The 53,200-nt window shown below is 64.0% G+C and carries 46 protein-coding genes and 1 pseudogene; 32 read left to right on the top strand and 15 right to left on the bottom strand.

The features are described 5' to 3' along the window. Positions 1-306 precede the first annotated feature (306 nt). A pseudogene (locus tag PMI42_RS38095) lies at positions 307-504 on the top strand (alginate export family protein); the annotation flags it as partial. 231 nt (positions 505-735) lie between these two features. On the opposite strand, the gene leuD reads toward PMI42_RS38095, so the two are convergent. Together leuD and leuC are read right to left on the bottom strand one after the other, a co-directional pair. Then, on the bottom strand, positions 736-1,389 hold the full coding sequence (gene leuD, locus PMI42_RS24860; protein WP_008139192.1) for a 3-isopropylmalate dehydratase small subunit: 654 nt from the start codon (positions 1,387-1,389) through the stop codon (positions 736-738). Positions 1,390-1,396: 7 nt separating this feature from the next. Then, positions 1,397-2,803 (bottom strand): 3-isopropylmalate dehydratase large subunit, encoded by a 1,407-nt coding sequence (leuC, locus tag PMI42_RS24855; RefSeq protein ID WP_008139191.1) that lies wholly within the window; start codon positions 2,801-2,803, stop codon positions 1,397-1,399. A gap of 154 nt (positions 2,804-2,957) precedes the next feature. Between leuC and PMI42_RS24850 the strand changes: the two genes are divergently transcribed. The 17 genes from PMI42_RS24850 (at position 2,958) to PMI42_RS24770 (ending at position 22,090) form a co-directional block, all read left to right on the top strand. After that, complete coding sequence (locus PMI42_RS24850) at positions 2,958-3,755, top strand: GntR family transcriptional regulator (protein ID WP_008139188.1); 798 nt, start codon at positions 2,958-2,960, stop codon at positions 3,753-3,755. A 41-nt stretch (positions 3,756-3,796) separates the two neighbouring features. Continuing rightward, positions 3,797-5,023, top strand: a complete 1,227-nt coding sequence (locus PMI42_RS24845) for an ABC transporter substrate-binding protein (RefSeq protein WP_008139186.1) — start codon at positions 3,797-3,799, stop codon at positions 5,021-5,023. A 100-nt stretch (positions 5,024-5,123) separates the two neighbouring features. Further along, positions 5,124-5,993, top strand: a complete 870-nt coding sequence (locus PMI42_RS24840) for a branched-chain amino acid ABC transporter permease (RefSeq protein WP_008139183.1) — start codon at positions 5,124-5,126, stop codon at positions 5,991-5,993. Next, positions 5,990-6,961: a branched-chain amino acid ABC transporter permease gene (locus PMI42_RS24835; RefSeq protein ID WP_008139180.1), complete on the top strand. Its 972-nt coding sequence runs from the start codon at positions 5,990-5,992 to the stop codon at positions 6,959-6,961. Before PMI42_RS24840 ends, PMI42_RS24835 begins: the two co-directional genes overlap by 4 nt. After that, positions 6,958-7,716: an ABC transporter ATP-binding protein gene (locus PMI42_RS24830; protein WP_008139178.1), complete on the top strand. Its 759-nt coding sequence runs from the start codon at positions 6,958-6,960 to the stop codon at positions 7,714-7,716. Before PMI42_RS24835 ends, PMI42_RS24830 begins: the two co-directional genes overlap by 4 nt. A gap of 4 nt (positions 7,717-7,720) precedes the next feature. Continuing rightward, entirely contained in the window at positions 7,721-8,422 is a 702-nt protein-coding gene (locus PMI42_RS24825; protein WP_035966541.1) for an ABC transporter ATP-binding protein, read from the top strand. Beyond that, on the top strand, positions 8,422-9,804 hold the full coding sequence (locus PMI42_RS24820; RefSeq protein WP_008139174.1) for an MmgE/PrpD family protein: 1,383 nt from the start codon (positions 8,422-8,424) through the stop codon (positions 9,802-9,804). Before PMI42_RS24825 ends, PMI42_RS24820 begins: the two co-directional genes overlap by 1 nt. Before the next feature lie 14 nt (positions 9,805-9,818). Next, complete coding sequence (locus PMI42_RS24815; RefSeq protein WP_008139172.1) at positions 9,819-10,718, top strand: isocitrate lyase/PEP mutase family protein; 900 nt, start codon at positions 9,819-9,821, stop codon at positions 10,716-10,718. 11 nt (positions 10,719-10,729) lie between these two features. Then, positions 10,730-12,421: a hydantoinase B/oxoprolinase family protein gene (locus PMI42_RS24810; protein ID WP_008139171.1), complete on the top strand. Its 1,692-nt coding sequence runs from the start codon at positions 10,730-10,732 to the stop codon at positions 12,419-12,421. Continuing rightward, on the top strand, positions 12,418-14,478 hold the full coding sequence (locus PMI42_RS24805; RefSeq protein ID WP_008139170.1) for a hydantoinase/oxoprolinase family protein: 2,061 nt from the start codon (positions 12,418-12,420) through the stop codon (positions 14,476-14,478). The genes PMI42_RS24810 and PMI42_RS24805 overlap by 4 nt, the downstream gene beginning before the upstream one ends. After that, positions 14,475-15,086 carry a cysteine hydrolase family protein gene (locus PMI42_RS24800; protein WP_008139169.1) on the top strand — a complete coding sequence of 204 codons (612 nt, stop codon included), beginning with the start codon at positions 14,475-14,477 and terminating at the stop codon, positions 15,084-15,086. Before PMI42_RS24805 ends, PMI42_RS24800 begins: the two co-directional genes overlap by 4 nt. Further along, a complete protein-coding gene (locus tag PMI42_RS24795) occupies positions 15,083-16,486 on the top strand; it encodes an FAD-dependent oxidoreductase (RefSeq protein WP_008139168.1) in 1,404 nt (467 codons plus the stop codon). The genes PMI42_RS24800 and PMI42_RS24795 overlap by 4 nt, the downstream gene beginning before the upstream one ends. 370 nt (positions 16,487-16,856) lie before the next feature. Then, positions 16,857-18,173 carry an NtaA/DmoA family FMN-dependent monooxygenase gene (locus tag PMI42_RS24790; protein ID WP_008139167.1) on the top strand — a complete coding sequence of 439 codons (1,317 nt, stop codon included), beginning with the start codon at positions 16,857-16,859 and terminating at the stop codon, positions 18,171-18,173. 30 nt (positions 18,174-18,203) lie between these two features. Then, positions 18,204-19,316 (top strand): ABC transporter substrate-binding protein, encoded by a 1,113-nt coding sequence (locus PMI42_RS24785; RefSeq protein ID WP_008139166.1) that lies wholly within the window; start codon positions 18,204-18,206, stop codon positions 19,314-19,316. Then, the gene (locus PMI42_RS24780; RefSeq protein WP_240535284.1) at positions 19,301-20,413 is read left to right on the top strand and encodes an ABC transporter ATP-binding protein; all 1,113 of its coding nucleotides are present in this window, start codon (positions 19,301-19,303) and stop codon (positions 20,411-20,413) included. Before PMI42_RS24785 ends, PMI42_RS24780 begins: the two co-directional genes overlap by 16 nt. Positions 20,414-20,498: 85 nt before the next feature. Then, a complete protein-coding gene (locus PMI42_RS24775; protein WP_157195820.1) occupies positions 20,499-21,314 on the top strand; it encodes an ABC transporter permease in 816 nt (271 codons plus the stop codon). Continuing rightward, on the top strand, positions 21,311-22,090 hold the full coding sequence (locus tag PMI42_RS24770; protein ID WP_008139157.1) for an ABC transporter permease: 780 nt from the start codon (positions 21,311-21,313) through the stop codon (positions 22,088-22,090). Before PMI42_RS24775 ends, PMI42_RS24770 begins: the two co-directional genes overlap by 4 nt. Positions 22,091-22,210: 120 nt before the next feature. On the opposite strand, the gene PMI42_RS24765 is transcribed toward PMI42_RS24770, so the two are convergent. From PMI42_RS24765 to PMI42_RS24750, 4 genes are read right to left on the bottom strand one after another with little or no spacing between them, the layout of a single operon-like run. Next, the gene (locus PMI42_RS24765; protein WP_008139156.1) at positions 22,211-24,016 is read right to left on the bottom strand and encodes an ABC transporter permease subunit; all 1,806 of its coding nucleotides are present in this window, start codon (positions 24,014-24,016) and stop codon (positions 22,211-22,213) included. Positions 24,017-24,061: 45 nt separating this feature from the next. After that, positions 24,062-25,423 (bottom strand): LLM class flavin-dependent oxidoreductase, encoded by a 1,362-nt coding sequence (locus PMI42_RS24760; RefSeq protein ID WP_008139153.1) that lies wholly within the window; start codon positions 25,421-25,423, stop codon positions 24,062-24,064. 35 nt (positions 25,424-25,458) lie between these two features. After that, positions 25,459-26,538 (bottom strand): ABC transporter substrate-binding protein, encoded by a 1,080-nt coding sequence (locus PMI42_RS24755; protein WP_008139149.1) that lies wholly within the window; start codon positions 26,536-26,538, stop codon positions 25,459-25,461. Between the two features lie 55 nt (positions 26,539-26,593). Continuing rightward, positions 26,594-27,817, bottom strand: a complete 1,224-nt coding sequence (locus tag PMI42_RS24750; protein ID WP_008139147.1) for an ABC transporter ATP-binding protein — start codon at positions 27,815-27,817, stop codon at positions 26,594-26,596. Between the two features lie 276 nt (positions 27,818-28,093). Between PMI42_RS24750 and PMI42_RS24745 the strand changes: the two genes are divergently transcribed. From PMI42_RS24745 to PMI42_RS24710, 8 genes are all read left to right on the top strand, one after another. Next, a complete protein-coding gene (locus tag PMI42_RS24745; protein ID WP_008139145.1) occupies positions 28,094-28,840 on the top strand; it encodes a class II aldolase and adducin N-terminal domain-containing protein in 747 nt (248 codons plus the stop codon). Between the two features lie 57 nt (positions 28,841-28,897). Continuing rightward, the gene (locus tag PMI42_RS24740; protein ID WP_008139143.1) at positions 28,898-30,412 is read left to right on the top strand and encodes a 4-hydroxyphenylacetate 3-hydroxylase family protein; all 1,515 of its coding nucleotides are present in this window, start codon (positions 28,898-28,900) and stop codon (positions 30,410-30,412) included. A 16-nt stretch (positions 30,413-30,428) separates the two neighbouring features. Then, complete coding sequence (locus PMI42_RS24735) at positions 30,429-30,968, top strand: flavin reductase family protein (protein ID WP_202802810.1); 540 nt, start codon at positions 30,429-30,431, stop codon at positions 30,966-30,968. A 30-nt stretch (positions 30,969-30,998) separates the two neighbouring features. Then, complete coding sequence (locus PMI42_RS24730) at positions 30,999-31,418, top strand: RidA family protein (RefSeq protein ID WP_008139134.1); 420 nt, start codon at positions 30,999-31,001, stop codon at positions 31,416-31,418. A gap of 7 nt (positions 31,419-31,425) precedes the next feature. Further along, on the top strand, positions 31,426-32,106 hold the full coding sequence (locus PMI42_RS24725) for a DUF1028 domain-containing protein (protein WP_008139133.1): 681 nt from the start codon (positions 31,426-31,428) through the stop codon (positions 32,104-32,106). A 64-nt stretch (positions 32,107-32,170) separates the two neighbouring features. Next, positions 32,171-33,166 (top strand): LysR family transcriptional regulator, encoded by a 996-nt coding sequence (locus PMI42_RS24720; RefSeq protein ID WP_008139131.1) that lies wholly within the window; start codon positions 32,171-32,173, stop codon positions 33,164-33,166. A gap of 200 nt (positions 33,167-33,366) precedes the next feature. Beyond that, complete coding sequence (locus PMI42_RS24715; protein ID WP_008139129.1) at positions 33,367-33,822, top strand: type II 3-dehydroquinate dehydratase; 456 nt, start codon at positions 33,367-33,369, stop codon at positions 33,820-33,822. Beyond that, entirely contained in the window at positions 33,819-34,748 is a 930-nt protein-coding gene (locus PMI42_RS24710; protein ID WP_008139128.1) for a 2-hydroxyacid dehydrogenase, read from the top strand. The genes PMI42_RS24715 and PMI42_RS24710 overlap by 4 nt, the downstream gene beginning before the upstream one ends. Here PMI42_RS24710 and PMI42_RS24705 read toward each other — a convergent pair. Then, entirely contained in the window at positions 34,716-35,663 is a 948-nt protein-coding gene (locus PMI42_RS24705; RefSeq protein ID WP_008139127.1) for a LysR family transcriptional regulator, read from the bottom strand. The genes PMI42_RS24710 and PMI42_RS24705 overlap by 33 nt on opposite strands. Positions 35,664-35,754: 91 nt before the next feature. Between PMI42_RS24705 and PMI42_RS24700 the strand changes: the two genes are divergently transcribed. The 5 genes from PMI42_RS24700 (at position 35,755) to PMI42_RS24680 (ending at position 41,456) form a co-directional block, all read left to right on the top strand. Next, positions 35,755-37,209, top strand: a complete 1,455-nt coding sequence (locus PMI42_RS24700; protein WP_008139126.1) for a 4-hydroxyphenylacetate 3-hydroxylase family protein — start codon at positions 35,755-35,757, stop codon at positions 37,207-37,209. Positions 37,210-37,544: 335 nt separating this feature from the next. Next, a complete protein-coding gene (locus tag PMI42_RS24695) occupies positions 37,545-38,591 on the top strand; it encodes an ABC transporter substrate-binding protein (protein ID WP_008139125.1) in 1,047 nt (348 codons plus the stop codon). A gap of 66 nt (positions 38,592-38,657) precedes the next feature. Next, positions 38,658-39,512 carry an ABC transporter permease gene (locus tag PMI42_RS24690; RefSeq protein WP_008139124.1) on the top strand — a complete coding sequence of 285 codons (855 nt, stop codon included), beginning with the start codon at positions 38,658-38,660 and terminating at the stop codon, positions 39,510-39,512. Beyond that, positions 39,509-40,324 (top strand): ABC transporter permease, encoded by an 816-nt coding sequence (locus tag PMI42_RS24685; protein ID WP_008139123.1) that lies wholly within the window; start codon positions 39,509-39,511, stop codon positions 40,322-40,324. The genes PMI42_RS24690 and PMI42_RS24685 overlap by 4 nt, the downstream gene beginning before the upstream one ends. Further along, on the top strand, positions 40,308-41,456 hold the full coding sequence (locus PMI42_RS24680) for an ABC transporter ATP-binding protein (protein ID WP_008139120.1): 1,149 nt from the start codon (positions 40,308-40,310) through the stop codon (positions 41,454-41,456). The genes PMI42_RS24685 and PMI42_RS24680 overlap by 17 nt, the downstream gene beginning before the upstream one ends. 28 nt (positions 41,457-41,484) lie before the next feature. Here PMI42_RS24680 and PMI42_RS24675 read toward each other — a convergent pair whose 3' ends face one another. The 8 genes from PMI42_RS24675 to PMI42_RS24640 form a co-directional block, all read right to left on the bottom strand. After that, on the bottom strand, positions 41,485-43,791 hold the full coding sequence (locus PMI42_RS24675) for a penicillin acylase family protein (protein WP_008139119.1): 2,307 nt from the start codon (positions 43,789-43,791) through the stop codon (positions 41,485-41,487). Between the two features lie 56 nt (positions 43,792-43,847). Further along, on the bottom strand, positions 43,848-45,245 hold the full coding sequence (locus PMI42_RS24670; protein WP_008139118.1) for an amidase: 1,398 nt from the start codon (positions 45,243-45,245) through the stop codon (positions 43,848-43,850). A gap of 40 nt (positions 45,246-45,285) precedes the next feature. Continuing rightward, positions 45,286-46,245, bottom strand: coding sequence for an ABC transporter ATP-binding protein (locus PMI42_RS24665; protein ID WP_008139117.1), 960 nt, complete (start codon positions 46,243-46,245; stop codon positions 45,286-45,288). Then, entirely contained in the window at positions 46,242-47,231 is a 990-nt protein-coding gene (locus PMI42_RS24660; protein WP_008139116.1) for an ABC transporter ATP-binding protein, read from the bottom strand. Before PMI42_RS24660 ends, PMI42_RS24665 begins: the two co-directional genes overlap by 4 nt. After that, the gene (locus PMI42_RS24655; RefSeq protein ID WP_008139115.1) at positions 47,232-48,119 is read right to left on the bottom strand and encodes an ABC transporter permease; all 888 of its coding nucleotides are present in this window, start codon (positions 48,117-48,119) and stop codon (positions 47,232-47,234) included. Beyond that, positions 48,112-49,059 carry an ABC transporter permease gene (locus PMI42_RS24650; protein ID WP_008139113.1) on the bottom strand — a complete coding sequence of 316 codons (948 nt, stop codon included), beginning with the start codon at positions 49,057-49,059 and terminating at the stop codon, positions 48,112-48,114. Before PMI42_RS24650 ends, PMI42_RS24655 begins: the two co-directional genes overlap by 8 nt. Positions 49,060-49,116: 57 nt before the next feature. Then, on the bottom strand, positions 49,117-50,652 hold the full coding sequence (locus PMI42_RS24645; protein ID WP_050994411.1) for an ABC transporter substrate-binding protein: 1,536 nt from the start codon (positions 50,650-50,652) through the stop codon (positions 49,117-49,119). A gap of 93 nt (positions 50,653-50,745) precedes the next feature. After that, positions 50,746-52,017, bottom strand: coding sequence for an aminotransferase class III-fold pyridoxal phosphate-dependent enzyme (locus PMI42_RS24640; protein WP_008139110.1), 1,272 nt, complete (start codon positions 52,015-52,017; stop codon positions 50,746-50,748). 168 nt (positions 52,018-52,185) lie between these two features. On the opposite strand from PMI42_RS24640, the gene PMI42_RS24635 reads away from it, so the two are divergent. Further along, positions 52,186-52,896 (top strand): GntR family transcriptional regulator, encoded by a 711-nt coding sequence (locus tag PMI42_RS24635; protein WP_008139107.1) that lies wholly within the window; start codon positions 52,186-52,188, stop codon positions 52,894-52,896. Positions 52,897-53,200 lie beyond the last annotated feature (304 nt).

Raw genomic sequence — 53,200 nt, 5'->3', positions numbered from 1 at the left:
GCGGACGGCATCGTCAATTCGCGGGGCGAGGGAGGCCAGAAGGAAAGTTCGGCTCCCGGGAGAGCACGGCATAAGCCGTCCGACCATCGCGCAGGGAAGGCCGAGTGATCGGCTCCACCTGTATGCTGCTGTGCGGTTCTTCCTGCGTGTGCTTTCGCGCAGCGGACCGCGGGTGCGAGCTGGCACCCGGCCTTCCCTGCGCCCTCTTGGCTAACGAGGGTGGAGTGACCAGGCAAAACTCGGGCGATATGCGCCGCGAGACCGCGAAGGTGTGTCTGCTGCTTTCTACTGCGTGAGGACGTTCGATTGCGGGTTTTCACGGCGGCGGACCGGCGGAAGGTGATGGGAGCGATCGGCTTGCAGTGGCGTGAAACGACGTCCGACGCGATCGACGTCCAGCCCGGCGGGCCGCTAGCGGGCGCCGCCGCCACGGGCCACCATTGGACCGGAGCCTACGCTCAGCTTCGCGTCGATGACGCGTTCAATGACCATTTGACCGGCGCGATCGGTCGCGTCCCAGCCGCATCGACGCAGGTTTATGGCCGGGCGACCGCTCGTGGCACAAATCGGCCGCTGCGGTCATCGATGCATGATCTGCTTGAGGAATGCGCGGGTTCGATCCTGCTTCGGATCCGAGACAAAATCGGCCGGCACGCCGTCCTCGATGATCCGGCCGGCATCACCTCGCGTCCGGGCCCGCAGCGGTTTGAGCGCCACATCGCGGATGGGAGGCTGCTACCGGTTCTCACCGCGCCGCGGGTGGATTGGAGGGGGCGCACCGGCAGGCTTCATCCAGGGGCGCCGAATTGCATCCTGTTCGGCGAACCGTGCGATGGTATCGGCTTCGTTGCGGGTCATGTCGATGTCGTCCCAACCGTTGAGCAACTGCTTCTTCCAAACTGCATCGATGGAGAAGGTCACGACGAGATTGCCGACGGTGATGGTTTGCGCGGCAAGATCTATTGTCAAAGGCCGGCGCTCGACCAGTTCGTCGGCGCGCAGCAGCCGTTCGGAATCTTCCTCGCTGATCTGAGCCGGGAGGACGCCGTTCTTGACCGCGTTGGAGGCAAAGATATCGCCGAAGCTCGAGGCAATCACGACGCGGATGCCGTAATCGGCGAGTGCGTAGACCGCGGCCTCGCGCGACGATCCGCATCCGAAGTTACGTCCGGCGATGATGATCTCACATCCGGAAATTTTCGGGTCGTTCAACGGAAACTGCGGCTTCGGTGCGCCGTCGGTATCGAAGCGCAGGTCGTGCAGCAGAAAGTTGCCGTAGCCCTCGGAACGGGGGCGTCGCATGAAGCGCGCGGGGATCAGTTGATCCGTATCGATGTTGTCGATCGCCAGCTTGCAGGCGAGGGCGGTGATGGTCGTAAACGGACGCATCTGAATTCTATTCCCGGGCGAGAAGACGGCTGTCGATGAGGTGACCGGCGACAGCCGCGGCGGCAACCATGGCTGGTGACATCAGGTGCGTCCGGCTTCCCAGCCCTTGGCGTCCCCTGAAATTTCGATTGGTCGTGGAGGCGCAACGTTCGCCGGATGGCACCGTATCGCCATTCATCCCGACACACATCGAACAGCCCGAGGCGACCCATTCCAGTCCGGCGTCGCGAAATATCCGATCGAGACCCTCTTGCTCCGCCTGTTGCTTGACCGCCACCGATCCCGGCGATACCAGGCCTGGCACGCGCGAGCGCCGGCCTGCGAGGATCGCGGCGGCGGCGCGCAGGTCTTCAATCCGGCTGTTGGTGCAGGAGCCGATGAAAACCCGATCGATCCGGATCTCGCTCAGCGCCTGCCCTGGACGAAGATCCATGTAGCCGATCGCTTCGCGCGCAGCCTCTGCCTTGTGCTCATCGTCCATCCGTGCCGGATCCGGCACCGACCCGTCGATCGCAGCCGCCTGTTCCGGACTGGTCCCCCAGGTCACGACCGGCGCGATGTCGTGCCCATCGAGGACGACTTCCCGATCGAATGCCGCGTCAGCATCGCTTGCCAGCAAGCGCCAGTCGTCGATGGCGCGGTCGAGATCATCACCGCGCGGTGCAAACGGAAGGCCTCGCACATAGTCGAACGTCGCCTGGTCCGGCGCGATCAGGCCGAGCCGTCCGCCCGCCTCGATGGAGAGGTTGCACAGCGTCATCCGCCCCTCCATCGACAGCGCTTTGATGGCGCTGCCGGCGTATTCGATGGCGTGGCCTTGGGCGCCGTCGGCGCCGATCCTGGCGATGATCGTCAGGGCGATGTCCTTGGCACCGGTTCCTGCGGGCAGGTGACCCTCCACGACGATGCGCATCCGCTTGGGCCGCTTTTGCCACAGCGTTTGTGTCATCAGCACATGCGCGACTTCCGACGCGCCGATGCCGAACGCGTAAGCGCCGAACGCGCCATGGGTTGAGGTATGGCTGTCGCCGCAGACGATCGACAGCCCGGGCAGTGTCAGGCCCTGCTCGGGTATTGCGACGTGAACGATGCCCTGGCGCTGGTCGGATTGACCAAACGATAGAATGCCGTGCTCACGGGCGTTGCGGGCCAGTTGTTCGATCATGCCCGCGGCCTCTGTGTTGGCCGCGCTGGAGGCCGGCCGGGTCGGCACATAATGGTCGGCGATTCCGAAGGTCAGGTCGGGCCGCGCAACCGTCGCGCCGCGAGTCCTGAGTTGATCGAAGGCGTGAAACGAGCCCTCATGCACGAGGTGCCGGTCGATGAACAGCAGGGTCTGGCCATCCTCACGCGTTGTGATGGCGTGGGCATCCCAGAGCTTGTCGATGATACTTGCCGGTTGCGTGTCCGTCATGGAGCGTCCGAGTTCGCCGCTAACTCCCCCACCGATATTCTGTTTCCCGACCAGATCTGCCGCTTATTTCCGACTTTCCTGCTCGATCAATGGGCTTGCGGCTCAAGTTGTATCATATACTGTACATTTAAATGTATTAAGCACAAGGTGCCGCATGGCCGGTGTCGAACCGTCAAAGACCAGGCAAGTCTATCTGGTGCTGCGCGACCGGATCGCCGGTGGCCGGCTCGACGATCAGGGAACGTTGCCGCCCGAGCAGGCGCTGGCGGCCGAATATGGCGTGTCGCGCGTCACCGTCAGGCGCGCGCTTGCCGAGCTGGAGCAGGAGGGATTGATCGCTCGCCGCCGCGGCGCGGGGACCTTCGTGCTCGGCGCCGGCGGGGCCAAGCCGATCGTGGCGGATTTTTCCGATGTGCTGGCCAATTTGGTGGCGATGGGCCGTGAAACCGCGGTTCGGTTGCTCGCCTTCGACTATCGCGAGCCGTCGGCGGCGATTGCGTCCACGCTGAAACTCAACGCCGGTGAGAAGACCCAGTTCTCGGTGCGGGTCCGCCTGATCGACGGCCAGCCCTTCTCGCATCTGACGACCCACGTTCCCCAGCGCATCGGCGTCACCTACACCGAGGCCGATCTTGCCGCGCGACCGCTGCTGTCCCTGCTCGAGCGCTCCGGCGTGCAGATCGAGCGGGCGACGCAGGAAGTGACCGCGGTGCTGGCGACGCCCGACGTGGCGGCCGCGCTCGATGTCGAAGTCGGGTCCGCGTTACTCGGCACGACGCGGACAGTTTTTGCCGCCGACGGCAGCGGCGTCGAGCATCTCAGCGCGCTGTATCGGCCGGATCGCTATGCGCTGCACATGGAAATGGTTCGCACCGAAGCCGCCGGTGTGCGCCGCTGGGCCACCGTGCTGGCGCCCGCGGCTGGCGATCGGATCACCAAGAAAGCGTCATGACCTCGGCCCGTACACCGGCCGCAATCGGATGGAGAGACAGTATGTCCAAGACAGGCAAGACCGGTTTGTCGCGCCGCCGCGTTCTCGAGGGCGGTGCGGCTTTGGTCGCCGGAGCCGTGGCGATGCCGGCCTATCTGCGGGCGCAGGGCGCTGCGATCAAGATCGGCATTTTGCAGCCGGTCACCGGGGCGCTGGCCTTTGATGGTGCGCAAGGCCAGATCGGTGCCGTGGCTGCCATCAAGGCGATCAACGACAAGGGCGGCATCAAGTCGCTGGGGGGCGCCAAGCTGGAAATGGTGTTCGGCGACGCGCGCTCGACACCCGAAGGCGGCACCGCGGAAGTCGAGCGCATGGCGGCAGAAGGCGTCGTGGCGATCGTCGGCGGCTTCGCCAGTCCGATCTGCCTTGCCGCAACGCAGGCGGCCTCGCGCTATGATCTCGGCTACATCGTCGATGTCGGCGTTTCGGACCAGATCGTCTCCCGCGGCCTGACCAACACCTTTCGCTTCGCGCCCGGCTTCGGCATCGTCACCAAGAGTGCGCTCGACAATTTGGTGACCATCAACGATGCCGCCGGCAAGCCGGCCAGGACCGTGGTGCTGGTGCATGAGGACGGCCTGTTCGGTTCGGGCCTTGCCAAGCTGATGCAGGCCGAATTGCCCAAGCGCGGCTTCGAGATCCTCGATACCATCGCGCATCCGACGCCGGCACGCGACATGTCGAACGTGGCGCTGCAGATCCGCTCCAAGAATCCGGATCTCATCATCCCGTCGAGCTATTACGGCGAGTTTGTGCTGCTGGCGCGCACCATGCAGCAGCAGAAGATCAAGCCGAAGGGAATATTCTGCGTGCTTAACGGCGCCGCGTCCAACTACCGCTTTGTCAAGGAATTTCCGGAAGCGGCACAGAACGTCATGGACTGCAATCATTGGTACGACCCGCGCAACGCGGTGGCGCAGGCCCTGAAGAAAGAGGTGGAGGCGTCAGGCAAATTCTTCACCTACAACGTCGCCCTGAATTATTCGGGCGTCCTGCTGCTTGCCGATGCGATCGAACGCGCCGCGTCCGCGGACCGCAAGGCGATCGTTGCGGCTCTCGCATCCTCGACCTTTGCCGGTCACATCATGCCCTATGGTCCGACGCAATTCGTCGGCGGCCAGAACACAGGTGCTGCGCCCGTCAACACCCAGGTTCAGGACAACGACATCAAGGTCATCTTCCCGGCGAGCTTCGCCGACGCCAAGCCGGTGTTCCCGGTCCCGGCCTGATCATTTCCATCGCGTCGATCGGCAAGCCCGGCCTGCCGGGTCTGGTCGCCAATTCCGTCGCTTTTCGCAAACGGCCCGCCGGGCCCAAGGCTCAAGGTCTATGACGTCGCTCGATATACTGGCTGCAGCCGTGCTGAACGGCCTGATGTCCGGGGCGGTCTATGCGCTGATCGCGGTCGGGCTGACGCTGGTCTACGGTGTACTGCACATCATCAACTTCGCTCATGGCGCCATCCTGAGCGCGGCGATGTTTGCGGCCTATCTGGCGTTCCAGGCCGGAGTCGACCCCTATGTCGCAATGGTTCCACTCGCGTTGATCTTCTTCGGGCTCGGCTATGGTTTGCAGCGCCTGGTGATCGGGCCTGCCAGCCACGGCGATGATCGAAACATCCTGCTCATCACGCTGGGATTGTCGATCGTGATCGAGAACCTGCTGCTCGCGGTCTTCAATTCCGATACCAGGACCGTCGATGTCGCCTATGGGTTTTCCACGCTCGATCTCGGCTTCACGTTCCTCGCCTTGCCGCGTGCGGCGGCTTTCGGCGTCTCCTGCCTCGTCGCCGTGCTGCTATGGATTCTCCTGGCGCAGACCGATACCGGCAAGGCGATCCGCGCGGTCGCCAAGGAGAAGCTCGGCGCGTCGCTGGCCGGCATCGATGTCGCCCATATCTACGCAGTGACCTTCGGGCTCGGCGCGGCATGTCTTGCCATCGCGGCGTGTCTGCTGCTGCCAACCTATTATGTGCATCCGCGCGTCGGCAATGCCTATGTGCTCGTCGCCTTCACCATCGTTGTGCTCGGCGGCATGGGTTCTATCCCCGGCGCGATCGCAGGCGGGTTGTTCGTCGGTGTCGTCGAGAGCCTTTCCGGCCTGATGTTTGGCGAAAGCCTCGGCCAGCTCGGCATTTTCGTCATCTTCATCCTGGTGCTGCTGATCCGCCCGACCGGACTGTTCGGAGCCAAGGCATGAGCGTGGCCCGGGCTTACGGCGCGATCGCGATCGCGGCCCTGCTGCTGGCGTTGCTGCCGGTGATGGTCCAGTCCAATACGGTCATCAATGCGCTGGTCACGGCGATGATCATTGCGCTCGCGGCGCAGGGCTGGAATCTGCTGGCCGGTTACGGCGGGCAATTTTCCTTCGGCCATGCCGCGTTCTTCGGTGCCGGCGCCTATGGCAATGCGATCCTGCAAACCCGTTACGGCATCAATGCCTACGCGGCGATGCTGACGGCGACCGCAATTGGAGCCGCCGTTGGCGCCGTCATCGGCTATTTGAGTTTCCGGTCGGGACTGCGCGGCTCTTATTTTGCCCTGATCACGCTGGCCTTCGCCGAAGTGTTCCGGATCATCGCCAATGCCACGCCTTTCACGGGCGGGGCCGCGGGCACCCTGATCAAGTTGCAGGTCTCCGCCGCGAATTTTCAGTTTGCGAGCCGGGCGATCTATTTCTGGATCATCCTCGCAATAGTGACCGCTGTCATGTTCCTGATGCGCGGCATCGAGCGGAGCCGCTTCGGCGCCTATCTCGTCGCCGTGCGCGAAAACGAAGATGCCGCCGCGGCGCTTGGCGTTGATACGCTCGATGTCAAACTCAAGGCGATTATGTTGTCCGCAGCGATGACCGCATTGGCGGGCGCATTTTACGTCCAGTATTTCCTGTTCGTCGATTCGTCGATCGCCTTCGGCACCTGGATTTCGGTCGAAGCGCTTTTGGGGCCGATCATCGGTGGATTGGGCACCGTGTTCGGCCCGTTGCTCGGTGCCCTCGCGCTGCATTTCCTTGGCGAATTGGCCAAAGCCGTGGCGGGCCGGGTTCTCGGCATCGATCTGGCGCTGTTCGGTATCCTGCTGGTGCTGATCATCGCCTTTGCGCGCGATGGATTGCAGGGTCTTCTGACCAGGCTGGCTCGGCTCTGGCGCGCGCGGAGGCCGGCATGACGGCTCCGCTTCTGCGCGTCAGCAATGCCAGCAAACGGTTCGGCGGTCTCCTGGCCGTCGACAACGCCAGCCTGATCGTGAAGGCTGGAGGGATTACCGGTCTGATCGGGCCGAACGGCGCCGGCAAGACGACGCTCTTCAGCCTGATTTCCGGATTTGAGCCGCCAACATCCGGCTCGATCGTTTTTGACGAGGCGGAGATCTCCGGCCTGTCTCCGCATCGCAGGGCGTCGCTCGGTATCGCCAGGACGTTCCAGATCGTCCAGCCTTTCGCCGGCCTGAGTGTGCGCGAGAATATCGCTGTCGGCGCCTATCTGCATTGCCGTCGTCGCGATGAGGCGCTGGACCGTGCCGCCGTGATTGCCGAACGCGTCGGCCTGGCAAGCCGGCTGGATGCGCCGGCGGCCGGGCTTACGGTTTCCGCGCGCAAGCGCCTGGAATTGGCCCGCGCGCTCGCGACCAGGCCGCGCTTGTTGCTGCTCGACGAGGTTCTGGCCGGACTGAACCCGTCTGAAGTGCGCGACATCATTCCCGTCATCAAGGCGTTCGTCGCGGACGGCATCACCATCCTCATGGTCGAGCATGTCATGCAGGCGGTGATGAGTCTGTGCGATCACGTCTATGTTCTGGCCGAAGGACGGATGATTGCCGAAGGCACCCCGGCCGAAGTGACGCGCGAGCCGAAGGTCATCGAGGCCTATCTCGGGCCGGGCGCTGCGGCGCGGATCGCGTCGGGGGCGGCCAGCCATGGCTGAAGCGCTGCTCGAAGTGAAAGACCTGGTCGCCGGCTACGACGGCACCTCCGTGCTGTGCGGCGTCAGTCTCGAGGTCGAGGCCGGATCGATCGTCGCGGTGCTGGGCGCCAACGGCGTCGGCAAGACGACCTTGAACAAGGTCCTGTCGGGCATCGTCCGTCCGCAACGCGGCGAGGTGATCTTCGATGGGCAACGCATCGATCGAAAGAGCCCGGCGGATATCGTTGCGGCAGGCCTCGTGCACGTGCCTGAGGGCCGCAAGCTGTTTCCCGATCTCAGCGTGCGCGAGAACCTGGAGCTTGGCTCCTACCGGCGCGGGAAAGCCGAGCGTGCCCGGACCATGGAGCAGGTGCTGACCGTGTTTCCTCGCCTGAAGGAACGCTTCGCGCAGCGCGCCGGCACGCTCTCCGGCGGCGAACAGCAGATGGTTGCGATCGGCCGGGGCATGATGGGGCAACCAAGGCTTCTCATTCTGGACGAGCCCTCGCTCGGGCTGGCGCCGCGTCTGGTCGAGGAGATGTTCACGCTGATCGGTCGCTTGAACGAGGTCGGACTGACGATCCTTCTCGTCGAGCAAAACGTCATGCAGTCGCTGGAGCTCGCCGATGCCGCCCACGTGATGGAGCACGGCTGCCTGGTGCTTTCCGGGACCGGAGCCGAACTGGCCGGAAACAGTGAATTGGCCAAGACCTATTTGGGAATGTGATGATGTTGCAAAATGCTTCCCTCCAGACCACGCGGCCGCAATGGCTGCATCGCTGGGCCGACTTCGCTGCAACGGTGGCGGCGGAGCAGCTTCCCGGGGATGTCGTGGCGCGCACCAAGCAGGTGCTGTTTGACTGCATCGGGGCGATCGCAGCGGGTGCGCAGGAGCCGGAGATGCAACGCCTGACGGCACGCCTCTGCCGTACGTCCGCTGACGATGCTGCTCCGGTCATCGGCGCCGGCCGTCGTGCTCCGGCCGGTCTCGCGGCATTCCTGAACGGCACCGCCGGCACCATGCTGGAGATCGACGAAGGCAATCAGTTCGCGCGCGGTCATCCCGGGATCCATGTCGTGCCGGCCGTTCTGGCGGCTGCCGAAGAGCTTGGCAGAAGCGGTGCGGATGTGTTGCTGGCCATTGCGCTCGGCTACGAAATCGGTTCGCGCATCGGCATTGCATCAAAGCTGCGCGTCACGATGCACCCGCATGGCACCTGGGGCACGGTGGGTGCTGCGGTGGCCGTTGCCAAACTGCGCAACGCGACCCGCGAGCAGATGGCGGAAGTCATCAATGTCTCATCGACACTCGGGCTGGCGACAAGCCGCCGGACCATGCTGGAAGGCGGTACCGTGCGCAACAGCTTCGCCGGCTTCTCGAACGAAATCGGCCTGCGCGCCTGGGAGATGGTGGATGCCGGATTTATCGGCGAGGCGGATGGGATCGGCACGATCTACGGCACCGTCATCGCCGATCAGTTTCAGCCCGGGGAGATGATCGCCGATCTCGGCACGCGGTGGGAGATCGCGCGCAACTATTTCAAGCGCCACGCCGCCTGCCGCTATAATCACGGCGCGCTCGACGCGCTGCAAAGTCTGATCGCGGAGGCCGGCGGCCATCTGAAGCCGGACGATATCGCCAAAATCGATGTCGATACCTACATCTGGGCAGCGCAGCTCGATGGTCAGCAGCCCCGCAACATGCTGGCGGCCAAGTTCTCGCTGCCATTTTCGCTGGCGACGACGATTGTCAATGGTGCGGCCTCGATCGCTGCCTTTCGCGATGATGCGCGGCGCGATGCGGTGACGCTCGCTTTGGCGGGGCGTGTTGCGGTGCGCGAGGACAAGGCGCTCACCACGATGCTGCCGGGCCTTCGTCCGGCGCGCGTGAAAATCACGCTGGTCGATGGCCGAATTCTCAGCGCCGAAGCTTACACCAACAAGGGCGATACCGAAGACCCCTACAGCGCGGAGGAAGTCCAGGACAAGTTCCGCGAGGTCGCAGGATCGGTCTGGAGCAGCGCGCATTGTTCATCGATTCTCAGAGCGGTCGAGGATCTGGACCGTGCGCCTGACCTTGCCGCTTTATCGCGTCTGCTTGCCGCGTGATCGGGGAGGGCATGATGTCTGATCAAACGTCTCTCAAGACCATGTTGCACGGGCCGGACATCGTGCTGGCTTCCGGTGTTTATGACGCCTTGACCGCTTCGCTGGCAACCGATGCGGGATTTCGTGCGCTCTATCTGTCCGGCGCAAGCATCGCCTACACCCGGCTCGGGCGCCCCGACATCGGGCTCGTGACCATGTCGGAGGTGGCCGAGACGCTGAGTCTGATCCGCGATCGCGTCGCCACGCCTTTGATCGTCGATGCCGATACCGGCTACGGCAATGCCCTCAACGTCCAGCGCACCATGCGTTTGTTCGAGCGCGCCGGCGCCACCGCGATCCAGCTCGAGGACCAGACCTTCCCAAAGCGCTGCGGTCACCTGCAGGACAAGAGTCTCATCCCGACGACGGAGATGGTCGGCAAGATCAGGGCGGCGACCGACGCGCGCCTCAGCTGCGAAACCCTGGTGATCGCGCGAACCGACGCGGTGGCGGTCGAAGGCTTTGAGCAGGCCGTCGAACGCGCCGGGCGGTATGCCGAGGCCGGCGCGGACGTGCTGTTCGTCGAGGCGCCGCGCAACGAGGCACAGCTTCGGGCCATCGCGCAGAGACTTGGCGACCGGCTGCCCTTGATGGCGAACATGGTCGAAGGCGGCCAGACACCCATCCTCGGCAAGGACAAGCTGCAGGCGCTGGGCTTTTCGCTGGTGATCTTTCCAGGCGGCATCGTTCGTGCGGTCGCCAAGGCGGCCAAAGCCTTTTACGAGACCCTCGCGCGCGATGGCACCACCGAAGCCTTTCGCAGTGACATGTTCGATTTCGACACGCTGAATGAGATCATCGGCACGCCGCAGATGCTGGAACTCGGGCAGAGCTACGAATTCCCGGCGAACGGACCCGGCGACAAAACCAGATGACGGCGGCACAGATGACCAAGACGATCGACCCCGTAACCCTGGCTGTGCTCAAGGGGCGCCTCGAGCAGATTGCCGACGAGATGGACGCCACGCTCTATCGTTCGGCCTTCAATCCCATCATCGCCGAGGCCCGCGATGCCTGTCATGGTCTCTATCACGCCGAGACCGGCGCGACCCTGGTTCAAGGGACCACCGGCCTGCCGATCTTTGTCGGCGCGATGGCTTTTGCCGTCAAAGCGGTGATCGACAAGGTCGCGCGCGATGCCGCCTCCGGCCGTGATCATCTGCAGCCCGGCGATACATTCCTGTTCAACGACCCCTATGAGGGTGGCACGCATCTCAACGACTTCCGGCTGGTCCGGCCGATCTACCGCAACGATCGGGTGTTCTGCTGGATCGCCTCGGTTGGCCATTGGCTGGACATCGGAGGCAATGTACCTGGCGGCTTCAATTCTCGCGCCACCGAAAGCTTTCAGGAGGGTGTGCGGTTTCCGCCGATAAAACTGTTCCGCGCCGGCGTGATCAACGAAGACATGATCGATATCCTTGCCGCCAACAGCCGCGTGCCGACATCGAATTTCGGCGATCTGAACGGGCAGCTCAATGCTCTGGCGCTCGGCGAACGCCGCCTTGCCAGCCTGCTCGACGACTACGGCGAGGACACGATTTCGGCGGCGCTTGATGTCTTCACCCGCAGGGCGTCGGCGTTGATGCGCGAGAATCTCCGCGCCCTGCCCGACGGTGTCTACAGTTTCGAGGACTTTCTCGACAATGACGGCGTCGCCGACGAGCCGCTGAAGATCGCGCTTGATCTCACCATCGCCGGCGAGACCATGGTGCTGGATTTCTCCCGGTCGTCACCGCCCTGCGCCGGCCCGCTCAACATCGCCTATGCGACCGCCGCCGCCTGCTGTTACGTGGCGCTCAAGCACGTCTTTACCGACGTGCCCGCCAATGCCGGTTGTCTCGAGCCGATCACCTTCATCATTCCTGAGACGACCCTGCTCGGCGTCAAGGCGCCGCGTCCGGTCGGCGGCTACACCGAAACCATCCTGCGCGTCATCGGCGTCGTGTTTGGCGCTATCGCCATCGCCGCGCCGGATCGCGCCATGGCGGCGCCGTTCGGCACCATCAACGCCTTGTCGCTCGCGGGGTATCGCAATGACGGTTCGCGCTGGGTGATGTTCTCGTTTTTCGGCGGCGGGCTCGGCGGCAACCCCCTCAGCGATGGATTGAACCACGGCAACAATCCGATCTCGATGGCGACGATTCCGCCCGTCGAGATCCTGGAAGCTTCCTATCCCGTCATGTTCACGCAATGGGCGCTGCGTCCGGACAGCGCCGGGATCGGCCAGCATCGCGGCGGCCTCGGCGCCATCTACGAGATCGAAGCCCTCGGCGAGACCGGTGCCGACGTGTTCCTGCTGGGCGAGCGGGGCAAGTTCGCGCCGTTCGGCGTCAATGGCGGCGGCGCGGCGGCCCTGAACCGCTTCGTCTTCGACACGCCGGGCGGCAAGTCGTCACCGCCGCTGGCGTCAAAGATTACCGACGTGAAGATCGCCAAGGGACAGCGGGTCCGGCTTGAAACGCCCGGCGGCGGCGGATTCGGTCCGGCTGTCAGTCGCGATCCGGCAAAGGTCGAGCGCGACCTTCGCCTTGGCTATATCAGCACGGATGCCGTGGCGTTCGGAGTGAAGTCATGAGCGGCTCCTCGATCATTGGTGTCGATGTCGGCGGAACGTTTACCGATCTGTTCTTCTATGACCAGGACCGCGCGCAATTTCGCACCGCCAAGGTGCCCTCGCAGCGTGGCAACGAGGCTGAAGGGTTTCTGCTCGGTCTTAAGGTCCTCGGGCAGATCAGCAACTTCGGCGCGATCGTGCATGGCACGACGGTCGGTACCAACGCCTTGCTGGAGCGCAAGGGAGCACGCATCGGCCTGATCACGACCGCGGGATTCCGCGATGTGCTGGAAATGCGCCGTCGCGACCGGCCGCATACCTGGGGCCTGTGGGGCGATTTTGTGCCGGTGGTCGATCGCGACATGCGCCTTGAAGTCGACGAGCGGGTATTGGCTGACGGCAGCATTCGCACGGCCGTCGATCCCGCGGAAATTCAGGCGCAGGCGCGCAAATTGCTGGCGGCCGGAGCCGAGGCGCTCGCGATCGTCTTCATCAACGCCTATGCCAATCCGGCCAATGAACGCGCTGCGCTCGCTGCCGCACGCGCGGTCTGGCCCAATGACGACGTGGTTGCTTCCAGCGAAATCCTGCCCGAGATCCGGGAGTTCGAACGAACCTCCACGACGGCGCTCAATGCCTATCTGCAGCCGCTGGTCGGCCGGTATCTCGGCAGACTGCAGGATGCTCTGAGCGGTGAAGGCTTCAAAGGGCAGTTTCACATCGTGCAGTCGAATGGCGGCGTCATGTCGACGGCGATGGCACGAAAATTCCCGGTGCGCACCGCGCTGTCCGGCCCCGCCGCCGGCGTGATCGCTGCCGGGGCCATTGCCCGCGCCGCCGGTTTTGACAATGTCATCACCGGCGATCTCGGCGGCACCTCTTTCGACGTGTCCCTGATCGCCGGCGGCCAGGCCTCGCTTGCGGCGCAGACCACGATTGATTTCGGATTGGTGATCCGCACGCCGATGATCGAGATCACGACGATCGGCGCCGGCGGTGGTTCGATCGCGCATGTCGATCGCGGTGGATTGCTGCAGGTCGGTCCGGAGAGCGCCGGCTCGGTGCCGGGGCCGGTCAGCTACGGGGCAGGCAATGATCGGCCGACACTGACCGATGCCAATGTGGTGCTCGGCCGCATCAACGCCGAGAGGCCGATCGGGGGCAAGCTCGCGCGATTGGATGTCGAGGCGGCGAAAGCGGCAATTCTTCGCCATGTCGGGGATCCGCTGGGGCTGGATGCGATGGCGGCCGCGGAGGCCATCGTGCGGATCGCCAATGCGCGCATGGCCGGCGCGATCCGGCTGGTGTCGATCGAACGCGGTCATGACCCCGGCAATTTCGCCATCATGCCGTTCGGTGGCGGCGGCGCGCTGCATGCGGGCGCGCTGCTGCGCGAGGTGGGGCTGAAGCTGGCTTTGGTTCCGCGCTTTCCGGGCATCACGTCGGCGCTCGGCTGCGTCATCGCCGATCTCCGGCATGACCAGGTGCAGACCGTCAATTTGATGCTGGAAGGTCTCGACGCAACGAGGCTGGACCAGCGGATGATCGCGGAAGGCAAGGCGGCGCATGCCGTGGTCGCATCGGCGGGCGTCCAGGTCGACCGCATAGATGTGATCTACGAACTCGATATGCATTATGTCGGGCAAACCCATACCATCGGGGTGACGCTGCCGGTCACTTTCGGCGACACCACCACCGGTATCGATGCCGGGATGATCAGGCAGGCCTTTGAGGCTTCCTACCAGGCGCAGTTCAGTCGCAAATTGCCCGGCATTCCGGTCAAGATCGTTACGCTGCGCACCGCCGCCATCGGCCGGCGGCCGCATTTCGACCTCGCCGCACTGGCACCGTCTGCCGATGCATCGATCGACAAGGCGAAGCTCGAGGACCGCAATGTCTGGTTCGACGGCGCCTGGCATCGCACCTCGATCTGGTCGCGGCTCGAACTGCCGGTCGGCGCGGTGATTTCCGGACCGGCGATCCTGGAGCAAGGCGACGCCACCACCGTGGTTGAACCTGGTCTTGTTGCGCGCGTGGATGCGCTCGGCAACATCATCATCGAAAGGCAATCGGCATGAGTGGTGATCCGATTCCGGTAACGCGCACGGCATTGCTGATCGTCGATCTGCAGAACGATTTCCTGCATCCCGACGGCGCCTACGCGCGAGGCGGGCAGGGCGCCGCTTCGATTGCAGCGCTGCCTTCGCGGCTGAAGCCGCTCGCTGACGTCTTTCGCGCTGCGGGTGGCTGGATCATCTCGACGCATTTTACGCTGGTCCCCGGCAAAGATGGCGAACCGCTGATCTCGCCGCATCTGAAAGCGCTGCGACCATTCCTGTGCAAGGGCGATTTCGCGCCGGGCAGTTGGGGCCACGCGCTTGTCGATGAATTGGCGCCTTCGGACCTGCAGATCGAGAAGATCGCCTATTCGGCGTTCTACATGACGCGGCTTGAATGGCTGCTGCGGAAGTTTTCAATCGACAGGCTGGTCGTCGGCGGCATCGTCACCAATGGTGGCGTGGCGTCGACGGTGCGCGATGCGCATGTGCGGGATATCGAAGCCGTCGTGCTATCCGACGGCTGTGCCGCCTTCGACGATGCCACCCACCAGACCGCCATCGCGGCATTGAAGCCGGTTGCCCGGGTGGCAACCATCGCCGACATGCTGGCGGAGACGAAGCGGTGACCATCAAGCCGGTTCCGTCCGAGGGTTTCGAGACAACTATTTCGGTTCTTGTCGTCGGGGGCGGGGCGGCAGGTCTTTGCGCCGCGCTCGCTGCCCACGAGGCCGGCGCGGAGGTCGCGATTTTCGAGCGCGATCCCCTTCCGCGCGGTTCGACCGCTTTATCGGCCGGGCTGATACCGGCTGCGGAAACGCGGTTTCAGAAATTGCACGGCATCGTCGATACGCCGGAGCTCTTTGCTGCTGATATCCGCAAGAAGGCACATGGAGAGGCCGATGATGCGATCGTCGATCTCGTCGCAGCGCAGTCTGGTCCTACGGTCGAATGGCTTGCCGATCGCCATGGCCTGCCATTTTCCGTGGTGCATGATTTCGACTATCCGGGCCATGCGGCGCGCCGGATGCATGGTCTGCCGAGCCGATCCGGCGCCGAGTTGATCGATCGTCTGCGGCAAGCGGTCGAGGAGGCTGGCTTGCCGTTGATGGTGCAAGCGGCCGTCACCGGGCTCTTTGGCGATGCCGAGCGTCGCATTCACGGACTTGAGATAACGCGACCGGATGGAACGCGGGACGCGATCGGGTGCGATACCTTGATCCTCGCCTGCAACGGATATGGCGGCAATCCGGCGTTGGTTGCGCAACACATCCCGGAGATGCAGGGCGCGCTCTATTTCGGCCATCCGGGCAATCGCGGCGATGCCGCGCTCTGGGGCGAGGCGCTGGGTGCAAAACTCCTCCATATGTCCGGCTACCAGGGCCACGGATCGGTGGCACATCCCCATGGCATTCTGATTACCTGGGCCACGATCATGGAAGGGGGCTTTCAGGTCAACACAAACGGCCGACGCTTCTCGAACGAGAGCCTCGGCTATTCCGAGCAGGCGGCTGCGGTCATTGCCGAGCCGGAGTCGATTGCATTCAGTGTTTTTGATGAGCGAATTGCGACCGTCGCACGCCAGTTCGAGGATTTCAGGCGCGCCGAGGCGAGCGGCGCGGTGATCGAGGCTGACAGCATCGAGGCGTTGGCAGTGCGTCTTAAATTGCCGGCCGATGCCCTTGGGGAAACTTTCGCAGCGGTCGCAGGTCTCAAGCAAAGTGGCGACGCCGACGCATTCGGGCGGAGTTTTGCCGGCGTCGCGCCGCTGTTGCCGCCCTTCAAGGCCGTTCGTGTGACGGGTGCGCTTTTTCACACCCAGGGAGGTCTTGCCGTCGATCGCCACGCGCGCGTGCTCGACCGGGATGCCCACCCATTGCCCAACCTTTTCGCCGCGGGTGGCGCGGCGGCCGGAGTTTCCGGGGCGCAGGCCAGCGGATATCTTTCGGGCAATGGCCTGCTGACGGCGACGGTGCTGGGTCGCATTGCCGGCATCTCTGCTGCGAAAATCTGCAGCCGCCTTCGTTAGACGTCAGGCCCGCAGCGTTGACAACGCGGTGGTTGCGCTTCCGCGATTTGAACCTTCCGTTCGACAAGCCTTCCGGGTTTCACGCGAACGATCGAAGGAAATATCGCAGATTGGCGTTGCGTGGGGAGAAGCGATCGCGGTCTCGGTCGCCCTTGTCGCGTGCAATTTCTTCTCGACGTATGCCCGAGCTTAAGTTTTCAGCACGCACGGGCGCCAAAAGCGACCCGAAGCGATCGGGACGGACCGCTTCTCCAGGCATGACCGGAGTGCTGTTACCAGCCTCCACGACGACAGCGCGTAGGAGGTCGGCACAGTACTTGCTTAGTTCATTCGGTCGATCCCGCAACTTGATCGTGGTTATGGAGCCGAGATGCCCACCAAACCATTTCACTTGGCCTGGTTCCTTCAGGGATCGAGCGTGCAGGCCTGGGGCGAATCCTGGACCGGACATATCGGCCAGACCTGGATGGAGCCTGAGCTGTTCCTGAACGCGGCGCGTGCGCTCGAGCGCGCCTGCTTCGACTACATCCTGCTCGAAGATTCGTCCTATGTCGGCGAGAGCTTCGGTGGCTCGACCGACATCTATCTCAAGAACGGCATCGCGGTGCCGCGTCAGGATCCGTCAGTGGTGGCGGCGCTGATGACGCAGGTGACATCGCGCATCGGCATCGTGCCTACTTTTGGAACATACGCCTACCATCCCTATCTGCTCTCCCGCCTGGTGGCGACGCTCGACCAGGTGTCGGGCGGGCGCATCGGCTGGAATGCCGTCACCGGCAGTTCGGACTTCGCGGCCATGAACTTCGGCATGCCGGGCATGCCGGAGCACGATCTGCGCTATGACATGGCTGACGAATACATGGAGGTCTGCAACGGCCTGTGGGATTCGTGGGAGCCGGGCGCCATCATCGCCGACCGCAAGAGCGGCGTGCTGGTCGATCACAGCAAGGTGCACGCCGTCAATTACAGCGGCAAGTATTACAAGACGCGCGGTCCGCTCAACTCGGGGCCGGCGCCGCAGGGCCGACCCGTGATCGCCCAGGCCGGCGGCTCGCCGCGCGGACGCAAATTCGCCGCCGCCCATGCCGACACCATCGTGGTCCACGTCAAGGGCATCGAGGCGATGCGTTCCTACCGCGACGACGTCCACAAGCACATGATCGCATGCGGCCGCAAACCCTCCGATTGCAAGGTGCTCTATCTCATCAACCCGATCCTCGGCGACACCATGCAGGATGCCCAGGAGCGCAAGAAGAGGCGGGCCGCCATCGCGATGGAACGCATCGACGAGCGGCTCGCGCATTTCGGCAAGGTGACCAATATCGACTTCGGCAAGTTCGATCTCGAAAAGCCGCTGCCCGACGATGTGACCACCAACGGCCATCAGCAGAATCTCGAGCAGTACCGCCTGATGGCGAAAGGGCGCTCGATCCGGGAGACGATGGCGAGCTTCAATGCGGTCGACCTGTCGGTCGAGCTCTGCGGCACACCCGACGCCGTCGCCGCACAGATGGGCGAGGTGATGCAGGACGTCGGCGGCGACGGATTCCTTTTCTCGATGCCCAACGTCAACCGCCGCACACTCGCCGAGATCGAGGACGGGCTGGTGCCGGCGCTGCAGGATCGCGGCCTGATGCGCAAGGCCTACGAGCACAAGCACTTCCGCGACAATCTTCTGGCGTACTGATCACCCCAAGCAGGAAGGCAGAAAGCCGTCATGCGCGATCATCGTTCTCCGACCAAATTCAACCGCCGCACGGCAATCGGTCTGCTGGGCGCAGGCCTTGCGGCGCCGTTCATCCGCCCTGGTCACGCCGAGGCCGCGTGGCCGGAGCAGACCACGATCCCCGACATCCTGAAGGGCAGCGGCGAGGTTCGCATCGCCACCTTCGGCGGCACGATGCAGGAGACCCAGCAAAAGGCTTATTTCGAGCCGTTCGAGAGGTTGTCCGGCATCAAGGTGCATGCCTTTCCCGGCACCAACCCGACCAAGATCAAGGCCATGGTCGAGACCGGCAACGTCGAATGGGACATCGCCCAGCTCAGCCGCGGCTCGATCATGAACCTGCAGAAGCAAGGCGACTACTTCGAGAAGATCGACTATTCCCTGATCGACGACGGTGTCGGCGCCGCCTACCGCTTCGAATACGGCCTCGAGATGCTGGTGTGGGCGCAGGTGATGGGCTATCGGACCGACGCCTTCAAGGGCGCCGCGCCCAAAGGCTGGGCAGACTTCTGGGACACCAAGAAATTTCCCGGCGACCGGGCCATGGGCGGCACCGGCGCCGGCGGCTGGCCCGAGATGGAATTCGCCCTGATGGCGGCCGGCGTGCCGGCCGACAAGCTCTATCCGCTCGATATCGACAAGGCTTTCGCAAGCTACGAGGGGATCAAGAAGGCGGTCGTCAAATGGTGGGACACGGGCGCGGTGCCGGTCCAGCTTCTGACCGACCGCGAGGTCGCCATGACAACCGTCTGGAACGGTCGCATGGCTGCGCTGCAGGCGGCGAACGTTCCCGCCGCAATATGCTGGAATCAGGGGCTGATGAAGCGCGACGCCTGGGGCATCCCCAAGGGCGCCAAGAACGCCACGAATGCGATGAAGTTCGTAGCCTATTCGACCATGGCGATCCCCCAGGCGCGCATCGCCTTCGGAATCCCCTATGGTCAGGTCAACGCCAAGTCGAACGACTACATCCCGCCGGAACGGCTGGCCGTGCTGCCCAGCGCCCCCGCCATCAAATCGCAGCTCGTGAACTATGACTATGATTGGTGGATCGACAATCGCGACACGGTTGTTGGTCGCTTCAACAAATGGCTGCTGAGCTGACGACGATGACCGGGGCTGGCCGCGGCGCGTCGGTATCGCTCAGCAACCTGGAACGGCGCTATGATCGCGTGGCGGCGGTCGCCGGCGTTTCGCTGGATATTCTCTCCGGCGAGTTCCTGACGCTGCTGGGACCGAGCGGATCCGGCAAGTCGACGACCTTGATGATGATCGCCGGCTTCGAGACGCCGACCGGCGGCGACATCGCCATCGACGGGAAGTCGGTCGTCGCCATGCCGCCCTATCGCCGCAACATCGGCATGGTGTTCCAGAACTACGCTCTGTTTCCTCATCTCACCGCAGCCGACAATATCGGATTTCCGCTCAAGCAGCGCGGCGTGGGCAAGGCCGAGCGGGAAAAGCTGGTCCGCGAGGCGCTGGCGCTGATGCAATTGCCCGACCATGGCGAGCGCTACCCGCGCCAATTGTCCGGTGGCCAGCAACAGCGGGTCGCGCTCGCGCGCGCCATCGTGTTCAAGCCGCGCCTTCTTCTGATGGACGAACCCCTGGGCGCGCTCGACAAGCAGCTCCGCGAGAATCTGCAACTGGAGATGCGCCGCCTTCACGCCGAACTTGGCATCACCTTCATTTATGTCACCCACGACCAGGAGGAGGCTCTCACCATGTCGGACCGTATCGCCGTCATGAATGGAGGACTGGTGGCGCAGGTCGGACGGCCCGAGGATCTGTATGACCGGCCGGGCAGCCGTTTCGTCGCCTCCTTCCTCGGCGAGTCGAATTTCCTCCCGGCCATCGTGCGCGGCGTCGAGGACGATATCGTGGTGGCCGAGTGCGAAGGGTCCATCGTCCGTGCCTTGTGTCCGGGCCGGCCCGCCACCGGCGAGAAGGTCATGCTGACGACGCGTCCTGAGCGTATCCGCTTCGCCGACGGCGCCTTTGCTTCGACCGCGCCGCAGAACCGTCTCAGCGTCACCGTGACCGAGGCGGTGTTTGCCGGCGAACGCTGCCGCTACATGTTGCAGGCACGCGACGGTACCGCGATGGTGTTGAAAGAACCGTCGAGTGCGGCGATCCGGCGCCGCGCGGTCGGCGAGCGGACGGAGATCGCCTGGTCGGTCGCGGATACGATCCTTGTCTGAGGGGGTCGAAATCCGTTTCGAAGGACTGGCCGCCGGGCGGCAGAGCGGCGTGCGGCTGCCCTGGCGGTTGTCCTGGCGGCCGGTCATGCCGCTGCTGCTGGCGGCACCGCTTCTGCTGTTCATGCTCGTGTTCTATGCATTGCCGGTGCTGTCGATGTTGATGCGCAGCGTCAACGATCCCAGCTGGACGCTGTCGCATTATGCCTCCCTGCCGGGCGACACGGTGTTCCTGAAAGTCTTCTCGAACACGCTTTACACGTCGTTGACCGTCACGGCGGGGGCGCTGCTGCTGGGCTATCCCGTCGCTCTCTCGCTGGTGCGCGCGCCGCGCTACGCGCCGCTGATCCTGTTTCTGGTCCTGCTGCCATTCTGGACCAGCGTGTTGGTCCGCAGCTACGCCTGGATGGTGCTGTTGGGCCGGCACGGCCTCATCAATGAGGCGCTGCTCGCGGCAGGCATGATCGACCGGCCGTTGCGCATCCTCAATACGCCGCTGGCGACCCAGATCGCGATGGTTCACATCCTGCTGCCCTACATGGTTCTCCCGATCGCCAATGCGCTCCGACAGATCGATCCGTCGCTGGCGCGCGCGGCGTCCGGGCTGGGCGCCACGCCGTGGGCGACCTTTCGGCAGATAACGCTGCCGCTCTCCATGCCGGGCGTCGCCGCCGGCGTGCTGCTGGTATTCGTGCTGGCGCTGGGCTTCTACATCACGCCGGCCATGGTCGGCGGCACGCGCGAGATCACGCTATCGATGCTGATCGCCCAACAGGTCGATCAGCTCAACTGGGCCTATGCAGCGACCCTGTCGGTCCTGCTGCTGGCAACGGCGCTCGCCATCATCGCGGTTTTCTATCGGCTGCCTGGTGTCGGCCATACGCTCCGAGCGAGCGCACGATGACAGTCGCCCGCGCGCTGCCGGCGATGCTCGTGGGCCTCATCCTCCTGTTCCTCGCCTTGCCCATCGTCGTCGTGATGGTGGTCTCGTTTTCTTCGGCGACCTACCTGACGTTTCCACCGCCAGCGTTCGGGTTGCGCTGGTACAGTGTCTATTTCGGCAGCGACGATTGGTTGCGCTCGACATGGCTCAGCCTCTGGGTCGCAGCCGCCGTGGTCGTGCTGGCGACGCTGCTCGGAACGCTGGCAGCGCTTGGCATCGCCCGCCTGCCCAAAGCACTCCGCGTTCTGGCCTCGGCGCTGATCCTGTCGCCGTTGATCGTGCCGGTGATCGTCGTGGCCATCGGCATCTACTACGCCTTCGCGCGCTACGGCTTGGTCGGCACGCCGGCCGGCCTGATCTTCGCCCATACCTGTCTTGCGGTGCCCTTCGTCGTCACCAGCGTGAACGCCAGCCTCGCGGGCATCGACCCCCGCCTGGAGCAGGCGGCGCTGAGCCTCGGCGCTACACCCATCGGCGCTTTTTTCCAGATCACGCTGCCGCTGATCCGCCCCGGCGTTCTGGTCGGCGCCCTGTTCGCCTTCATCACGTCGTTCGATGAGCTGGTCGTTGCGCTGTTCATATCCGGCTCCGGCGCGGTCACGCTGCCGCGCCGCATGTGGGACGATTTGCTCTATCAGATCGAGCCAACCATCGCGGCGGTTTCAACCCTGACCATCGTGCTGACGGTCGTGTTGATGGGCTGCGCCCACCTCCTTGGAAAACGAGCGGCCGCCTGACCTTTGGTCCAGCCGAGACGCCGCGTGCGATTTGGCCGGATGTGCAGGTTAGTTCTGGCGACCGAGCAAGGCGTACACGGGAATCTTTGCGGCGCTTTGCAGTGTGCGTTGTGCAGCCCCTCAGGAACCGCCGGCGCCGACTGAGCCGGAAGAGCGCGACCGGCGCGCCTGAAGCACTTCGATGATCGCAAACATGACGATCACGACAATGAGGACAACGACGGATGCTGCGGCGATGACGGGGCTGACCTGGAGCAGGATTCCATCCCACATCTGCTTCGGCAAGGTCGTCTTGATCCCGCCGCCGACGAACAGCGCGATCGTCAGTTCCTCGAACGATTGCAGGAAACCGGTTACGAAGCCGACGGCGAGGCCACCTGCCACGAGCGGCAAGGTGATGCGCCAGAAGGTGCGCAGCCGTCCGGCGCCGAGCGTCGAGGCCGCCGCGTCAAGCTTCCAGTCGTAGCCCTTGAAGGTCGCCAGCATGATCATGAACACCACCGGCATGGCGATAATCGTGTGACCGATGGTGATGCCGATGTTGCTCGCCACCAGCCCCATCCTCGCGAACAGATAGAACAGCGCGATCGCGATGACGATGGATGGGACCATCATTGGCGAGAGGCAGAGCAAGAATGCGATGCCGCCAAGTCGGCTGCGAGTCCTGGCCACGCCATAGGCCGCCATCGATGCGATCAGCAGCGTGATGGCCGCAGCCGCGAACCCGATGCCGAATGAACGGGTTATGGCGCCGAGCCAGAGCGGGGAGGCGAAGAACTGCTCGAACCAGCGCGCGCTCCAATTGGGAGGTGGAAACGACAGAAAGCTCGAGCCGGTGAAGGCCATCGGCACAAAGGCGATGATCGGTGCCAGCAGCAGGGCGATCATGACCCAGGCATAGACCGAGAGCAGGACGCGCCCGCGCAGGCCGCGAATATTGCGCTTCCAGGCCTCCTCGATCGCGCCGAAAACCAGCCCGGCGGCGTTGACGATGGCAAGCCCGGCACGGCGCACCGGGCCGTCGGCTTTTGTCGTCCGGCCGCTGCCTGTCGTCACCGCCGACAGGTCGAAGATGCGGTCATAGATGAAGCAGATCGTGATGGTCGAGACCAGGAGAATCGCGGCGAGCGCGCTGCCGAGCTGCCAATTCTGCAGTTCGTTGATCTGCAGGATGATGAGCTGCCCGATCATGGTGTCCCTGGCGCCGCCGACGAGCGCCGGCGTGATGAAGAAGCCGAGCGAGGCAACGAGAACCAGGAGCCCAGCCGAAGCGACGCCGCGCACCGAGGGTTGGAAGAACACCTGCCAGAATGCGCGCGCGCCGTTGGCGCCGAGCGTCGATGCCGCCATCGTCAGGCGGCGATCGATCTGGTTCATGACCGGCAGCATCGTGACGACCGCCAGCGGCAGCAGCGTGTGCACCATGGCGAAGATGACGGTGGTGCGCCCGAACAGCAATTGATCTCCGCCCTTCAGGCCGATCGCGGCCATGGTCTTCGCCATGATCCCGTTGCGCCCGAGCAGCACCAGCCAGGAAAAGTTCTTGATCAGCGCGCTGGTCCAGAACGGCAGCAGCACGAACAGCGCGGCGATACGCTGCTGCCGGGGCGGCTTTTGCGACAGCCAATAGGCGAGGGGATAACCCAGCACCAGGCAGAACATCGTGGTCCAGCACGCGACCTGGAATGTCGTCGAGAGCACGGTGAGATAGGGGCCGCCGTTCCAGATGCGCAGGAACGGTGCGAAGGTCAGTGCGCCCGTGACCTTGTCAATCACGCTCACGGACAACATCTGCGCGGTCGGCCAGACCAGGAACAAGGCCAGGAAACCGAGGCCAGGCAGCGCCAGCCACAGCGGATCGAGCTTGAGCTTGCGCGCCTTGGTGCGCGGATGCTCGGCAACTCCGAGAGACGTCGTCTCGGCCATCTTTCAATGTCCTCGTTCGGTCCGTCGCAGCGCGGTCATCCCGGTCTATGCGCGCTTGGCAAGCGGCGTCGTCGCCAGTGAGGTGTGGCGGTTCTCGGGCCGCGCGAGGCCAAGGTGCTCGCGGAGGGTCCGTCCTTCATAGTCGTGGCGGAACCGTTCGCGCCGCTGCAGCTCCGGGACCACCTTCTCGACGAAGTCGGTCATCGTGCTCGGCAGTGCGACGAACGAGATCATGAAGCCGTCGCAGGCGCCTGCGTCGATCCAGGCTTCCATGTGATCGGCCACCTGGGTCGCGGTGCCGCAGAACGTCGCCTTGGCGCGATTGAAGCGGCGCGCGATCTCGCGCAACGTCAGGCCCTGCCGGATCAGGCCGGCGATCTCGTCGAAATAGGCCTTGTGGAGGTTGGACGTCGCAGGAATCCGGCTGACCGGCACCGGCTCGTCGAGCGGCAGATCCGACAGGTCGGTTTCGAGGTCTTGCCCGAGGCGCAAGACGCCGACGTCGGGATGGACCAGGTCCTGCCAGCGATCGAGCTTGTCGCGTGCCTCCTGCTCGGTCTCGCCGATCACGACCGAAATGCCCGATGCGATCTTCAAGTCATCAGGCCGACGGCCAAACTTGACCATTCGGGCCTTGAGATCGCTGTAGAAGGCCTTGGCGGCGTCGAGATTGCCGCTCGAACCGAACACCACTTCGGCATGTTCGGCCGCGAAATCCCGGCCCGTGTCGGACGCGCCGGCCTGGATGATGACCGGGCGGCCCTGCGGCGAACGCTCGATGTTGAGCGCGCCATGCACGGTGAAGTATTTGCCCTTGTGGTCGACCAGATGCTGCTTCTCGGGCAGGAAGCTTTGGCAGGTCTCCTTGTCGTAGACGAAGGCGCCGTCTTCCCAGGTGTCCCAGAGCGCTTCGACGACTTCGAGGAACTCCTTCGCCTTGGTGTAGCGGTCGGCGTGCGGGGGCAGCCGTTCGAGACCGAAATTGCGCGCCGCGTAGTCGTTGGCGGAGGTCACCACGTTCCAGGCGGCGCGGCCATGCGAGATGTGGTCCAGCGAGGCGAACAGCCTCGCAACATTATAGGGTTCGTAGAAGCTGGTGGATGCGGTGGCTCCAAGGCCGATGCGGGTCGTCGCCCCCGCAATGGCCGAAAGCAGCGTGATCGGCTCCAGCACGTTCATGAACAGCGGCGACCGGCTCCAGGCTCTCAGATTCTCGGTGCGCGCCGCCGGCGTGTCCGCGATGAAGAAGAAGTCGAACTTGCCGCGTTCGGCGAGTTGCGCCATCTCGCGGTAGTAGTCGATGTCGGTCGAGGCGTGCGGCCGCGCCTCGTCCATCAACCAGGATGCCGCGTGCGATCCGTTGGCATGCACCAACGCGCCGATCACCATCTGTTTCTTCTTGCTCATGACCGTCCCTCGATGTTTTCCCCGCGTCGCAGGCGCTACTTCTTGCCGCCCATCAGGAGCCATTCCTGGAAGCGCTCCGAGACCTCTGCGTAGTTCTTGCCCCAATAGGCATAGTCGCGCACGGTGAGGCCGGCGAGATTTTCAGGCAGCGTCGGAAGCACCTTGGCGCGTTCCGGCGTGATGAACTTGTAAGCCTTGAGGTTGCTCGGACCATTGGCGACGATGCTGGAATAGGCGGCCTGGCGCTCGGGCTGCATGGAGAATTTCACGAACTCGCGGGCCTGTTTCAGCTTCGTCGTGCCCCGCGGAATCGACCAGCCGTCGATCGAGTAGAGGCCCTTCCAGATGATGTTGACCGGAGCGCCGGAATCGATCGCGGCAAAGGCGCGGGCCGACCACGTGTCGGCCATGTCGACTTCGCCGTTCTGCAGGATCTGGGTGTTCTGCGCGCCGGCGGTCCACCACACCGCGACCTCGGAGCGGATCTTGTCCATCATCTTGAAGGCGCGATCGACGTCGAGGGGGTAGAGATCCTTCGGCGCCACGCCATCGGCGAGCAACGCCGATTCCAGCACGCCCTTGGGATTGCGGTACAGGCCGCGGCGTCCCGGAAACTTGGTCGTGTTCCAGAAGTCGGCCCAGCCCGTCGGGGCCTCCTTCTTGTAAACGTCCGTGCGGTAGGCCATCACGATGCCATAGGCCGAGAAGCCGAACCAGTTCGGCATCAGCGCGCCCGAAATCAGCTCGTCATCCGGACCCTTGGTGATCTCGAGCGGCTCGAGATAGTTCTTGTCCTGGGTCAGGCGCAGCACGTCGTCGGGGGTGACCATGCAGACGTCCCAGAGCTTGCTGTTCGTGTCGACGATGACCTTGAACTGCGTGACCGGATCGGATTCGTGGGCAACACCTTCGACGCGGATGCCGGTGGCCTTCTCGAACGGATCATAGAAGGCGGTGCGCAGCGCGGCGCCCGGGGCGCCGCCGACGTCGGCGACGGTGATCTGCTCGGCTGCACCGGCCCGTCCGGGCCAGACCGCCGGCAGCGCGATGCCGGTGGCGGCCACGCCCGCTGTTTTCAGAAGCTTTCGTCGTGAGATGGGCGTGGTGGCGGACATTGCTGTTCTCTCCGTGATGCACTGGTCGGGAAGGACACGATGTGATGGCGCGGTGTTACGCGCCCGACATTGATGGACTGCTTTCGAGGACCCGGGCCTGGTTACGGTCCCACCGGATAAAGACGTTTTCACCGATTTCGACCGGTGGCAGGCCGGCTGCACGACGCGCGGTGATCAGCGTGCCGCTGGCGAGCCGGACCAGAAGCCGCGTCTCCGAGCCCGCATAGATGCTTTCCTGAACACGGCCGCTCAGCAGCGCCTCGTCGCCCTCGCAAAGAACGAGCTTTTCCGGGCGCACCACCAGCGCAGCCGGTCGGCCGAGCTGCATATCGCAACCGTCCGGGAGCGGAAGGACGCCATCGCGTGTCTCAAGGCATCCGTTGGCAGCAATGCTGCCATGGATCAGGTTGGATGCGCCGATGAAATCGGCGACGAAGACGTTGGCCGGCCGTTCGTAGATATCCTCGGGTGCGCCGAGTTGCTCGATCCGGCCCTCGTTCATCAGACAAATGCGGTCGGCCAGCGCGAGGGCCTCTTCCTGATCGTGCGTCACGAAGATGATGGTTGCGCCGGTTTCGCGGTGCAGCCGCTTGATCTCGATCCGCATGTCTTCCCTGAGTTTCTTGTCGAGCGCGGACAGGGATTCATCCATCAGGATCAGCGACGGCCGATAGACGAAGCAGCGCGCGAGCGCGACGCGCTGCTGCTGGCCGCCGGACAGCTCGCGGGGAAAGCGGTTGGCGAAGTCGGACAGCCCGACCATCGCGAGCGTCGCTTCGGCCCGGCTCTTGATTTCGCCCGCCGGCAGTCGCCGCATCTGCAACGGGAATGCGACGTTCTCGCGGACCGTGAGGTGAGGAAACAGTGCGTAGTTCTGAAACACCACGCCGATGTCACGCTTGTCCGCGGAATTGTCGGTCTCGTCACGGCCGTCGATGATCAGCTGGCCGCCCGATGGTTCGACCAGACCGCAGACGATCTGGAGGAGCGTCGTCTTGCCGGACCCGGATGGACCGAGTACCGCAAGGAGCTCGCCGGCAACCACCTTCAACTCGACCGGGCCGAGCACGGTTGCGTCGCCGTAAGCCTTCGAGATGCCACGAACGTGCAACTTGACCGTCGATACCGCCGGGCCGGTCGGCATCGATGCCGAGGCGTGATCCGGCACGATGAGCCCGGCGGCCGTCTCCTGTGCGTCGCGCGACGATCGCCACAACATACGAAACACGTCGCTGCGGCGGCGGCTTCGGAGAGGTGGAGCGGCGCGGATCGCGTCCATTACAGATCCTGTCAGGTCAACTCGGACAAAGTAAGCCTTCCGGATCCGCAAGGTGTAAATTACGAAAACCGGGTCCTTTGCTTAGACGACGCCTAATCGATCCGGTTGCGGAATTATTGGGCGAACAGTGATCAACCATTGATCTTTTCGCCTTCGGCGTTGGCGATCGATCGCTATAGCTTTCAGGTAATCAGCGGCGACGATTTTCTTATTTTACCTCGGCAATGGAATCCATAAGTCTCGCTTGCCTGACCTCGCCGCTCGGAGGAGCAATCGATGACGAATTCCGCCGCCTCGCCGGAAGAGCAGCAGCTTCGAGTTGATCTCGCGGCCGCCTTCCGCAGCATCGCCAGGCTTGGCATGCACGAGGCCGTCGCCAACCATTTCAGCGCTGCGATCTCCGCCGACGGGCGCCGGTTCCTGATGAATCCAAAGTGGCGGCACTTCTCGCGCGTCAAGGCGAGCGATCTCGTTCTGTTCGACCTTGATGATGAGCAAGGCGTCGAGGGACGGCCGGACGTCGATCCGACGGCCTGGGCCATCCACGGCCAGATGCACAGGCAGCTGCCCCAGGCGCGGGTCGTGATGCATCTCCACCCGCCTTTCGCGACCACGATCGCATCGCTCGTTGATCCCCAGATCAAGCCGATCGATCAGAATACCGCGCGCTACTTCAATCGCCTTGCCATCGACGACCGCTATGGAGGCATGGCTGACAGCGAGCAGGAGGGTGCGCGCCTTGCCGCGCTGCTCGGTAACAAGTCGCGGCTGATGATGGGAAATCACGGCGTGCTCGTGATCGCCAACACGGTCGGCGAAGCCTTCGACGACATCTATACGCTGGAGCGCGCCTGCCAGATCCTGGTCCAGGCCTATGCGACGGGGCAGCCGTTGAAGATTCTGCCCGACGCAGTCGCCGAAAGCACGGCGCAGGATTGGGAGCAGATCACGGATTTCTCGATTGCGCATTTCGAGGAGATGAAGCGCCTCCTGGATGCCGAGGATCCGTCCTACGCGCATTGACTGCGGTTGCGGTGCGGTGCCCGGGATAGTGCGAACGAGATCGAGACGGGAGCGGACATGATACGAACGGGCGAAGAGTATAAAGCCTCCATTCGCGACGGCCGCGCGGTCTATATGAATGGCGAGAAGATCAAGGATGTCACCATCCATCCGGCGTTCAAGCCGCTGGTCGATCTCAGGGCGCGGATATACGACCTCCAGCACGCCGCGGAGACGCGGCATCTGATGACCTACCGCGAGGACGGAGAGGTTCACGCGATCAACAACAAATTGCCGCTCAGTCAGCAGGATTGGTGGGACAAGCGCCGCGCGACCGACACGGTCCTCGAGGATGTCGGCGGCATCATCACGCGCGTCGGCGACGAGACGGTCGGCGAAATGTGGTCGCTGTTCGACGGGCAGGACGTGCTCAACGACGTCGATCCGCAATTCTCCAAGAACATTCGCAACCACATCTTCAAGGTTCTGCATTCCGATCCGTTCCATGTCTCGGCAAACACCGATCCCAAGGGTGACCGCTCGAAGGCTCCGCAGGACCAGGATCCCGACATGCTGCTGCATGTCGTCAAGGAGACCGATGCCGGCATCGTGGTGCGGGGCGCCAAATACGAGACGGCCGCGGCCTACGCCAACCAGGCCTTCACCAAGCCGACCATCGCCAATTGGGGCGATGCCGCCTATTCCGATTATGCGGTCGGGTTTATCTGCGATCTCAACTCGCCGGGCCTCAAATTCATCTGCCGCACCGGCTTTGCGGGCAGAGCTCCGGCCGAAGACTATCCGCTGTCGAACCGGTTCGACGAGGTCGATACGCTGGTGATCTTCGACGACGTCGTGATCCCGTGGGACAACGTCCTGTTCTATCGGCACACCAAGGCGGCGGCCTATATCCGGGCCACGCTGCACCGCTACTCGGCGTTTGCCTTCGTGCAGCGAAACCTGAAGCTCGCCGACATGCTGATCGGCGCGGCGCTGTTCAACGTTCGCCAGACCGGGCTCGAGAGGCAGCAGGCGGTGCAGGAGAAGCTCTCGAAGCTCGCGATCTATCGCGAAGGGATCAATGCGCATCTGACGGCGGCGATCGCGCTGCCGGAGCGCAGCCCCGGCGGCCTGATGATGCCGAACCAGTCGCTGCTCTACACCGGGCGTGTGCTGGCCTGCTCGCAGCTTCACGAGATGATGCACGTCGCGCGCGAATTGTGCGGAGGTCAGATCTGCGTGACGCCGGACAAGGCGGCGTTCGAGGATGCCGAGACCGGCCCGTGGCTGGAGAAATTCTACACCGTCAATGAGAATTGGGTCGCCGATGACCGGCGGCGGCTGTTATCCTTCGCGCGCGATCTGCTCAATTCCGACTATGCGGGTCATCGGTTGACGTTCCAGCTGTTTGCGCAATCGGCGCCATTCGCGCACCTTGCCGCGGTCTACCGAAATTTCGACTGGGACGGCCCGCTCGATTTCGTGCGCAGATCGGCGGGACTGTCGGAGAAGGTCATGAACGAGAAGGGCGCCCGGACCGGTGATCGGGCCGTCAACCAATGGTTCGGACAGATCCGCGATGCGGCCGAATAGCAGGGAGGGGTATGACGTGTCAGACATAAGCGTGCAACCGACTGCACTGGACATTCGGACCCAGTTCCTCGACGGCATGAGCCGGGCCGCATTTTGCGTCAATGTCGTGACGACGGATGGTCCGGCAGGACGCGCCGGCGTCACGGTCTCGGCGATGTCGTCGGTCTCTGCCGACGGCAGCACACCGACGGTTCTGGTCTGTATCCATCATCAAAGCAAGACGGCGACGGCCATCGTCGACAATGGCGTGTTCTGCATCAATATCCTGCGCGACGACCAGGCCGATATCGCCGATCATTTCGGTGGCCGCAGCAAGTTCGGCGGCGACGACAAGTTTGCGCATGGGAGCTGGCTCTCGACCGAGACCGGCGCGCCGCGCCTCGCCGGGTCGGTGGTGGCGTTCGACTGTCGGGTCGTGTCGTCCGAACGCGTCGGGACCCATCACATCTTCGTCGGCGCGGTCGGCGCTGTGACGGTGGGCTCAGGCACGGCCTTGATCTATGCCGACCGCGTCTATGGCCGGGCCCATCCGATCGCCGCGTCGCAGGCGTCATAATCGCTCCCTTCACGACATCAGGACCAATCGATGACCCATAAACGTATCCGCAAGTTCAACACCAAGGAAACCTATCCCGAGCAGAAGCTCGACAATGATTTGTGCCAGGTCGTCGTCGCCAAGGGCAGCATGGTGTTCGTGCGCGGGCAGGTCGGCCAGGATCTCGACACCGCCGTCAATGTCGCGATCGGCGATGCCGCGGGCCAGACCGAGCAGGCGATGAAGAACGTCAGGACATTGCTGGCGGAGGCGGGGGCAGAGCTCGGCGACATCTGCAAGATCACGATCTACATCACCGATCCGCGCTATCGCGAAGCGGTCTATCGCAAGATCGGAGAGTACCTCAAGGGAGTGTTCCCGGTCTCGACGGGAATCGTGGTGTCGGCGCTGGCGCGGCCGGAATGGCTGGTCGAGGTCGACGTGACCGCGGTCATCCCCGACGCTCGATGAGGGCTGCATGACCTTTTCCCTGACGGCGCGTTGCCCGGACACTGGAATGTTCGGAATGGTGATCTCGTCCTCGTCTCCGGCGGTCGCGGCGCGCTGTGTCCATCTGCGTGCCAAGGCCGGCGCGGTCGCGAGCCAGAACATCACGGACCCCGCGCTTGGGCAGATCGGTCTCGACCTGCTGGCGCGTGGATTGAGTGCGCGCGAGGTTTGCGACGCGCTGGTCGCATCGACGCCGTTCATGGCCTACCGGCAGCTCGTGGTCGTCGACGCACGGGGACGCACCACGTCGTATTCCGGCAGCAACACCCTCGGCATTCACGCCACGCATGAGAGCGAAGGCGCGATCGCGGCGGGCAACATGCTCGCCAATGCGCAGGTGCCGGCCGCCATGGTCTCGGCTTACCAGGGCAGTGCCGGCAAGCCGTTCGTCGAGCGGCTGCTGTCGGCGCTGGAGGCCGGGATGGCGCAGGGGGGAGAAGCCGGCCCGGTTCATTCGGCGGGCCTTTGCGTGGTGCGCGACGTATCCTGGCCGATCGTGGACCTCCGGGTCGATTGGAGCGATGGCCCGATCGAGGCACTGCAGAAGCTCTGGTCGGTCTACCAGCCTCAAGTCGACGCCTACATCGACCGGGCGAAAAATCCCTCGGTCGCGCCCGGTTTCGGTGTTGCCGGCGACGACAGGACCTGACCTGCCGCGCACCCATGCTATAGTCGGCTTCGTGTCGTCGGATGCAGGGGCCGAGCAGAAGCTGATGAGATATACGCTACGCCAGATCGAATATTTCATCGCTACGGCGGAGACCGGGAGCATCACGCTTGCGTCGGAGCGCGTGAACATCTCGCAGCCTTCGATCTCGACGGCGATCGCGCATCTGGAGGAGGAGCTCGGAACCCAGCTGTTCGTGCGCCGGCACGCGCAAGGGCTGTCGCTGACATCGGCGGGACGCGTTCTTCTGGTGGAAGCGAAGCGGCTGATCGAGCAGGCCGAGCAGGTCTATTCGGTGGCTTCCGAGGTGGGAGAGCGCGTCCGTGGCCAATTGTCTCTGGGGAGCCTGGTCACGCTGGCGCCGATGGTGATGCCGGAGCTGTCGCACTCGTTCACGTCCACCTATCCGGAATCGCGCATCATCCAGACGGTCGCCGACCATGAGCAATTGCTGGAGCGCCTGCTGCGCGCGGAGCTCGATGTCGCCATCACCTATGACCTCCTGATCCCCGACGAGTTCGAGTTTCTGCCGCTGGCGAGCCTGCCGCCGCATGTCGTGGTCAGCGAAGCCGGTCCTTTGGCGCGCCACTCCGCCGTGAGCCTCCAGGAACTTGCGCGTGAACCGCTGATCCTGCTGGATCTGCCGATCAGCCGCGAATACTTCCTCAGCATGTTCATCAAGGAAGGTCTCGAGCCGAACATCGTGTCGCGTTCCACGCATCAGGACGTGATCCGGACCATGGTCGCCAATGGCTACGGCTATACGCTGGCGAACGTGCGGCCGCGCTGCGAGATTGCGTTGGACGGACGGCGTGTATCCCGGGTTCGGCTGTCCGGCGATCACAGGCCGATGGTCATCGGCGTGCTGACCCTGGCGCAGGGACGCAAATCCCGACTGGTCGACATGTTCGAGCAGCATTGCCGCCGTTTCGTCTCCGACGCCTACATCCCGGGTATGGTCGCCCCTGTCATGGAGCGCCGCACCTTCCGCGGACTGGTGGAGGGCGAAGAGAGCCGGCCCGAAAAAGGCACGCCGGACTGAGCGGCTGACGTCGCCGCTGTCTTGAGGTCCGGCAGCCCATATCGAAATCCGTCGAACTCCATAGGTTTTTTCGATTTTCGTCCAGATCGCACTGCTGGCTACTGTTCGTGCGTCCGTGCGAGTCCCGACTGGTATGCGTCGTGCATCGACACCGGCCGAGGCGAGAGCGGACCGTATTGGGCAGAGGTGTGAACGCATCCATGACGAAACCGACGATCTATTTCCTCAATGGTCCGAACGCCAATCTCTACGGCCTGGATCGCAGCGGAACCTATGGCCGCGAGAGCTTCGTCTCGATCAGGACGCGCTGCGAGGATCATGCCGCCACGCTCGGGCTGACCCTCGATTTCCGTCAGTCGAACCATGAAGGCGTCCTCGTCGACTGGATCCAGGAGGCGCGGGAGAAGGCCGCGGGCGTCGTCATCAACGCGGCCGGGCTCACTTACACCTCGATTGCGATTCTCGATGCGCTGCTCGCATTCGAGGGACCGATCATCGAGGCGCATATGAGCAACATCTGGAAGCGCGAGCCGTTCCGGCACCATTCCTATGTGTCGCGCGCGGCGACGGGGGTCGTTGCCGGTCTTGGCGCGCTCGGCTACGAGCTGGCCTTGACCGCCGTCTCGCGGCTGATCGCGGAGCGAACGGCTCAATGACGTCGGAGTTGATGGCGTTCTACAGCGCCCACGATGATTTCAACGCGTGGCGGGCAGCGCTTGCGGCCGAGGACGTCGAATTGCGCCAGGCCGATGATATCGTGGAGGCCGGCCGTGTCCGGCACGCGCTGGTCTGGAAGCCGCCGCATGGCTTCTTCGCGCGGTTTCCCAATCTCGGTCTCGTCGTCAATCTCGGCGCCGGTGTCGATGCGCTGGTCGGGCGCTCCGATCTGCCGGATGTGCCGATCACCCGCCTGTCCGATCCGAAGATGGCGCGCATGATGGCGGGCTACGTGCTGTTCGCGGTGCTGCGTCACGCACGCAACATTCCGGCGTTCGAGCGGGCGCAGCGCCAGCGGCGCTGGCACTACATCCATCCGCGCGATCCTGAAACGATCAATGTCGGCGTGCTCGGTCTTGGCGAGCTCGGCCTGACCGCCGCGATGGAATGTGCACGGCAGGGCTTTCGGGTGCGCGGCTGGTCGAACTCGCCGAAGGCGGTCGACGGCATCGAGACATCGGCCGGCCCTGATGCGCTGGAAGCTGTGCTGGGGAGCAGCGATATCGTCGTCTGCATGCTGCCGCAGACCGCAGCGACACGCGGGCTGCTGGATGCAGCCAGGCTGGCGCAGATGAGGTCGGGGGCCGCCTTCGTCAACGTGTCGCGCGGCAGTATTGTCGACGAGATGGCGCTGATCGAGGCGCTGCGAACCGGCCATATCGCCGAGGCGACGCTGGACGTGTTCGCAACCGAACCGTTGCCGTCGGAAAGCCCGCTCTGGACCATGGACAAGGTGCTGATCACGCCGCATCTGGCGTCGATCGCGCTGCCGGCGTCCGCCGCACGGCAGATCGGCGAGAATGTCCGTCGTTCCCGGACCGGCGAGCCGCTGCTAGGTCGCGTCGACCCCGGGCGGGGCTATTGATCCCGGCCCGAACAGGCCGCCGATCGCGAAGGCATCGCGCGTGTAGTCGGCGAAGCTCTGTACCGCCGGACGCGGCGTGTGCCGCTTCAGCCGCAGCACCGTGACGTGGGTTGGCGGCAAGGGCTCGACGATCGGCACCACGGCGATGCGGCTGCCGTCGTAGCCAACGGTCGTGCGCGGCACCGCATTGTGGATCGAATAGCCCTGTCCATGACCGATCAGCCCCCGGATCATTTCGAACGAGCGGCTCCGGAAGGCGACGCGCGGCTCGATCCCGGCGGCGGCAAACAGGCCGAAGAAGTAGTCGCGTGAATGCGGCAGATCGAGCAGGATGAACGGCTCGTCGCGCAGTTCCGCAAGGCTGATTGCAGAGCGCCTCGCCTGCGGGTGGTCGGCCGACAGCAGGATGTAGGGCGGCAGCTCGCATAGCTTGTCGCCCGTGATGTCGTCGGGCATGGCGAACGAATAGGAGAGGGCAAGCTCGGTCCGCCCCGACATCAGGGCGTCGATGATTTCCTGTTGGTTGCCTTCCTCCAGCTTGACCGAGATGCCGGGCTGCCGTTGGCGAAAGCCGGAGAGCAGGCCGGGCATGAAGCGCGTGGCCAGGGTCAGGAAGCTGCCAACCACGATCTCGCCATGGAGGGTGTTGCCGAGGGATTGGGCGCTTTGCGCGAAATCGCGGGCATGATTGAGCAACAATCGTGCATCGTTGACGAGACGCTGGCCGGCCGGGGACAGCGTGACGCCTTTCGCCAGATGGCGCACGAAGACCTGAATGCCGAGTTCGGCCTCGATCTGGCTTAGCGCAGCCGAGATCGAGGGCTGCGAGACGTTCAGGCGTTTGGCCGCCTCGGTCACACTCCCCGCGTCTGCCGTTTCGACCATGTACCGAAGCGCGCGGAGAGAAAACCTCATCGCGTTTTCCTATGCATCTCCAAAGATAATTATATTTTCCTTATGCTAGCTGCTCCGGCACCCTTCCGTCCAGTGCAACAGGAGCCGATCGATGATCCGCACGGGCGAAGAGTACAAGCAGGGCATTCGCGATGGCCGCGAAGTCTGGATCGATGGTGAGCGTGTCAAGGACGTCACCACGCACCCGGCGCTGAAGCCGATCATCGACATCAAGGCGCGCATGTACGACATGGCGCATGAGGAGCGCTACAGCGGCGATCTGACCTATGTCGAGGGCAATGAGCGGCATTCGATCTTCTACCGGCCTCCGACGGTGCAGAAGGACTGGCACGACAAGATCAAGGCCCTCGATCACTTCATGAAGGACATTTCCGGTGTCGTCACGCGGGTCGGCGACGAGACCATCGGTGAGATGTGGTCGCTGACCGATGGTCGCGACGTCCTGGCCGAGATCGATCCTCGCTTCGCGCCCAATATCGACCGTCATATCCGCGCCGTGGTCGAGAAGGACGTCTTTCACGTCTCCGCCAACACCGATCCGAAAGGCGATCGGTCGCTGCCGCCGCAGCAGCAGGATCCCGACATGATGGTCCATGTCACGCGCGAAACCGACGCCGGCATCATCATCCGCGGCGCCAAATACGAGACCGCGGCGGCCTATGCGGACCAGGCCTACCTGAAGCCCACGGTCGGCGCATGGTCGACCGAGAAGCTGTCGGACTATGCGGTGGGCTGCATCGTCAAGATGGGCGCGCCCGGCGTCAAGCACATCTGCCGCAGCGGTTTCGCCAGCCGCAGCAACCCGCAGGACTATCCGCTGGCCAACCGCTTCGACGAGGTGGAAGCGCTGGTCGTGTTCGACGACGTCCTGATCCCCTGGGAGGACGTCTTCTTCTATCGCCATACGCGCGCCGCCCAGTTCGTGCGCTCGACGCTGCATCGCTATTCGGCGTTTCCCTACGTGCTGCGCCTGCTCTACGTCGCCGACATGATGATCGGGGCGGCGATGTGGAATGCCAAGCAGACCGGCCTCGAGAAACTGCAATCGGTGCGCGAGAAGCTTGCCGATCTCGTCTGCTACCGCGAGGGCATCAACGCGCATCTCACCGCGTCGATCGCGATGGCCGAGAAGAGTTCCGGCGGGCTGTTGATGCCGCAGCAATCGATGCTTTACGCCGGGCGGGTGTTTGCCTGCTCGCAGCTGCCGGCGATGATGCACATCGCGCGGGAATTGTGCGGCGGACAGATCTGCATCACGCCCAATGTGAGCGCGTTCGATGCCAAGGGCAGCGGAGAGTGGCTGAACAAGTTCTATTCCCTGAACGATCAGTGGCAGGCCGATGATCGCCGCAAGCTGCTCGCCTTCGCGCGCGACCTTCTCAATTCGGACTATGCCGGTCACCGTCTGACCTTCGTGCAATTCGCCCAGGCGCCGCACTTCAATCATCTGGCCGCTGTCTACAACAGCTTCGACTTCTCCGGCCCGCTCGATTTCGTCAAGAAGTCGGCCGGCTTGTCGGACCGCATCGATGGAAAGAGCGAATGAGGCGGCCTGCTGCGCGCGTGGATGCTGCCGCGGTCCATATCAGACTGCTGCTCGAACAGGCATCAACGGACGGAGCATGACTCTCGTTGTGACAAGCCTGGCTCCTGGAGGTCTCGCCAAGGTGACGGGGATCGACATGATCGCTGAGGCTTCGATGGTTTGATCGCGTCAGGGCTGATTGGCCGTCAGCTTTTCACGACATCAGCGCTGATCTCTCGGGAGAGGGGTCGGTGCGTTCTGTTGTGCTTTTCGTCTGTAATTTCAATGAGTTGCTGATCGAAATGGCATGCCGTTTGCTTGACCGTTCATGTCAAACATCGTTGGGAGGGTTCGAGATGAAAAATGTCCTGAAGCACTTCGTGATGGTGCTGTCGTCGGTGCTCATCATCGCCGGCGGGGCGTCCGCGGCCTCAGCTGAAGAGAAGCTCGTTGTCAGCACCTGGGGCGGCAGCTTTCGCGATTTGATCGACGAGTCGATCGCGAAGAAGTTCACGGCGGAGACCGGCGTCAAGGTCGAGTATGTCACGGGCGGCACGATGGACCGGCTCAACCAGGCCAAGCTGGCTGCCGGCAAGCCAGAGAGCGACATCACCTTCACGACCGCGCATGTCGGCTGGCTCTACGCCAATGACAATCTGTTCGAGAAGCTCGATCTTGCGAAGATCCCCAATGCCGCGCATCTGGTGGAGCAGGCCAGGATCAGCCCATACCACATCGGTGCCTGGGCCTATGTCTATACGATCGGCTATCTGCCGGATCAGTTGCCGAAAGGCGTCAGCTTCGACAGCTGGGAGGGGCTTTGGAATCCGGCGCTGAAGGGCATGATCTCGTCACCCGATTTCGATCCCAGCCATGTGATCGCCGTCGCCGCAAAATTGTCCGGTGCCGATGCGGCACATTGGGAGGCCGGCAAGGACAAGCTGAAGGCGCTGAAACCGAACTACAAGGCGTTCTACACCAACGACGCCAACAGCCAGCAGATGTTCGCGACCGGAGAGACGCCGGTGCAGGTCGTGCTGTCGATGAATGCCTATTACATGCGTGATCAGGGCGTTCCGATCAAGCTCGTCATTCCCAAGGAAGGCGCGGTGCTCGGCGTCGACACCATGGGCATCACCAAGGGCACGGCCAAGGCTGATCTCGTCTACAAATTCCTGAATATCGCACTTGATCCGGCGGTACAGGCACAGATCGCCAATCTCAAGAAGGGAAGTCCGGTGGTCGACAACGCCAAGCTCCCGCCGGAGGTTGCCGCGCTCCCGGGCGTGTTCACGACGCCCGATCAATGGGCACATCAGACCCTCATCATCGATCACAAGCTGCGTGCCGAAAAGACCGCCGAGTGGCGGAAGTGGTTTGCCGAAAACATGATGGCTCCCTGAGCGTAAGCAGCGGCCCGGCCATGGCCGGGCCGCAACGTCCAGCGCGGAGTTCGCCAAGGAGTCGTCATGACCAAGCGCCCGTTTCTGGGATGGTTCGTCTCGCCGGCCGGGCTTGTCGCGCTGGGGCTGACGGCCGCGATGGCGGCCGTGTTTCAGTTCAGCATCAGGACCTATATCCCGGGCTCGCTGGAGGTGGGCGGGTTCACGTTGCAGAATTTTGCGGCGATGCTCCGGCCGCTTTATGCGCTCGCGTTCTGGAATACGATCCTGCTCTGCTTCGAGACGGCGGCGTTCACGTTGTTCCTGGCCTATCCACTGGCCTATGCGCTGGTTCGCACCAGAAGTTCCGCGGTGCGCTCTTTCATTCTGATCGCGGCGGTGACGCCGTTGTTCCTGGGGGAGGTGGTGCGGACCTATTCCTGGATGATCGTGCTCGGCAATAACGGCTTCCTGAACACGCTACTGGTCAAGCTCGGCCTCGTCGAACGTCCGGTGCAGATGATGTTCACGGCCGGCGGTGTGATCGCTGCGCTGGTCCATGTGACGATGCCGATCATGGTCATCATGCTGGCCGCGGGTCTGTCGCATATCGACCGGAATTGCGAGAGGGCGGCGGAGAGCCTCGGCGCGGGACCGATCCGCGTCTTTCTGACGATCACGCTGCCACTGTCGATGCCGGGCATCGTCGCTGGCTTTTCGACGGCATTTGCCTGGACGTTCAGCGCCTTCGCGACGCCGCAATTGATCGGCGGCGGCAGGGTCAGCACGGTATCGACGCTGATCTATCAGCTCGGCTTCTCGTCCTTCAACTTTCCCTTTGCCGCGAGCCTGTCGATCATCGGCCTCGCGCTGTCCCTGGCCGTCATCGCATTGCTGAGGCAGGCGACGAGGCCGCTTGAACGACTGGCGAGCGCGACATGAAGCGGTCCCCCGCCGTCATGGCGCTGAGATGGTCGGGGCGTGTGCTGGTCGCCGCGATCCTGCTGTTCGTGCTGCTGCCTGGTATCGTCGTTGCCGTGACGGCGTTCAACGACCGTGCGATTCTGGCCTTTCCGCCGCAGGCATGGTCGCTGCGCTGGTTCTGGCGGGCGTTCTCCTACAGTGATTTCGGCCGGGGCTTCTGGAACGGCCTCACGGTGACGTTATGGGCCTCGAGCATCGCGCTGGTCGTTGGCGCAGCCTTTGCCATCGCGATTCATCGCTATACGTTCGTGCTCAAGTCGGTGCTCGAAGGCATTCTGCTGTCGCCGCTGATCATCCCGCACTACACCATCGGCCTCGGCGTGCTGATCCTTGCATCGCAGACCGGCGCGGGGCGGGGTTTTCCGCTCGTCATCCTGACCCATGTGTTGCTGGTGCTGCCGTTCGTGATGCGCAGCACCTTTATCTCGCTGGAAAATCTTGACAGCCGGCTTGAGCTTGCGGCTGCCAGCCTCGGCGCGACACCGGGCCGTATCTTGCTGACCGTGACGATCCCGCTGCTGCTGCCGGGGCTGTTGAGCGGATGGCTGTTTGCCGCGATCCTCTCGTTCAATGAGTTTACGGCCACGCTGTTCGTCAGCAGCCAGGCGACGCAGACGTTGCCGGTTGCGATGTACAATTATGTGCGCGAGTTTGCCGATCCGACGCTGGCTGCACTGTCGGTGATCTATATCGCCGTAACCGCATTGCTGCTGAGCCTCGCCAATGCCTTCCTTGGTCTCGAGAAGATCCTCAATGTTGATGCACACTGATCGGATGGACGCAATCGCGAGCGGCGAGGCTGGCCGGCAAGGCAGGCCGGCGGTACAGCTCGACGGCGTGACCAGGCGCTTCGGCGACTCCATTGCCCTTCATGAAGCCTGGCTCAAGATCCAGCCGGGCGAGTTCATGACCCTGCTCGGACCGTCGGGCTGCGGAAAGACCACGCTGCTCAATCTCGTCGCCGGCTTTCTCGAAACCGATAGTGGCGAGATCTTTATCGAGGGTGCCCTGGTCACCGAGACGCCGGCCCACCAGCGTGAGATCGGCATCGTCTTCCAGAATTATGCGCTGTTTCCGCATATGAGTGTCGCCAACAATATTGCCTACGGGTTGAAGACCCGCGGAATCGACAGGAAGGAGATCGCGCGCCGGGTCGACGAGGCGCTGGCGCTGGTGAAGCTGGACGGATTCGGTGACCGCAAGCCGCGGCAGCTGTCGGGTGGCCAGCAGCAGCGCGTCGCACTGGCACGCGCGCTTGTGATCAAGCCGAAGGTGCTCCTGCTCGACGAGCCGTTCTCGGCGCTCGACAAGAACCTGCGCGGGGCGATGCAAGTCGAACTGAAGCAGATCCAGCGCGAGCTCGGCGTGACCACGATCTTCGTGACCCACGACCAGGGCGAGGCGCTGGCGATGTCGGACCGCATCGCGGTGATGTCGGCGGGGCGGATACGCCAGATTGCCGCGCCGGGCGATGTCTACCGCCGTCCCGCGGATCGTTTCGTTGCATCCTTCGTCGGCGATGTGAATGTTCTGACCGGCTGTCTCGTTGAACGGCGCACGGAAGTGGCCACCATATCCATCGGTGACATGCGTCTCGAGGTTCCGGCGCCGCCGCTCGCGCAGGCGGCGATTGGTGATGTCGTGGACGTCTTCATCCGGCCGGAGCATCTGGCCGTGACGTCGGGAAGCACGCCGGGTTCGCTGCGTGGAACGGTGACCACGCAGGTCTTTCAGGGCGATCACATCGATCTCTACATCGATGTCGCCGGCGTTGCGCGCGAGCCCGTCCTGTTGCGCGCTCCGGGGATCGCGGCGCTGTCGTCCTGTCCTGTCGGCACCGAGGTCGGACTGACGGTCCGATCCGACGACGTCGTGGCATTCTTGCCCGAAGCGAGTTCTTGATCGACGGGCGGAAAGCGCCTCGAGGGACCTAGGTGGAAGGTTCTAGCACGAGCTGGTCGCCGGCCTTCGTAATCTTGCTCCAGTCGTACAGCATCGGCACCATTTGGACAGACGCCCATAGCGCATGCTGATCGGCAAAATGCGGGCTCGCAGGGTGTCCCGACGCGCCGTGGAACACGACCCAGGTGCTGTTGTCCCAGTTGCCGACGTCGAAGACATAGCGTGCGACCGCGCCATAGGCCGCAGTGAGGCCTGACGAGGCCCAATAGCATCCATTGGCCATAACTGTATCGTTGTCGCCGCCAACCGGAAGCCCCGGTGCTTCGAGTTGCGCCGCCGCCTGCGGGAAGGCGGCCGACAATGGATGCGACATGCGGACGCGATGCAGCTCCGACCATGTTTTGTCCTTGTCGGTCTCCGCTGCCCGCTCGAGCGCCGCCGTCAGCGCGCGATCCCAATCCCAGCCGTCGAGGAACGCGGTATCGTCGTTGCGCAGCAGTGACGGCAGTGCCCACCAGATCTGATTGAGCGGCGCCACGCCGGGGGCGACACGGGCAACGGGATCCCGCGACACCGCGCTCAGACCCGACCGCTCGAGAACGATCCGCGCAAGTTCGCGCCGCGTCCGCGCATAGGCTGCGGCTGCTTTTGAATCGGCGGCCATGCGCGCGTCCCAATCGATGATGAGGTCGCGCAACGCGGCGGCTGGTCCTTCGAGGGGCGGCAGCCGGTTCAGACGGGCGATGAATTCGCGAGCTGTGAAGCTGTGTGTGTCGGCATGGATGCTGCCCATGTCGCTGAGGGTCGCAGCCGGAAGTTCAGCCAGTCGATCGGCAATACGTTTGGCCCGATACGGAGGATGACAGTCGGTGCACAGATAATCCGGATTCTCGTCCGTGACGACACGGTTGTTCGCGGTGACCAGAAAGCCGCCCGGCGGGTCGAAGGCGCGCGGCATGTCTTCCCAGGGAATGACGCCCTGCCATTCATACTCTCCCGTCCAGCCCGGCACCGGCAGCCAGCCATTCAGGCGCGGGCGCCGCGGCACGATGGCGCGCACGAGATTTCCGATCCGCCCGGTGGTATCGGCCGCGACCAGATTGTGATCGATCAGGCCCCAGCCGCGCGTCGCCTCGTAGAGTGCGTCGACGCTTTGGGCGCGCAGCATCGGCAGCAGGCAATCGAACGACCGATCAAGCTCCGCGAACTGAACTGAACGCAGCGTCAACGCTGCTCCCTGATGCGGATCGCCCGCGATCACCGGCCCGTGGCGGGTCGCGATCACCTCGACATCGACGGCCGATCCGCCGCGAACCGCGATGCGCTCGTGACGGATATCGCTGTTGCGCCATTCATTCCGGAACAGGTAGCGAGAGGCGTCACCAGCCTCGAATTTCTCGACATAGACGTCGTGGATATCGACGAAAGCGTGCGTCACGCAAAAGGCGACATGGCCGTTGTGGGCAAAATGCGGGAATGCAGGCACGCCCGGCACTGAAAGCCCGATGGCATCGAACGCATCGCAGGCGAGGTGGAATTGCGAATACAGGCTCGGCATCTCGAAGGCGCGGTGTGGATCGCCGGCCAGCAATGGCCGGCCGGTCGCGGTCCGCGACGGCGCAACCGCCCAATTGTTGCTGCCGCCATCGGTGGCCTCGGGCCCCGCGAGCGCTGCGAGTGCCTCGATCGCCGGCGCCAGATCCTGCAGCGCGGCGGTCCATCGCTTGCCTTCCGCGCCCGGCGGCGTGGCGAGAAAATCCTGGCTGCCATCGTCGTAACGGAGCTTGGCGACGTGATCCGGTCCGATCTTGCGCATGGCTGCCGCACGCCACAGCTTGAACCAGACCGAGCCCATCAGATAGCCGCGCTGCCGCATCACGAGGATGCTGTGCCATGGCTCCCAGCGTTCGACGTCGCCTCCGACCAGGCCGTACTCGAAAGGCAAAGGCGCACCCTGCGCCAGGAAGGCGTTGACGCCGCTGGCATAGGCTTCGAGCATCGCCCGCGCTTCGCCCGACAAACCGGAGAAGTCGCGCTGCGAGGCGCCCGCGACATCGAGCCGCCGCGCCAGCGTATCCGCCGCGACACCCGCGCTGCCCTCCCATTCAGCCCAACGGCCCAGCATCCGCCGGCGCGCGGCGTCCATCTGCCAGAGCCGGTCCTGGGCGTGGACATAGCCTTGCGCAAAGAAGGCGTCCGCCGTTCCGCGCGCGCGGACGTGCGGGATGCCCCAGGCGTCGCGATGGATTTCGACATTGTCCGCAAGACCGCGCAGCACGACGGTGCCTTTGGTCTGAGGCAGGCATGAAGGTTTGTCGTCGGCAGCGTTTGCCACGCTATTCTCCCATTCTTGTCAGGCTTGCACGCAAAGCTTCGTCGTCGGGTCGATCTTCAGACGGGCGGCCGACGATCCGCCCAGGGGCGAACCCGCTCCAGGATGGCACCGAGGCGCAGAACATCATTGTCCTTCCACCAGCGGCCGACGATCTGCAGACCGGTCGGCAATCCATCGGCGCCAAAACCATTCGGCACCGATAGCGCCGGATTGCCGCTCTGGTTGAACGGATAGACGAAGGCGTTCCAGCCGCGATTGAACAAGGCATCGACGGTCTTGCCGGCCTCGGCCGGAATCGCGGTGGTGGGCAGGGTGGGCGTGACGAGGAAATCGTAGTCTTCCAGGAGCTTCTGCACGGCGCGATAGAGTCGCGACCGCGCGACCTGGGCCTTGCGAAAATCGACCAGGGTGGCCTTGCTGCCCGCCGCGATCCATTCCACCAGGACCGGGTCCATCCGGTCGCGCCATTTTTCCAGATGGTGGCCGAAATAGACATTCAGATTGGCGAGATACATCAGCCGCGCGGAGGCGGCGATCCAGTCCATGCCGGCCCCGGCCTCCTCGACCTCCGCGCCAAGCGCCGCGAGGGCGGCCAGCGACGCCTTGGTGTTCGTGGCAACGTCCGCACTGCAGTCGCTCATGGCGGAGAGGTATCCGATCCGCAATCCCGACAAATCCTCCGAGATCAGGCTCGGCATCAGCGCTCCATTGCCGGGCCCACCGAGCGACCAGGGATCGAGCGTCGACGGACCCACGAGGCTGTCCATCATCAATGCGGCATCGGCGACGGTGCGTGTCAGCGGGCCGGCTGCGGCATAATTGAAGAACGAGTCCGAGGTCTGCTCATAGGGCACCGCGCCCGTGGTCGGCTTCAGTCCGACCACGCCGCAGGCGCCGGCGGGAATGCGGATCGATCCGGCGCCGTCCGTGCCGAGGCCCAGCGGCCCAAGTCCGGCTGCCACCGCGGCGGCCGCGCCGCCGCTCGATCCGCCCGCGGTGCGCGCGGGATTCCAGGGATTGCGCGTGATCCCGAAGCTGGGTCCGTCAGTGTGGCCCTTGTGACCGAATTCAGGTGTGGTCGATTTGCCGACCATGATCGCGCCCGCGTTCTTCAGGCGCGTCACCAGGATGTCGTCCTGCGAGGGAATGTTGTCAGCGAGGATCGCCGATCCGTGCGCAGTGCGAACGCCCTTGGTGGCAAAGAGATCCTTGATGTTGACGGGTACGCCATGAAACGGCCCGAGCTGTTCGCCGGCCATGACGGCCTGCTCGGCAATCCGCGCCTGCGCCCGCGCTGCGTCGGCGGTCACCGTCGCGTAGGCATTGAGCGTCGGCTGGGTCCGCTCGATCGCGCCGAGCACGGCGTCGACATACTCCACCGGAGACAAGGCGCGTTTGCGGATCAGGCTTGCGGCGGTGGTGGCGGGCATGAAGAGAAGATCGCGATCGGACATCTCGGAACTCCATCAATCGGCAAAGCGGCGGCAACAGCCGTCAGGCGGGGACGTCGTGAAGGTGGCAGGCGGCAAGGTGGCTTGGCGCGATCTCGCGCAGCTTCGGCTTCTCGGCCCGGCAGCGTTCGAACGCGAAGGGACAACGCGGATGAAACGTGCAGCCCGGCACCGTGTCGATCTGGCTCGGCAATTCGCCGGTCACGACCGCGGCGCGGGCCTTGTTCGGCTTGACGCGGGGGATCGCCGCAAGCAGCGCTTGCGTGTAGGGATGCCGGGGAGAGGTGTACAGTTCGTGCCTGGGCGCGATCTCGACGATGCTGCCGGCATACATCACCGCCACCCGCGCCGAAATGCTGCGGACCACCGCGAGATCATGGGCGATGAAGAGATAGCTGAGGCCGAGCCGCTCCTGGAGGTCGAGCAGCAGGTTGACGATTTGCGCCTGCATCGACACGTCGAGCGACGATACCGGCTCGTCGCAGACGATGAATTCCGGCTTCAGCGCCAATGCGCGCGCGATGCCGATGCGTTGGCGTTGGCCGCCGGAGAATTCGTGGGGGAAACGGTCGCCGCACGAACGCGGCAGACCGACCATCTCCAGCAGTTCGCGGACGCGATCGTTGCGGGCGGCGCGCGACAGGCCGCCCGCAACATCGAGCGGCTCCGCGATCGCGTCCTGCGCGCGCATGCGGGGATTGAGCGAATTCTGCGGGTCTTGAAACACGAATTGCAGCCGTCGCCGCACCGCCCTGAGGGCAGCCTTGCCGCTCGCCGGAGAAATCTCCTGGTCGAACAGCCTGATCGATCCGCTGGTCGCGGCCTCGAGCCCGACCAGGATGCGTCCCGTGGTGGATTTCCCCGAACCTGACTCCCCGACGAGGCCCAGCGTTTCGCCTTGCCCGACATCGAAACTGACACCGTCGACGGCGCGCAACGAGGCGCCCCGCGCCGCAAAGGTCTTCACCAAGTCGCGCACGATGACGATGGGCGCTTCCCTCATGCGGTTCGTCCCGCGGCGATGCGTGGCGGACAGCGCGCGAAATGGCCTGCACCGGCGTCGGCCAGCGCTGGCGGCTCGGTCCGGCAGGACTTGACCGCCTCGCTGCAGCGCGGATTGAACCGGCATCCTGCGATCGGCGTCGACGGATCCGGGATGTTCCCGGGAATGGTGGCGAGCCGGCTTACGTCCGCGTCGGGATCGGGCACGGCGCGGATGAGCCCTTCGGTGTAAGGATGCACCGGCCGTTCGAACAAAGCAGGGACGGCAGCGGACTCCACGACCCGCCCGGCATACATGACAACGACACGCTGTGCGAACTCCGCGACCACGCCGAGATCATGGGTGATCAGGATCACCGACATGCCGATCTCACGCTGCAACTCGCGCAGCAATTCGAGGATCTGGGACTGAATGGTGACGTCGAGCGCGGTGGTCGGCTCGTCTGCGATCAGGAGCTTGGGGCGGCATGCCACGGCGATGGCGATCATGACGCGCTGGCGCATGCCGCCGGAAAGCCGGTGGGGGTAGTCATCGATGCGGCGCGAGGCGTCGGAAATCCGCACCATCTCCAAGAGCTCGACGGCCCGACGGCGGGCGGCCCGCGCTGAGAGTCCCTGATGCTGGCGCAACGGCTCCATGATCTGGTCGGCGATGCTCAGGACCGGATTGAGCGAGGACATCGGATCCTGGAAGATCATCGCGATCTCCCCGCCGCGAACCTGGCGCAGCCGGCGTTGCGAAACGGTCAGCAGATCATGTCCACCGTAGCGGATCGTGCCCGATGCGTAACGCGTGTTGGCACGGCCATGCAGCTTGAGGATCGAAAGGGCGCTGACGCTCTTGCCGCTGCCGGATTCACCGACGATTCCCAGGCACTCGCCGGCGCGAACGGCGAAGTCCACGCCTTCGACGGCATTCACCCAGCCGGCGTCGCCGCGGAACTGGACCGTGAGGTTCTCGACACTCAGGAGGGTTTGCTGCGCCATTCAGGTCTCGATCTTCAAGCGTGGATCGAGCACGTCGCGCAGGCCATCGCCGAGCAGATTCATGCCGAGCGCGGCGAGGCTGACCGCAAGGCCGGGAAACAGCATCACCCACCACGCCTCGACCGAGTAATCGCGCCCTTCGGCAATGATGTTGCCCCAGCTCGGGGCCGGCGGCGGCGGGCCGATGCCGAGGAAGCTGAGGGTTGCTTCGGCAAGAATGGCGTAGGCAAAGATGAAGGTCAGCTGGACGATCAGGGGTCCGAGGCAATTGGGCAGCACGTGCTTGACGATGATGTGCGCGTCGCCGGCGCCGCTGACCCGCGCGGCCTGCAGATATTCCATCTCGCGAATGACCAGCACCGAGGCACGCACGATCCGCGCCGTCCGCGGCACATAGGCAACCGACAGCGCCACCACGATGCTGCTGGCCTGTGCGCCGAGGGCCGCGCCGATGCCGATGGCGAGCAGGATCGCCGGAAACGCCATCAGCGCGTCCATCAATCGCATGACATAGGGATCGAGCGCGCGGAAATAACCCGCGAGGATGCCGATCATGGCGCCGAACACGCCTGAGAGCAGGGCGACCGAAAACCCGATTCCCAGCGACAGGCGGCCGCCATAGAGCACGCGCGTGAGGATGTCCCGCCCGTATTGATCGCTGCCGAACGGAAAGCGTGCCGACGGCGGCTTGAAACGGTAGCGAATGCTCATCGCCGTCGGATCGGTGCCGGTCAGCATCGGCCCGATGATCGCGCAAAGCGCCAGGACGGTCACGAGCACCAGTCCGATCTTGAACGACCGGTGCGCGGCGAGCTTGCGCAGGACGCGAAATCGCCGGCGCTCCGCCAGTATCTGCGTGGATGGCGCAACGAGCCCGACGTCAGTCATAGCGCACCCGTGGGTCGACCAGGGTGTAGACGATATCCACGGCAACGTTGATCAGCACGAAGGCGAAGCCGAACAACAGCATGGTGCCCTGGATCAACGGGTAGTCGCGGGCCATGATCCCCTGCACCACGAGCCGGCCGATGCCCGGCAACGCGAACACCTGCTCGACGACGACTGAACCTCCGATCAGCAGACTCACGATGATGCCGCTGACCGTCACGACGGCGACCAGTGCATTGCGGAAGCCGTGCTTGCCGACGGTTCGCCACTCGCTAACGCCTTTGGCGCGCGCCGTCCGGATGAAATCCTGCTCGAGCACATCGAGCATCGCCGAGCGCGTCATGCGCGCCAGGAAGCCGATCTGAAACAGGCTGAGCACCATGGCGGGCTGGATCAGCGAGGCGAACCAGGCGCCGGGGCCGGCCGTCAGCAGCGGCGCATAGCCGGCGGACGGCACCCATCCAAGTTTTACGCTGAACAGGATCACCGACACGATCGCGATCCAGAAGCTCGGGGCCGACACCCCGATCAGCGCAATCGCCATCACACCGGCGTCGATCCAGCTGCTGCGAAAATACGCCGCCAAAATGCCGAGCGCGATTCCGATCGGCAGGGGGATGGCGAGCGACAGGGCGGCCAGCGACAACGTCACCGGCAAACGCTCCCCGACCGCGGAGAGCACGGTCTGGTTCAGCATCAGCGAGCTGCCGAATTTGCCCTGCGCCAGATTGAGGAACCAGGACAGCAATTGCCGCCAGATCGACTGGTCGAGGCCGAGTTCACGACGAATCCGTTCCACCGCCGCAGGCGTGGCATCGGCTCCGGCGATCACGACCGCGGGATCTCCCGGCAGCAGGTGCATCAGGATGAAAGACAGCACCGCAACCAGCAGCAGGACCGGAATGGATTGCATGAGACGGACGCTGATCGTGCGAAACATGAGATACCCGATACGACGCTTTCTGCTCCTGCTCAGCCCGCCGTTGTGCCGACGACGCTACTTCAGCCAGACGTCCCAGAAATGAACGATGTAATAGGGCATGAAGTTCACGACCTTGGCGGCGTTGTAGCTTCGCATCGTGCCCATATCGGCGATCTTGATCATGTAGGCCTGCTCCAGCACGCGCTTCTCGATATCGGCCCAGGCCGCGATGCGCTTTTGCGGATCGAGCGAGGCGTAGAACGCGTCATAGGCGGCGTCGAGAACGTGGTCGTCCTTGACGTGCGGGAAGGTGTAGAACATCACCTTCCATTGCTGCGGGCCGAGCAGCGGATTCGAGCAATAGCCGGTGGTGGACACGTTCCAGACGCCGGTGCCGCGCTGCATGTTGCTGGCGTTGGTGGTCCAGTCGACGATGTCGACCGCGACGTTGAAGCCGGCATCCTTCATCTGCTCGGACAGGACCAGGATGGCGTCGCGGAAGTTCGGATAGTTGGAGTTGGTCTGGAGCACGATCTTCTCGCCATTGTATCCGGCCTGCTTCAGCAACGCCTTGGCCTTGGCCGGGTTACGCTGGTCGTAATAGGGCTTCATCGCATCGCCCTGATAGTAAGGGCTTGATGCGTACACCAGCGAATGGCCCGGGCGCGAGATCTGCCCCATCGCGCCGGTGATGTCCTCGACATTGACAACCGCCTCGATCGCCTGGCGAACCAGCGGATTGGTGGTCGGCGCCGCCTGCGTGTTCACCACGAACACCTGCATGCAATAGGGGAAAATCTGCTGTGTCGTGATGTTCGCCTGGCCGTCGAAACGCTTGGCCAGATCACGGGGGACGTCGCCGATGACGTCGGCGTTGCCGGTCTGCAACGCGGCGACGCGGGCGTTCGCCTCGGGCACGAAATTATAGCGGACCTGGTCGAGATAGGCGGTGCGGCGCCCGGCCAGACCATCCGGCCCGGACGCGCTCTCGTCGGGCACATAGCCGTCGAAGCGCTTGATGACGAGATGGCTGTCCTTGACCCACTCGCCAAGCATGAACGGGCCGGTTCCGACGATGTCGATCTCGCGCGCCGCCTTGTCCTTCTGCTCGGCCGGCAAAATTTCGAACGGATAGACCGGCGATTTCAGCACGTCGACGAACACCGCGTTCGGCTTCTTCAGCCGGATCACGAAGCCATAAGGGTCGGGCGCCTCGAAGCCATCGACGTCGGCAAGCACGGAGGCGTTAGGACTGACCTTGCGATAGCGCTCGAACGACGCCAGCACATCAGCCGACGTCATCTCCTTGCCATTGTGGAATTTGACGCCCTTGCGCAGCGTGAAGGTGAACACCGTGGCATCGGCACTGGTCTCGATCTTCGAGGCGAGGACGGGCCTGGCATTATAGTTGTTGTCGATCGCAACCAGCGGCTCGAACAGATGGTGGATGACTTCGAGCTCGACGAGGCTCGAGGCAACATGCGGATCGAGCGTGCCCGGGCCCGAGAGATAGGCATAGACGAGGCTGCCGCCGCGGTTGGGTTCGGCGGCATGGAGCGGGGTCGCAAGCACGCCGAGCAGGGCGATCGACCGGCCCATTGCGGTGATCATACGAAACATGGCCGAAAAGCTTGTCATTACAACTGCCTTCCTGTTGAGCTCGCGTATCAGTCGTCATTCACCTGCATGGATGCCCCGGCCGCGTCACTGGACCGCTTTCGCGGACTGGCGTCGGTCGACCGAAGCTGTGACCTGCTTGAGCGCCCCGTCGGTCGCCTCGAGGACGCGATCGATGTCGTCGGCCTGATGTGCCGCGGACAGAAACATATTGTGCCAGGGATGCATGTAGACGCCGCGCCGCAGCGCCTCCTGCACGAAACGATGACCGAGCACGAAATCCGGATCGTCCTCGAACATGATCATCGGCATCTGGACCGGTCCGCTCTGCCGCAATCGCACGTCGTGCGCCCGTGCCTGCGCCGCGAGCCCGTCGCGCAGCCGGCGGCCCATGGCTTCCATCGTCGCGATCGCGCCGGTTGCGCGCAGCTTCTTGATCGTGGCAATTGCTGCCGCCATCGGCACCGCCGCGCACCAGAAAGAGCCGGTGACATAAACCTGCTGCGCGGCGTCGCGAAAGCGATCGGCGCCGGTCACCGCCGCGAGTGGATGACCGTTGGCGATCGCCTTGCTCCAGGCACACAGATCGGGCCGCACGCCGTAGGGCTCCCAGCTTCCGCCGATGTGGAGGCGAAAGCCCGCCCTGACATCGTCGAGAATGAGCGCCGCACCGGCCGCGTCGCAGATTCGCCGCACGGCTAGCGCGAATGCAGGCGTCGGCGCCTCCTGATGGCGTCTCACATCATGCTTGAACGCCGTCACCAGCACGGCCGCGAGGTCGCGGCCGGCCTCGTCGGCGGCGCGCTCCAGGCTCGCAACGTCATTATAGTCAAAGTGCAGGATGTGGGCGCGGTCTTCCGCGGTGACGCCGGCCAGCGAAGGCGTGCACCAGGGTGCTGCGCCATGATAGGAGCCCTTCGCCACCAGCACCTTGCGCCGCTGTGTGCCGGCACGCGCGATGGTCACGCAGGCCGTCGTCGCGTCGGTGCCGTTCTTGGCAAACAGCACCCAGTCGGCGTGCGGAATGGTCTCGACCACGAGTTCGGCAAGTTCAACCTGGCATTCGGACGGCCCGGTCATCAGGTCGCCGCGGTCGCGTTGCGCCGCGGCTGCGGCCTCCACATCCGGATCGCCGTAACCGAGCACGATCGGACCATAACCGCACATCAGGTCGACATAGTCCGTGCCGTCTACATCCCGGAGACGGCAACCACTCGCGCTGCGAAAGAACTGCGGGTAGCCGGGTGGCAGCCGGGCGACATTCATGTGGCCCCACATGCCGCCGGGAATGACCTTCAGGGCTCGTGCCCGCAGCGCCTCGTCCTGCGAGAGGAGCTTGGATGAGCTGTCAGGTCCCATGGCATGTCCCTTATCTCGGACGGCCGCGCCGTTGCGGTACCATTTGAATATATGATATATCAGAATCGCAAGACCTTTCTCACCTTTTGATCTCGCAAAGACCGCCGGCAGACGTGCAGAGCACGCATAGAGATCCGTCGCCTTTCGACTGGAAAGCAGGCTCCTTCGATGTCCAACGATGCTGTCGGTCTGGTCGGCCGCGACAACTTGACGGCCCGCGTGTTCGGGGAACTGAGGCTTGCCCTGATGGAGGGACGATTCCGTCCCGGCCATCGCTTCAAGATCCGCGAGCTCGCCGAAACGATGGGCGTCTCGGAAACGCCGATCCGGGAAGCGCTGATGCAGCTGGTGCGCGCGCGGGTGCTCGACATGCAGGCAAGCCGCTCGATCGCGGTCGCCCGCCTGAGCGCGGCGCAATATGAGGAACTACGCAGTATCCGGATTCTGCTCGAAGGACTGGCGGCCGAACGCGCGACCACCCGGATCTCCAAGGCCGACATCGCCAGTCTCAAGAAGTATCATCAGGCGCTGGCCGCGGCGGAACGCGGTCGGCGCTGGCGCGAAGCCGTGCAGGTGAACTGGCAATTCCACCACACACTCTACAAGGCTGCCGACGCACCCGAACTGCTCGAGATGATCGAGACGATCTGGCTTCGCAACGGCCCTCTGCTGAACATGCTGTATCCGCATGCGACCCCGACCTATCCGGGACGACATCAGCATCTCAACGTGATCGACGGTCTGACCGCGAGAAATCCCGAGGCCGTGAAGCGATCGATCCAGGCCGATCTCATGGAGGGAGGCGCCAGATTGCTGCAACTGCTTCAGGATATCGAAGCCGGCGCGGCGCCATCGCAGCTGGCTGTCGCCGTGACGTAGTCGGCGAGAGAGATTGTCACAAGCGAGCTGTCGGGCAGCGCGCGTCACCGGTCGAACGTCTTTCAGATTGATGGGCTTGCCAGAGGACGGCGTCGCCCCGTGCCTGCACACGATTTTTTCGGGGTGGGGCGATGGCCGCCCGTCGGGCAAAACACCCGTCACCCCGTCAACCCCTCCCCGTAAAAATATTCCACTTTATCGAAATTCGGAAATGGCGTATGTGTCGCCCATCCCGGCTCATCCTTGAGGGGCGATCTCGTTGTCGTCTTGTTCGCGAGCCGGGCTTGCGGTGGACGCGGCAGCG

This window comes from Bradyrhizobium sp. YR681 (assembly GCF_000282615.1).
Classification (GTDB): Bacteria; Pseudomonadota; Alphaproteobacteria; order Rhizobiales; family Xanthobacteraceae; genus Bradyrhizobium.
The sequence above is the reverse complement of the archived record's forward strand: the minus strand, read 5'-3'. Positions and strand labels throughout refer to the sequence as shown.

What these genes read in the sequence shown, in the direction of transcription:
- PMI42_RS24850 (WP_008139188.1), top strand. Translation starts at nt 2,958, where the DNA reads ATGGCCGGTGTCGAACCGTCAAAGACCAGGCAAGTCTATCTGGTGCTG.
- PMI42_RS24720 (WP_008139131.1), top strand. Translation starts at nt 32,171, where the DNA reads ATGAGATATACGCTACGCCAGATCGAATATTTCATCGCTACGGCGGAG.
- PMI42_RS24660 (WP_008139116.1), bottom strand. Translation starts at nt 47,231, where the DNA reads ATGGCGCAGCAAACCCTCCTGAGTGTCGAGAACCTCACGGTCCAGTTC.
- PMI42_RS24815 (WP_008139172.1), top strand. Translation starts at nt 9,819, where the DNA reads ATGTCTGATCAAACGTCTCTCAAGACCATGTTGCACGGGCCGGACATC.
- PMI42_RS24670 (WP_008139118.1), bottom strand. Translation starts at nt 45,245, where the DNA reads ATGTCCGATCGCGATCTTCTCTTCATGCCCGCCACCACCGCCGCAAGC.
- PMI42_RS24715 (WP_008139129.1), top strand. Translation starts at nt 33,367, where the DNA reads ATGACGAAACCGACGATCTATTTCCTCAATGGTCCGAACGCCAATCTC.
- PMI42_RS24805 (WP_008139170.1), top strand. Translation starts at nt 12,418, where the DNA reads ATGAGCGGCTCCTCGATCATTGGTGTCGATGTCGGCGGAACGTTTACC.
- PMI42_RS24635 (WP_008139107.1), top strand. Translation starts at nt 52,186, where the DNA reads ATGTCCAACGATGCTGTCGGTCTGGTCGGCCGCGACAACTTGACGGCC.
- PMI42_RS24755 (WP_008139149.1), bottom strand. Translation starts at nt 26,538, where the DNA reads ATGTCCGCCACCACGCCCATCTCACGACGAAAGCTTCTGAAAACAGCG.
- PMI42_RS24830 (WP_008139178.1), top strand. Translation starts at nt 6,958, where the DNA reads ATGACGGCTCCGCTTCTGCGCGTCAGCAATGCCAGCAAACGGTTCGGC.
- PMI42_RS24705 (WP_008139127.1), bottom strand. Translation starts at nt 35,663, where the DNA reads ATGAGGTTTTCTCTCCGCGCGCTTCGGTACATGGTCGAAACGGCAGAC.
- PMI42_RS24700 (WP_008139126.1), top strand. Translation starts at nt 35,755, where the DNA reads ATGATCCGCACGGGCGAAGAGTACAAGCAGGGCATTCGCGATGGCCGC.
- leuD (WP_008139192.1), bottom strand. Translation starts at nt 1,389, where the DNA reads ATGCGTCCGTTTACGACCATCACCGCCCTCGCCTGCAAGCTGGCGATC.
- PMI42_RS24680 (WP_008139120.1), top strand. Translation starts at nt 40,308, where the DNA reads ATGTTGATGCACACTGATCGGATGGACGCAATCGCGAGCGGCGAGGCT.
- PMI42_RS24730 (WP_008139134.1), top strand. Translation starts at nt 30,999, where the DNA reads ATGACCCATAAACGTATCCGCAAGTTCAACACCAAGGAAACCTATCCC.
- PMI42_RS24840 (WP_008139183.1), top strand. Translation starts at nt 5,124, where the DNA reads ATGACGTCGCTCGATATACTGGCTGCAGCCGTGCTGAACGGCCTGATG.
- PMI42_RS24725 (WP_008139133.1), top strand. Translation starts at nt 31,426, where the DNA reads ATGACCTTTTCCCTGACGGCGCGTTGCCCGGACACTGGAATGTTCGGA.
- leuC (WP_008139191.1), bottom strand. Translation starts at nt 2,803, where the DNA reads ATGACGGACACGCAACCGGCAAGTATCATCGACAAGCTCTGGGATGCC.
- PMI42_RS24710 (WP_008139128.1), top strand. Translation starts at nt 33,819, where the DNA reads ATGACGTCGGAGTTGATGGCGTTCTACAGCGCCCACGATGATTTCAAC.
- PMI42_RS24750 (WP_008139147.1), bottom strand. Translation starts at nt 27,817, where the DNA reads ATGGACGCGATCCGCGCCGCTCCACCTCTCCGAAGCCGCCGCCGCAGC.
- PMI42_RS24690 (WP_008139124.1), top strand. Translation starts at nt 38,658, where the DNA reads ATGACCAAGCGCCCGTTTCTGGGATGGTTCGTCTCGCCGGCCGGGCTT.
- PMI42_RS24655 (WP_008139115.1), bottom strand. Translation starts at nt 48,119, where the DNA reads ATGACTGACGTCGGGCTCGTTGCGCCATCCACGCAGATACTGGCGGAG.
- PMI42_RS24785 (WP_008139166.1), top strand. Translation starts at nt 18,204, where the DNA reads ATGCGCGATCATCGTTCTCCGACCAAATTCAACCGCCGCACGGCAATC.
- PMI42_RS24640 (WP_008139110.1), bottom strand. Translation starts at nt 52,017, where the DNA reads ATGGGACCTGACAGCTCATCCAAGCTCCTCTCGCAGGACGAGGCGCTG.
- PMI42_RS24765 (WP_008139156.1), bottom strand. Translation starts at nt 24,016, where the DNA reads ATGGCCGAGACGACGTCTCTCGGAGTTGCCGAGCATCCGCGCACCAAG.
- PMI42_RS24770 (WP_008139157.1), top strand. Translation starts at nt 21,311, where the DNA reads ATGACAGTCGCCCGCGCGCTGCCGGCGATGCTCGTGGGCCTCATCCTC.
- PMI42_RS24760 (WP_008139153.1), bottom strand. Translation starts at nt 25,423, where the DNA reads ATGAGCAAGAAGAAACAGATGGTGATCGGCGCGTTGGTGCATGCCAAC.
- PMI42_RS24845 (WP_008139186.1), top strand. Translation starts at nt 3,797, where the DNA reads ATGTCCAAGACAGGCAAGACCGGTTTGTCGCGCCGCCGCGTTCTCGAG.
- PMI42_RS24740 (WP_008139143.1), top strand. Translation starts at nt 28,898, where the DNA reads ATGATACGAACGGGCGAAGAGTATAAAGCCTCCATTCGCGACGGCCGC.
- PMI42_RS24810 (WP_008139171.1), top strand. Translation starts at nt 10,730, where the DNA reads ATGACCAAGACGATCGACCCCGTAACCCTGGCTGTGCTCAAGGGGCGC.
- PMI42_RS24745 (WP_008139145.1), top strand. Translation starts at nt 28,094, where the DNA reads ATGACGAATTCCGCCGCCTCGCCGGAAGAGCAGCAGCTTCGAGTTGAT.
- PMI42_RS24780 (WP_240535284.1), top strand. Translation starts at nt 19,301, where the DNA reads ATGGCTGCTGAGCTGACGACGATGACCGGGGCTGGCCGCGGCGCGTCG.
- PMI42_RS24835 (WP_008139180.1), top strand. Translation starts at nt 5,990, where the DNA reads ATGAGCGTGGCCCGGGCTTACGGCGCGATCGCGATCGCGGCCCTGCTG.
- PMI42_RS24775 (WP_157195820.1), top strand. Translation starts at nt 20,499, where the DNA reads ATGCCGCTGCTGCTGGCGGCACCGCTTCTGCTGTTCATGCTCGTGTTC.
- PMI42_RS24800 (WP_008139169.1), top strand. Translation starts at nt 14,475, where the DNA reads ATGAGTGGTGATCCGATTCCGGTAACGCGCACGGCATTGCTGATCGTC.
- PMI42_RS24685 (WP_008139123.1), top strand. Translation starts at nt 39,509, where the DNA reads ATGAAGCGGTCCCCCGCCGTCATGGCGCTGAGATGGTCGGGGCGTGTG.
- PMI42_RS24695 (WP_008139125.1), top strand. Translation starts at nt 37,545, where the DNA reads ATGAAAAATGTCCTGAAGCACTTCGTGATGGTGCTGTCGTCGGTGCTC.
- PMI42_RS24790 (WP_008139167.1), top strand. Translation starts at nt 16,857, where the DNA reads ATGCCCACCAAACCATTTCACTTGGCCTGGTTCCTTCAGGGATCGAGC.
- PMI42_RS24820 (WP_008139174.1), top strand. Translation starts at nt 8,422, where the DNA reads ATGATGTTGCAAAATGCTTCCCTCCAGACCACGCGGCCGCAATGGCTG.
- PMI42_RS24665 (WP_008139117.1), bottom strand. Translation starts at nt 46,245, where the DNA reads ATGAGGGAAGCGCCCATCGTCATCGTGCGCGACTTGGTGAAGACCTTT.
- PMI42_RS24645 (WP_050994411.1), bottom strand. Translation starts at nt 50,652, where the DNA reads ATGATCACCGCAATGGGCCGGTCGATCGCCCTGCTCGGCGTGCTTGCG.
- PMI42_RS24650 (WP_008139113.1), bottom strand. Translation starts at nt 49,059, where the DNA reads ATGTTTCGCACGATCAGCGTCCGTCTCATGCAATCCATTCCGGTCCTG.